Origin of the sequence: uncultured Mobiluncus sp. (genome assembly GCF_963511525.1) — a bacterium.
GTDB lineage: Bacteria > Actinomycetota > Actinomycetes > Actinomycetales > Actinomycetaceae > Mobiluncus.
In genome coordinates this window covers 230,323-287,993 of record NZ_CAUPIY010000001.1, presented here as the reverse complement: position 1 = coordinate 287,993, position 57,671 = coordinate 230,323, and the positions used below count along the sequence as shown (strand labels likewise).

General features: G+C 58.0%; 49 protein-coding genes, 1 pseudogene and 1 riboswitch (2 of these 51 only partly in view). Of the genes and pseudogenes, 43 read left to right on the top strand and 7 right to left on the bottom strand.

Features of this window, described 5'->3' with window-relative positions; genetic code table 11:
* Both aspS and RQ935_RS01255 read left to right on the top strand, forming a co-directional pair.
* Positions 1–1,621 carry the 3' portion of an aspartate--tRNA ligase gene (aspS, locus tag RQ935_RS01260; protein ID WP_311496858.1) on the top strand. Its footprint begins 206 nt before the window's first position, so 1,621 of the gene's 1,827 nt are visible here — the last part of the coding sequence; the start codon falls outside the window, past its left edge; its stop codon occupies positions 1,619–1,621.
* 100 nt (positions 1,622–1,721) lie between these two features.
* Positions 1,722–2,345, top strand: a complete 624-nt coding sequence (locus RQ935_RS01255; RefSeq protein ID WP_311496857.1) for an L-threonylcarbamoyladenylate synthase — start codon at positions 1,722–1,724, stop codon at positions 2,343–2,345.
* 1 nt (position 2,346) lies between these two features.
* Here the strand turns inward: RQ935_RS01255 and RQ935_RS01250 are convergent, their stop codons facing one another.
* Entirely contained in the window at positions 2,347–4,698 is a 2,352-nt protein-coding gene (locus tag RQ935_RS01250) for an MMPL family transporter (protein ID WP_311496856.1), read from the bottom strand.
* A gap of 41 nt (positions 4,699–4,739) precedes the next feature.
* Here RQ935_RS01250 and RQ935_RS01245 point away from each other — a divergent pair, with 41 nt between their 5' ends.
* From RQ935_RS01245 to nusB, 14 genes are all read left to right on the top strand, one after another.
* A complete protein-coding gene (locus RQ935_RS01245) occupies positions 4,740–6,077 on the top strand; it encodes a replication-associated recombination protein A (protein WP_311496855.1) in 1,338 nt (445 codons plus the stop codon).
* Between the two features lie 139 nt (positions 6,078–6,216).
* Entirely contained in the window at positions 6,217–6,837 is a 621-nt protein-coding gene (gene rpsD / locus RQ935_RS01240) for a 30S ribosomal protein S4 (RefSeq protein WP_311496854.1), read from the top strand.
* Positions 6,838–6,898: 61 nt separating this feature from the next.
* Entirely contained in the window at positions 6,899–7,312 is a 414-nt protein-coding gene (locus RQ935_RS01235; protein ID WP_311496853.1) for a DUF948 domain-containing protein, read from the top strand.
* Between the two features lie 8 nt (positions 7,313–7,320).
* Positions 7,321–7,614: a hypothetical protein gene (locus RQ935_RS01230; RefSeq protein WP_311496852.1), complete on the top strand. Its 294-nt coding sequence runs from the start codon at positions 7,321–7,323 to the stop codon at positions 7,612–7,614.
* Between the two features lie 103 nt (positions 7,615–7,717).
* The gene (alaS, locus tag RQ935_RS01225) at positions 7,718–10,405 is read left to right on the top strand and encodes an alanine--tRNA ligase (protein ID WP_311496851.1); all 2,688 of its coding nucleotides are present in this window, start codon (positions 7,718–7,720) and stop codon (positions 10,403–10,405) included.
* Between the two features lie 59 nt (positions 10,406–10,464).
* The gene (gene ruvX, locus RQ935_RS01220) at positions 10,465–10,926 is read left to right on the top strand and encodes a Holliday junction resolvase RuvX (RefSeq protein WP_311496850.1); all 462 of its coding nucleotides are present in this window, start codon (positions 10,465–10,467) and stop codon (positions 10,924–10,926) included.
* Between the two features lie 21 nt (positions 10,927–10,947).
* Positions 10,948–12,426, top strand: a complete 1,479-nt coding sequence (mltG, locus tag RQ935_RS01215) for an endolytic transglycosylase MltG (RefSeq protein WP_311496849.1) — start codon at positions 10,948–10,950, stop codon at positions 12,424–12,426.
* Between the two features lie 6 nt (positions 12,427–12,432).
* Positions 12,433–13,275 carry a shikimate dehydrogenase gene (locus RQ935_RS01210; RefSeq protein WP_311496848.1) on the top strand — a complete coding sequence of 281 codons (843 nt, stop codon included), beginning with the start codon at positions 12,433–12,435 and terminating at the stop codon, positions 13,273–13,275.
* Positions 13,276–13,354: 79 nt separating this feature from the next.
* Positions 13,355–14,038, top strand: coding sequence for a prepilin peptidase (locus tag RQ935_RS01205; protein ID WP_311496847.1), 684 nt, complete (start codon positions 13,355–13,357; stop codon positions 14,036–14,038).
* Between the two features lie 71 nt (positions 14,039–14,109).
* On the top strand, positions 14,110–15,354 hold the full coding sequence (gene aroC / locus RQ935_RS01200; protein ID WP_399531808.1) for a chorismate synthase: 1,245 nt from the start codon (positions 14,110–14,112) through the stop codon (positions 15,352–15,354).
* Positions 15,354–16,964: a 3-dehydroquinate synthase gene (gene aroB / locus RQ935_RS01195; protein ID WP_311496846.1), complete on the top strand. Its 1,611-nt coding sequence runs from the start codon at positions 15,354–15,356 to the stop codon at positions 16,962–16,964. Before aroC ends, aroB begins: the two co-directional genes overlap by 1 nt.
* Positions 16,961–17,407, top strand: coding sequence for a hypothetical protein (locus RQ935_RS01190; protein WP_311496845.1), 447 nt, complete (start codon positions 16,961–16,963; stop codon positions 17,405–17,407). Before aroB ends, RQ935_RS01190 begins: the two co-directional genes overlap by 4 nt.
* A gap of 70 nt (positions 17,408–17,477) precedes the next feature.
* Positions 17,478–18,041, top strand: a complete 564-nt coding sequence (efp, locus tag RQ935_RS01185) for an elongation factor P (protein ID WP_311496844.1) — start codon at positions 17,478–17,480, stop codon at positions 18,039–18,041.
* A gap of 71 nt (positions 18,042–18,112) precedes the next feature.
* Positions 18,113–18,688, top strand: coding sequence for a transcription antitermination factor NusB (gene nusB, locus RQ935_RS01180; protein WP_311496843.1), 576 nt, complete (start codon positions 18,113–18,115; stop codon positions 18,686–18,688).
* Between the two features lie 9 nt (positions 18,689–18,697).
* Here nusB and RQ935_RS01175 read toward each other — a convergent pair whose 3' ends face one another.
* On the bottom strand, positions 18,698–18,916 hold the full coding sequence (locus RQ935_RS01175; protein ID WP_299294046.1) for a hypothetical protein: 219 nt from the start codon (positions 18,914–18,916) through the stop codon (positions 18,698–18,700).
* A 182-nt stretch (positions 18,917–19,098) separates the two neighbouring features.
* Here RQ935_RS01175 and pyrR point away from each other — a divergent pair, with 182 nt between their 5' ends.
* The 21 genes and pseudogenes from pyrR to hisG all read left to right on the top strand — a co-directional run bounded on the left by pyrR (position 19,099) and on the right by hisG (position 41,631).
* On the top strand, positions 19,099–19,668 hold the full coding sequence (gene pyrR / locus RQ935_RS01170) for a bifunctional pyr operon transcriptional regulator/uracil phosphoribosyltransferase PyrR (protein ID WP_374042909.1): 570 nt from the start codon (positions 19,099–19,101) through the stop codon (positions 19,666–19,668).
* Positions 19,669–19,673: 5 nt separating this feature from the next.
* Complete coding sequence (locus RQ935_RS01165) at positions 19,674–20,642, top strand: aspartate carbamoyltransferase catalytic subunit (RefSeq protein ID WP_299294050.1); 969 nt, start codon at positions 19,674–19,676, stop codon at positions 20,640–20,642.
* Positions 20,639–21,949, top strand: a complete 1,311-nt coding sequence (locus RQ935_RS01160) for a dihydroorotase (protein ID WP_311496842.1) — start codon at positions 20,639–20,641, stop codon at positions 21,947–21,949. The genes RQ935_RS01165 and RQ935_RS01160 overlap by 4 nt, the downstream gene beginning before the upstream one ends.
* 70 nt (positions 21,950–22,019) lie before the next feature.
* Positions 22,020–23,225: a glutamine-hydrolyzing carbamoyl-phosphate synthase small subunit gene (gene carA / locus RQ935_RS01155; RefSeq protein ID WP_311496967.1), complete on the top strand. Its 1,206-nt coding sequence runs from the start codon at positions 22,020–22,022 to the stop codon at positions 23,223–23,225.
* Positions 23,225–26,554 carry a carbamoyl-phosphate synthase large subunit gene (gene carB / locus RQ935_RS01150; RefSeq protein ID WP_311496841.1) on the top strand — a complete coding sequence of 1,110 codons (3,330 nt, stop codon included), beginning with the start codon at positions 23,225–23,227 and terminating at the stop codon, positions 26,552–26,554. Before carA ends, carB begins: the two co-directional genes overlap by 1 nt.
* A 71-nt stretch (positions 26,555–26,625) precedes the next feature.
* Positions 26,626–27,516, top strand: coding sequence for an orotidine-5'-phosphate decarboxylase (pyrF, locus tag RQ935_RS01145; protein ID WP_311496840.1), 891 nt, complete (start codon positions 26,626–26,628; stop codon positions 27,514–27,516).
* 85 nt (positions 27,517–27,601) lie between these two features.
* The gene (mihF, locus tag RQ935_RS01140) at positions 27,602–27,913 is read left to right on the top strand and encodes an integration host factor, actinobacterial type (protein WP_297721410.1); all 312 of its coding nucleotides are present in this window, start codon (positions 27,602–27,604) and stop codon (positions 27,911–27,913) included.
* On the top strand, positions 27,913–28,485 hold the full coding sequence (gene gmk / locus RQ935_RS01135) for a guanylate kinase (RefSeq protein ID WP_311496839.1): 573 nt from the start codon (positions 27,913–27,915) through the stop codon (positions 28,483–28,485). The genes mihF and gmk overlap by 1 nt, the downstream gene beginning before the upstream one ends.
* A gap of 47 nt (positions 28,486–28,532) precedes the next feature.
* Positions 28,533–28,796 (top strand): annotated as a pseudogene (rpoZ, locus tag RQ935_RS01130) (DNA-directed RNA polymerase subunit omega); the annotation flags it as partial.
* A 91-nt stretch (positions 28,797–28,887) separates the two neighbouring features.
* Complete coding sequence (locus RQ935_RS01125; protein ID WP_311496837.1) at positions 28,888–29,475, top strand: flavoprotein; 588 nt, start codon at positions 28,888–28,890, stop codon at positions 29,473–29,475.
* A gap of 17 nt (positions 29,476–29,492) precedes the next feature.
* Positions 29,493–30,152 carry a phosphopantothenoylcysteine decarboxylase gene (locus tag RQ935_RS01120; protein ID WP_311496836.1) on the top strand — a complete coding sequence of 220 codons (660 nt, stop codon included), beginning with the start codon at positions 29,493–29,495 and terminating at the stop codon, positions 30,150–30,152.
* 9 nt (positions 30,153–30,161) lie between these two features.
* Positions 30,162–31,355: a methionine adenosyltransferase gene (gene metK, locus RQ935_RS01115; RefSeq protein ID WP_311496835.1), complete on the top strand. Its 1,194-nt coding sequence runs from the start codon at positions 30,162–30,164 to the stop codon at positions 31,353–31,355.
* 92 nt (positions 31,356–31,447) lie between these two features.
* Positions 31,448–33,499 (top strand): primosomal protein DnaI, encoded by a 2,052-nt coding sequence (locus RQ935_RS01110; RefSeq protein WP_311496834.1) that lies wholly within the window; start codon positions 31,448–31,450, stop codon positions 33,497–33,499.
* A gap of 52 nt (positions 33,500–33,551) precedes the next feature.
* Positions 33,552–34,517, top strand: a complete 966-nt coding sequence (fmt, locus tag RQ935_RS01105; protein ID WP_311496833.1) for a methionyl-tRNA formyltransferase — start codon at positions 33,552–33,554, stop codon at positions 34,515–34,517.
* A complete protein-coding gene (locus tag RQ935_RS01100; RefSeq protein ID WP_311496832.1) occupies positions 34,514–36,040 on the top strand; it encodes a transcription antitermination factor NusB in 1,527 nt (508 codons plus the stop codon). The genes fmt and RQ935_RS01100 overlap by 4 nt, the downstream gene beginning before the upstream one ends.
* A gap of 65 nt (positions 36,041–36,105) precedes the next feature.
* On the top strand, positions 36,106–36,768 hold the full coding sequence (rpe, locus tag RQ935_RS01095; protein ID WP_311496831.1) for a ribulose-phosphate 3-epimerase: 663 nt from the start codon (positions 36,106–36,108) through the stop codon (positions 36,766–36,768).
* A gap of 48 nt (positions 36,769–36,816) precedes the next feature.
* Positions 36,817–36,938, top strand: a riboswitch (FMN riboswitch).
* Positions 36,939–37,037: 99 nt separating this feature from the next.
* Complete coding sequence (locus RQ935_RS01090) at positions 37,038–37,841, top strand: ABC transporter permease (protein WP_311496830.1); 804 nt, start codon at positions 37,038–37,040, stop codon at positions 37,839–37,841.
* A 26-nt stretch (positions 37,842–37,867) separates the two neighbouring features.
* Positions 37,868–38,983: an ABC transporter substrate-binding protein gene (locus tag RQ935_RS01085; RefSeq protein WP_311496829.1), complete on the top strand. Its 1,116-nt coding sequence runs from the start codon at positions 37,868–37,870 to the stop codon at positions 38,981–38,983.
* A 106-nt stretch (positions 38,984–39,089) separates the two neighbouring features.
* Complete coding sequence (locus RQ935_RS01080) at positions 39,090–40,382, top strand: methyl-accepting chemotaxis protein (RefSeq protein WP_311496828.1); 1,293 nt, start codon at positions 39,090–39,092, stop codon at positions 40,380–40,382.
* 59 nt (positions 40,383–40,441) lie between these two features.
* Positions 40,442–40,705 (top strand): phosphoribosyl-ATP diphosphatase, encoded by a 264-nt coding sequence (locus RQ935_RS01075; protein WP_311496827.1) that lies wholly within the window; start codon positions 40,442–40,444, stop codon positions 40,703–40,705.
* 77 nt (positions 40,706–40,782) lie between these two features.
* Entirely contained in the window at positions 40,783–41,631 is an 849-nt protein-coding gene (hisG, locus tag RQ935_RS01070; protein WP_311496826.1) for an ATP phosphoribosyltransferase, read from the top strand.
* A 12-nt stretch (positions 41,632–41,643) separates the two neighbouring features.
* On the opposite strand, the gene RQ935_RS01065 is transcribed toward hisG, so the two are convergent.
* Positions 41,644–42,837 (bottom strand): DUF3866 family protein, encoded by a 1,194-nt coding sequence (locus tag RQ935_RS01065; RefSeq protein WP_311496966.1) that lies wholly within the window; start codon positions 42,835–42,837, stop codon positions 41,644–41,646.
* A 69-nt stretch (positions 42,838–42,906) separates the two neighbouring features.
* Here RQ935_RS01065 and RQ935_RS01060 point away from each other — a divergent pair, with 69 nt between their 5' ends.
* The 5 genes from RQ935_RS01060 to RQ935_RS01040 are packed head-to-tail and all read left to right on the top strand — an operon-like array spanning position 42,907 to position 50,160.
* Positions 42,907–45,051 carry a WYL domain-containing protein gene (locus RQ935_RS01060; RefSeq protein ID WP_311496825.1) on the top strand — a complete coding sequence of 715 codons (2,145 nt, stop codon included), beginning with the start codon at positions 42,907–42,909 and terminating at the stop codon, positions 45,049–45,051.
* Between the two features lie 9 nt (positions 45,052–45,060).
* On the top strand, positions 45,061–45,381 hold the full coding sequence (locus tag RQ935_RS01055; RefSeq protein WP_311496824.1) for a histidine kinase: 321 nt from the start codon (positions 45,061–45,063) through the stop codon (positions 45,379–45,381).
* 12 nt (positions 45,382–45,393) lie between these two features.
* The gene (locus tag RQ935_RS01050) at positions 45,394–47,844 is read left to right on the top strand and encodes a DEAD/DEAH box helicase (protein WP_311496823.1); all 2,451 of its coding nucleotides are present in this window, start codon (positions 45,394–45,396) and stop codon (positions 47,842–47,844) included.
* Entirely contained in the window at positions 47,832–49,427 is a 1,596-nt protein-coding gene (gene lnt / locus RQ935_RS01045; protein ID WP_311496822.1) for an apolipoprotein N-acyltransferase, read from the top strand. The genes RQ935_RS01050 and lnt overlap by 13 nt, the downstream gene beginning before the upstream one ends.
* Positions 49,414–50,160, top strand: coding sequence for a polyprenol monophosphomannose synthase (locus RQ935_RS01040; RefSeq protein WP_311496821.1), 747 nt, complete (start codon positions 49,414–49,416; stop codon positions 50,158–50,160). Before lnt ends, RQ935_RS01040 begins: the two co-directional genes overlap by 14 nt.
* A gap of 53 nt (positions 50,161–50,213) precedes the next feature.
* On the opposite strand, the gene RQ935_RS01035 is transcribed toward RQ935_RS01040, so the two are convergent.
* From RQ935_RS01035 to RQ935_RS01020, 4 genes are all read right to left on the bottom strand, one after another.
* On the bottom strand, positions 50,214–50,564 hold the full coding sequence (locus RQ935_RS01035) for an RNA polymerase-binding protein RbpA (RefSeq protein ID WP_311496820.1): 351 nt from the start codon (positions 50,562–50,564) through the stop codon (positions 50,214–50,216).
* A 279-nt stretch (positions 50,565–50,843) separates the two neighbouring features.
* Positions 50,844–51,365, bottom strand: a complete 522-nt coding sequence (locus RQ935_RS01030; protein WP_311496965.1) for a MerR family transcriptional regulator — start codon at positions 51,363–51,365, stop codon at positions 50,844–50,846.
* Between the two features lie 193 nt (positions 51,366–51,558).
* Positions 51,559–52,296 (bottom strand): MerR family transcriptional regulator, encoded by a 738-nt coding sequence (locus RQ935_RS01025; RefSeq protein WP_311496819.1) that lies wholly within the window; start codon positions 52,294–52,296, stop codon positions 51,559–51,561.
* On the bottom strand, positions 52,293–52,739 hold the full coding sequence (locus RQ935_RS01020) for an FHA domain-containing protein (protein ID WP_311496818.1): 447 nt from the start codon (positions 52,737–52,739) through the stop codon (positions 52,293–52,295). Before RQ935_RS01020 ends, RQ935_RS01025 begins: the two co-directional genes overlap by 4 nt.
* Before the next feature lie 170 nt (positions 52,740–52,909).
* Here RQ935_RS01020 and RQ935_RS01015 point away from each other — a divergent pair, with 170 nt between their 5' ends.
* Positions 52,910–57,671, top strand: partial view of a DUF3320 domain-containing protein gene (locus tag RQ935_RS01015; RefSeq protein WP_311496817.1) — the 5' portion only. Its footprint extends 338 nt past the window's final position; only the first 4,762 of its 5,100 coding nucleotides appear in the window; the start codon lies at positions 52,910–52,912; its stop codon lies beyond the right edge, outside the window.

Below are 57,671 nucleotides of genomic sequence, written 5' to 3'. Positions count from 1 at the left end.
AGTACGGAAACGTCCCGAAGGCAACGAAAACCCCGAAATCGTCACAGGTGATATTGAGGTCATGGCCGATGATGTCGAGATTTTGAATGCCTGTGCGACCCTGCCTTTCCAAGTTTCTGAACACGCCGAGGACTCCAACGTTGGTGAGGATATCCGGCTGCGTTACCGTTTCGTCGATTTGCGCCGCCGTCAGCTGCACGACAACTTGGTGCTGCGTTCGCGGATTTCTCAGATTGCCCGGCGGGTTATGGAAGAACACGAATTTATCGAGATTGAAACCCCAACTCTGACGCGTTCCACCCCGGAAGGGGCGCGCGACTTCGTGGTTCCGGCGCGGATTCGTCCCGGCTCGTGGTACGCCCTGCCACAGTCGCCCCAGCTGTTCAAGCAGCTGTTGATGGTCGGTGGTATGGAGCGCTATTTCCAGTTGGCTCGTTGCTACCGCGACGAAGACTCCCGCGCCGATCGCCAACCCGAATTCACGCAGCTCGATCTGGAGATGAGTTTCGTCGACCAAGACGATGTCATCGAGGTGACCGAACACCTGCTGAAAGAGATTTGGAAAGTTATCGGCTATGACCTGACCACTCCGATTCCGCGGATGCCTTTCCAGGAAGCTATGGATCGTTTCGGTTCGGACAAACCGGATCTGCGCTTCGGCTATGAACTTGTTGATTTGACCGAATTTTTCAAAGACACTCCGTTTAAGATTTTCCAGGCTCCTTACGTGGGGGCAGTAGTCATGCCCGGTGGCGGTTCCCAGCCGCGCCGCACTTTTGACAAGTGGCAGGAATGGGCCAAAGCCCGCGGCGCGAAGGGTCTGGCCTACGTGACATTGAATGAAAATGGCGAAACTGCCGGCCCGGTGGCCAAAAATATTTCTGACGCGGAAAAGGCAGGTTTGGCCGCTGCCACTGGAGCCCAGCCGGGGGATTGCATTTTCTTTGCCGCCGGAGACAAGACCGCTTCGCAAACGTTGTTGGGGGCAGCTCGCCTGGAGATTGGTAAGCGCTGCGACCTCATCGATGAGAAGGCGTGGGCTTTCACCTGGGTGGTCGACGCGCCGCTGTTTAAGCCCTCAGGTGAGGCAGAAGCGGAAGGCGATGTGGCGCTGGGTCACTCCGCTTGGACAGCTGTCCACCATGCGTTTACTTCGCCGAAGCCAGAATGCCTCGATACTTTCGATACTGACCCGGGCAGTGCTTTGGCTTATGCGTATGACATCGTGTGCAACGGGGTGGAACTCGGCGGCGGTTCCATCCGTATCCATCGTCGTGACATCCAGGAACGGGTGTTTAAAGTCATGGGCTTCTCACAGGAGGAGGCGCAGGCACGCTTTGGGTTCCTGCTCGACGCTTTTAAGTACGGCGCTCCGCCGCATGGTGGTCTGGCTCTGGGATGGGACCGCATCGCCGGAATGCTGACGGGTTCCCCGTCTATTCGCGACGTTATCGCTTTTCCGAAGGCTGGCGACGGTTTAGATCCGCTCACCGGCGCGCCCGCCCCGATTACGGACGAACAGCGCAAAGAAACCGGTGTGGACTACGTGCCGGAGGACGACGAAGACGACGAAGATAGTGAGGACACTGAGGAAGCCGAAGACAGCGAAAAAACGCTGTAAAACCCTTGTGAGGAAAAATTACCGCTAGTTTTATCGCCATAGCCAACTGACCCCTCTAAAATAGATGGGACAGTCGGTAGCGTTTCACCAAGGGGGAACTATGAGCGCAAAAATTTTTGAACTGCACCCGGATAATCCGCAGGCTCGTTCGTTGAACCAGATTGTAGAGATTATCCAGGACGGTGGCATTATGGCGTATCCCACAGATTCGGGGTACGCCTTGGGCTGTGCGTTGGCAAACGGGGCTGGTCTGGAACGGATCCGGAAAATCCGCCAGCTCGATGATAAACACCATTTCACCCTGGTGTGCCACGATTTCGCCCAGTTGGGTCAGCTGGTGATGGTGTCAAATTCCCAATACCGGCTGATTAAATCGCTGACTCCGGGGCCGTACACGTTTATTTTGAAAGGCACCAAGGAAGTTCCGCGCGCCACGCTGAACAAAAAGAAGCACACCGTGGGCGTGCGGATTCCCGCGCATAAGGTCGCGTTGTCACTGGTAGAAGCCTTGGGAGAGGCTATCTTGTCCTGCACTCTGCTGCTGCCTGGTGACACGGAACCGCTGAGCGATCCGGTTGAAGTTATCGCTAAGCTGGGGCACCTGTTGGATGTTATCGTCGATGCCCCGATTGGTTCCGACCAGGCAACTACCGTTATTAACATGGAGGACGATGTTCCGGTGGTGACCCGGGAGGGCGCCGGTCCGGTTGATTTCTTGCACTAGGTTATTCGCCAGCGCTCCCGACGGCGTCGCTGTGCTGAGGTTGCACAAGCGCGGGTGAGCCGTCTGTTGCGCTGGGATCGGGCGATTCCGGAATCTCGTCGGTCCACACCAAATCAGGGTCTTGCGATTTTTGGTCCGGGTAAGGCTCCAGCAGGGGAGAGAGAAACAGCCGGCTGAACAGCACGTTGAGCAGCACCACAATCACCAGAGCAAAAGCCGACTGTTTCACGGGCATAGCGTTCATGGGCAGGAAAGCCAGGAAAATCGCCAGGTAGACCACAGAGCGGGTCCACAGCGCACCGCGGGTTTGGGTCAACTCGTTCAGCAGTGGGTCGTCGTCTAGGTTCGCGAGTTCCTCCGGCAGATGGTGTTTCGATTTGTTCATGGCATAGAACTGGTAATCCAGGGATAGGGCGAAACCGAAGCCCGCCAGCAAAACTGCCACGTTAGGGTCGACCCCGCCGGAATGCGCCAGTTTGGGCAGGAAAGCGCCCCAACCGTCTTGGAACACCAACGCGGTCAGTCCCAAAGCCACCAACAGGTTCAAGGAGTTCAGTAAAGTCGCCCACAGCGCTGCCCAGGCACGCCTGGTAGCTCGCAAAATGACCAAGAAAGTCGCCAACACCATAACTCCAGCCAGCAGGGGGACGAACCTGATTAGCTGGGCGGCAAAGTCAACTTGGTTGGCGGCCTGGCCAGTAATCCATTTCGGAAAATCCGAGGACAATTCGCGGATAGTTTTTACGATTTCGCCGGCTTGACGGTTGGTGACAATCGGTTTCAAATCCACGTCCAAAACGCTGTAGTCCCCGGCTATTTCGGTGTTTCCAGCAGTCATCGCCGCCACACCGGGGATTTTACCCACCGCCACCGACCAGCTTTGCATATTCGCGGCGGTAGTTTTCCCGAGAATCTGGATATCCGGGGCCGCCGCGGTGGTACCGTAGTGGGCGGCGCGCAGGGCTTCAAATTTCGCCGCATTCGTACCCGGAGGAAAAGTCGTTTGCCCCGAGGTGTGCCAGGTAATTCCGAAGGTAGGAATGGCCAGCACCACCAGAACGACCACCAGGACTCCGGTAAGAATCGGTTTGGAAAGTTTCCGCGTGGCAAAAGGCTCTCGCAAACGAGTGCCCAGAGAATGTATCCAGGAGGAAACCACGGCGAAAGTCTGCCGATGCCATTGGGGACGAGGGTACTCCAGCCATCTGATACCGAGGTACAGCAACGGGGGAATCATCGTAGTCCCGATAGCGAAGCATCCCAGAATGGAGAACATGCTGACTAAAGCCACCCAGCGCAGGCTGCTGGCCGGGAATATGGCCACCATAATCAGACCCAGCACAATTAGTGCCGTGGAAATGAGCATGGCCGGAGCTGAGTGGGTAAAAACTTCATCTAGTGGCGTGAGAGAGTCGCGGCGCTTGCGCAATCGGCGTTCGCGAGGTTTGGATACACGCGGAATCTCGGTGGTGTATTTCACCACTGCTAAACGGGAGCGGCTGCGGCTGATGAGGAACACCGCGTAACCCGTCACCACCCCTAGTGAAAGCATAGTGACCAGGGCAGAGTCACCCGGAGCGGGCTTGACGATGAGGGAAGCCAGAGTGGCGATAGTCCGCGTCACAATCCACCCGCAAAAGCTCGGTATGAATGCGAGCAAAGCCAGGCGTAGGCGTCCCGTCGCCCCAAACAGCACTGCGAAAACCACCAGCAAAGCAATGAGATTCGCTTTGAGGGAATCTTGACGAGCGCTCGCGGCAACTTCTTGGTTATTCAGGTCCTCATCCGTGACGATGCCCGCGGCGTGAGGCGCAAAAGAACGCATATCTCCGGCAATCTCGCTCAATGCTTCCTCGGTCATGGCGCGAATATCATCGGCGCGTTGGGGAAACTGGGTCAGGTCCAGCAGCACCACCATCATGAAACCGTGTTTATCCGTGGCGATAAACTGGTCCATCAAAGTTTTCGCGTCGGGGTTATTAACATCGTCGCCTTTCGCGAATGGATACAGTACCCCCGCCGGAATAACACCGGGAACCTCGCTGAAGCTCGCTGCTGCGGAGTCCAGCACGTTCTTAACTTCCGCGTGCTGTTTGTCCATGTCCACCCCGGTAACGATGAGGTAAGCCTGATAGTTGGAACTGCGGCTATCATTGAGGATTTGTGACGCGACATAGGATTCGGAGCCGGGAATGGACACCAGACGGTTTTCCACACGGTTCCACATACTTCCAAAACCAAAACCGGTCAAGGCAAAGGCTGCACAGATGACTATCACCAAAGCCCAAATCAGCACCGTGGGCAGCGGGCGTCGATTCAGACGGCGATATAGTTTCAGGAACATGTTATGCATTGTCTCATACACTTTAGGGCATTTTTCACTAGGGTGGTCTCATGGACTTGTTTGATTCCTTGAGTGATACCGGCAGGGGGGTTCCGGAGTTTCGCCCGGACGCCCCTTTGGCGGTGCGGATGCGTCCGCGCTGCGCAGAAGAACTGGTGGGGCAGTCACACCTGTTGGTGCCCAATTCGCCATTACAGCGGCTGTTGCGGGCAGACACCGAGATGACGTCCTCCGTGATCCTTTACGGTCCACCTGGAACCGGCAAAACGACCTTGGCATATCTGGTGGCGCAGGCAGGCGGCCGAGAGTATGCTCAGCTCTCCGCCATCAATGCGGGAGTGAAGGAAGTCCGAGAAGTCATTAACGCGGCGAAGCAACGTCTGAGCCTGAGCGGTCAAGAAACCATTTTGTTTCTTGACGAAGTCCATCGGTTTTCTAAATCCCAGCAGGACTCGCTGCTTCCAGCGGTGGAAAACCGGTGGGTTATCCTGGTGGCAGCCACCACGGAAAATCCGGCTTTTTCCGTCATTTCTCCGCTGTTGTCCCGATCCCTGCTGCTGACGCTGAAACCACTGACGAACCAGGACATCGAAACCATCACGGACCGGGCTTTGGCGGACGAACGCGGACTGGCTGGAAAATACACCCTAACCACGGACGCTAGGGACAGCCTCATCAGATTAGCCGGCGCGGACGGGCGCAAAGCCCTGACCCTGTTGGAAGCTGCCGCCGGGGGAGCCGATTCCCGCAAGGCCACAGAGATTACCGAAGACGACGTCGCGGCGGCAGCAGACACAGCCGTGGTGCGCTACGGGATTGACGAACACTATGATGTGGCTTCGGCATTTATCAAGTCGATGCGCGGCTCCGATCCCGATGCCGCCCTGCACTATTTGGCACGGATGATTAAGGCAGGGGAAGATCCGCGCTTCATTGCCCGCCGAGTTGTCATTGCCGCGGCAGAAGACGTCGGGTTGGCTGACCCTACCGTGCTGCCACTCGCGGTCGCGGCGGCACAAGCGGTGCAGTTGCTTGGGATGCCGGAGGGACGGATTCCCCTGGCCGAGGCTGTCGTGGCGGTGGCGACGGCCCCGAAGTCGAATCGGGCTTATGTCGGTATCAATACCGCGATGGCTGACGTGGAGGCCGGCAACATCGGCACAGTTCCGACCTATCTGCGCGACCAGCATTATCCGGGGGCTAGTGCCGATAGGAAAGCTCTGGGCACCTATCAATATCCCCACGATGATACTCGCGGCATAGTCGCGCAACAATACCTGCCTGACCAGCTGAAAGACAAGATTTATTACGATCCTTCCGCACACGGGTGGGAAGTGACGCTGAGCGAGAGGCTGGCAAAAATACGCAAGATTCAAAAAATGCGGTAGGATAGCCAAGTTGCCCGGCATTTTGGCCAACCCGCGGTTGGTTGATGCCCGGACACCTGGGGTCTTAGCCAAAATGGTGGCCCCTCCCCGCCGAGATGCCCTCGCGGGGTGACTTTGAAATAAGACAGGAAGAATATAAATGGCAAACCGTTCTCGGAAAATGGTGCGTTTGTCACGCGCCTTGGGGATGCCGCTGACCCCGAAAGCTAAGCGGTACTTTGAGCGTCGTCCTTACGGCCCTGGTGAACACGGCCGCGCCCGCCGCCGTAGCGAATCTGACTACGCGGTGCGTTTGAAAGAAAAGCAGCGTTTGCGTGCCCAGTACGCAATCCGCGAGGCTCAGCTGGTCAAAACCTTCCAGGAGGCGCGCCGCATGGAAGGCCAAACCGGTGACAACCTGGTGGAATTGCTGGAAACCCGGCTTGATGCTCTGGTGTTGCGGGCCGGTTTTGGCCGCACCATGTTCCAGGCTCGTCAGGCGGTAACTCACCGGCACATTCTGGTTGACGGCAAGATTGTGGACCGTCCCTCTTACAAGGTGCGTCCCGGTCAGACTGTTCAGGTCAAGCCGTCCTCCCAGGTAAAGGACCCCTTCGTGGTGGCTGCCCGCGGTTCTCACCGCGATGTGCTGCCTCCCGTTCCCGACTACCTTAAGGTTGATTTGGAAAAGCTGCGCTTTACCTTGGATCGCAAGCCTAAGCGTGAAGAAGTCCCGATTCAGTGTGAAGTGCAACTGGTCGTGGAGCACTATTCCCGCTAAAACTTTCAGTGGCCCCGGGATTTTCCCGGGGTCAATTGTTTAAAGTTAGAATATCTACGGTGTGTTTCGTGCAGACAGCGCGGGAATTTGGGTCACTACACCGGGACAGGAGAATGACATGATTGGTGAAATTGCCGGGATTATTGCCGCCGTGGCTTTCGCGGTATTAGTGCTATTTTTAGCAGTGCCGCTATGGAAACTGGGCGGGGTGTTTTCCCAACTGGAGCAATCCATCAAAACTGTCACCGACGAAGCTGTGGTAGCGGTCAAACAGGGACAGACGTCTTTGGATCAGGTCAACAATCAGTTGGTACGGGTCGATTCCATGACTTCGGCGGCGAATCGTTCTGTCGAGGATCTCTCGGCGCTGACGACCTTGTTTACCGCGACGCTGGGCCGGCCGCTCATTAAGGTCGCGGCTTTTAACTACGCGGTGCGTAAAGCCATGGGTATTGACGCTAAGAAAGCGAAGTAGGGGGAGAGATGTCGAATACAGCGAAAGCGGTCGGGACGACGCTGCTCCTTTCCGCGGGGGCGGCTCTGGCCGCGTACTTTACCGTTACCCCGTTCCGTCAGACTGTCGATCAGATGACCCAGCGGTTCCGTGCGGATATGTCACAGCGCGAGGGGGAACTTATCGAGGCTCTGAGCTCCAGTGATTCAGAAATCGAGCAGGCTCGCGACACTTGGAACGCTCGGAAGGACGACGGTGCGGGGTTCAGAGTCGGACGCGGACGTCACCGTGATTCCGTTGTGGACGACGACCTGGAATTTTAGTAAAGTTCACCGATAATCAGCGAAAACCGCCCGGAACAATTGACCGGGGGACCAGGACAGATAATCCGGGAGCAGCCCGGATACGAAGGAAAGATACATATAGATGCGTACTGCGGAAGTTCGTCAGCGTTGGCTGGATTTTTTTGCCAAGAACGGTCATGAGGTTCGCCCCTCGGTACCGCTAATTTCGCCCGACCCCTCAATTTTGTTCACCATTGCGGGCATGGTTCCGTTCATTCCCTACATCGTAGGAACCGAGCCGGCGCCGTGGCCACGAGCCACCTCGGTGCAAAAGTGTATCCGCACCAACGACATTGACGAGGTCGGGAAAACCACTCGTCACGGTACTTTCTTTCAGATGTGCGGGAACTTCTCTTTCGGCGACTACTTTAAGGAAGGCGCGTCTCATTATGCTTGGGACCTGCTGACCGGCAATCAGAAGGACGGTGGCTACGGCCTGGATGGCGACAAGCTCTGGGTCACGATTTGGGACCAGGACGAGGCCGCTTGGGACATCTGGACCCAGCAAATCGGTCTGGATCCCGCCCACGTCCAGAAACTTCCGCGCGAAGAAATCTTTTGGGATACCGGCCAGCCCGGCCCAGCCGGCCCTTGTGCGGAAATCCACCTGGACCGCGGTCCGCAATACGGCCCCGAGGGCGGTCCGGAAGTTGACACGCAAGGCGACCGCTACCTGGAACTGTGGAACCTGGTTTTTGATGAATTCCTGCGTGGCGAAGGCTCCGGTAAAGACTACCCTCTGTTGGGCAAGCTCGACCAGACCGCTATCGACACGGGCTTGGGCTTGGAACGTCTGGCCTTTGTCCTCCAGGGCAAAGACAATATGTACGAAATTGACGAGGTGTTCCCTGTCATTGAAGTTGCTCAGGAAATGTCCGGGCGCCGCTACACTTCCGGCCCCAATCCGATGGATGTGCACTTCCGTATCGTGGCTGACCACGTGCGTTCCAGCCTGATGCTGATTGGCGATGGAGTTCGTCCCAGCAATGAGGGACGGGGCTACGTGCTGCGCCGCCTGATGCGCCGCGCGGTGCGTTCCATGCGGCTGTTGGGAGTGTCAGAGGCAGTCATGCCACACCTCTTGCCGGCCTCGATGAATGTGATGAAAGCCTCTTATCCTGAGCTGGAAAAGGACTGGAACACCATTTCCGACGTGGCTTACGCTGAAGAGGACGCTTTCCGCCGCACCCTCGATGCCGGAACCGTCATCTTGGATACCGCTGTGACGAAAGCGAAACAGTCGGGTGCGGCCCTGAGCGGCGACGACGCTTTCCAACTGCACGACACCTACGGTTTCCCCCTCTCCCTGACGCTGGAAATCGCAGCAGAGGCCGGGGTCAAGGTGGACGAAAAACGTTTCACCGAGTTGATGAACGAACAAAAGCAGCGCGCCCGGGCGGACGCGGTGGCCAAGAAAACCGGCCACGTCGACGCTCACGTCTACCATGAACTGGCAGCAAAACTTGGTGAAAGCAACACGGTGGAGTTCCTGGGATACACCGAAACCAGTGCTCCGGCGCGGGTGGTCGGCATTTTGCAGGACGGCAAACCGGTACCGGTCGCGACGGCTCCGGCTACCGTTGAGGTCCTACTGGACCGAACCCCGTTCTATGCAGAAGCCGGCGGGCAGCTCGCTGATCAAGGGCAGGTGACTTTCGCGGGCGGCGGAGTGTTGGATGTGGCTGATGTGCAGGCCCCCGTAAAGGGACTGCCCATGCATCGGGGGACTTTGACGGAAGGTCAGGTCGCCCTCGGTGAGGACGCCCAAGCTACGATTGATGTTGAGCGCCGCGGTGCGATTGCCCGGGCTCACACGTCTACCCACGTCATTCACCAGATTCTGTTGGATTCCTTGGGGCAAGGGGCGACCCAAGCCGGGTCGGAAAATGCTCCGTGGCACGTACGTTTTGATTTCCGCAACGCGAGCGCTTTGCCGGATTCTTTGGTGGCGGACATCGAGGCGGAAGCTAACGAACGGGTCCAGACCAATATGACCGTTTCTGATTACCAGATGCCCATTGAGGAGGCGCGAAAGACCGGCGCCCAGGCCATTTTTGGGGAAAAATACGGCAAGATTGTACGGATTGTTGATATTGGCGACGGCTGGTCTCGGGAGTTTTGTGGCGGCACCCACGTGCCGCTGACGGGGCATATCGGCTCTATAGCGGTGCTGGGAGAATCCTCGATTGGTTCCGGCGTGCGACGTATCGAAGCCCTGGTCGGAAATGGAGCTTCGGGATTCCAAGCCAAAGAACACGCGTTGGTGTCCCAGGTCACCCAGCTGGTCGGAGCCAAGCCGGAAACCTTGGTGGAACGCATTACGTCTCTGATGGAGCGGCTTAAGGCCGCGGAAAAAGAACTCGAAAAGACCCGCTTGGCCGCATTGCTGTCCAATCTGGACGACTACGTCAAATCTGCCGAAACGCTGGGCGGTGTGCAGGTCATTCACCAGGTCGCCCAGGCGGGTTCCGTGGACGATTTGCGTCAGGCGGCTACCACTTTGCGCGGGCGGTTCTCTAACGCAGATCCGATGGTGGTCGCTCTGGCGGCCGTTATCGGTGAAAAACCGATGCTGGTTGTGGCCAGCAACGAGGCAGCTCGTGACAAGGGTGTGAAAGCCGGGGCGTTGGTGAAGGCCGGTGCCGCAGCCATGGGCGGCGGCGGGGGCGGCAAGGACGACTTGGCGCAAGGCGGCGGAGCCCCTGCAGGGGAACCCGAAACCGGTCTGAACGCCGTAGTGGCCGCCCTGCAGTCAGTACTCGCGAAATAAACAAAGGCCAATCCGGGCTTTGCGCCGGGCCGGCTCGCTGAGAGGGGATAGCGCACAGGATGGTTGCCGGAAACTTTCTCGCCATAGACGTGGGTAAGGCACGCGTGGGTGTCGCCCGCTCGGTGGCGGGGACTTCCTTGGCGTTGCCGGTGGAAACTCTGCAGGTGCGCCCGGACGGTTCCGAGCTGGATGAACTGGTGGACATCATTGCGGAAAGCGACCCCAAGGCCGTATTCGTGGGCTTGCCGAAACTGATGAGCGGTAAAGAGGGTGAGGCTGCCCGGATGGCGCGGTCTTACGCTCGGCGTTTGGTCAAGCGGCTGGGCACGCTGCCGGTATATCTCATTGATGAACGGTTGAGCTCGGCTGATGCGCACGCCAAGCTGCACGAGGCCGGAGTGAGCACGCGCCGCCAAAAGCAGATGGTTGACCAAATCGCCGCCGTGACCATCCTCACGCGAGCTTTAGAAACTTTGACTCAAACAGGGAACTTACCTGGCGAGTTGGTTATCATGGATTAAATCACCTAACAAGGGAAGTACATGGCAGACACTGAAGACCTCGCATCGATGGGACCCCGGCGCCGACGTCGGTATTTAGCTCAGCACGGTCAGGCCGCGTTGGGCTCGGCTGACTCTTCGGCTCCCTCGACCCCGGCACTTCCCCAAGACGCGCCACTCCCGCAGACCCCCACTCCCACGTCAGTCCCGGTCACGCCCCCGAATGTCGCGGCTGAGCCTACTCCGCGCACACTTCCCAGCCGTCGCAGCCGCAAAGAGGAGCCCGACACCCCATCTTTTCCCAGCGTGGCCTCGGGAGTGCCCCAAGCCGCAGACGCGACCTGGGAAACCCTGCTGCAGGACACGCAGGTTGCCCCCGCCGAACAACCCGAAGTTACCTTGAGTGAAAATCGTCGGCGCGACAAACGTTCTCGAATTCGGCGTCGCAAAACCATGCGCAATCGCACGTTTGTCATCCTGGCGATTGTGGTCACGCTGCTGGCGGTGGCCATCGTTTTCGGCGCGATTATTTTCAATCGTTGGCTCAGCGCCAAGGGTGCCGACTATGAAGGCAGCGGCACCGGCCAGGTGATGGTGACCGTTCCTGAGGGCGCCCTGGGCTCAGATATTGGCAATATTTTAGCTAAAGCACAGGTTGTGGCGTCTTCGCAGGCGTTCTTTAATGCGTGCCGCGACCAGGAGGCAGCCTGTTCCGCGATTCAGCCCGGAACCTATGCGATGGCCAAACACATGTCGGCCGTCAATGCTTTGTCAATCTTGATTGACAAAGCGAACCGGGTTGACGATCAGATTACGCTTGGTCCGGGTCTGACAAAGTGGCAGGTCAAAGAGCAACTGGTGACTACTGCCGGTTTCAGTGATGCTGACGTTGAGGCGGCTTTTGCCAACGCTCCAGGACTGCCCAAGGTCGCCAACGGAGATATCGAGGGATGGTTAGCTCCGGGAACTTACCTGGTGGGACCCGGTCAGGACGCGACCGAAACGATCCGCCAGATGGTGGGTGCCAGTGTGAAGCGACTGCGGGACGCGGGTATTCCTGAGGCTCAGTGGGAGACGTTCCTGACCAAGGCGTCTATCGTCCAGCGTGAGGGCAGTGACCTGCAAAAACAGGACTACGGTAAGATTGCTAGAGTGCTGGAAAACCGGATGGACGCCAGCAAGGAAACCGTCGGATTTTTGAATATGGATTCCACGGTTATCTACGGTTTGGGCGAAGCCTCGAAGTCACGAAAAATTCCGACCGCTGCCGAGGTTGCTGACGCTTCGAATCCGTACAATACTTACCGCCACAAGGGGCTGCCGCCGGGTCCTATCGGGGTCGTGGGGCAGGATGCTTTTGACGGCACCCGCAACCCGCCGTCGGGCGACTGGCTGTACTTCACTACGGTGGATTTGAACACGGGAGAGACACGTTTCAGCGCGACCATGGAGGAACAGGAAGCTAACGTGGAGTTATTGAAGCAGTTCTGTAAGGATCACCCCGATATTTGTAAAGGGTAGCGGGTCGTGTCGTACTGTTTGGTTTTGGGTGACCCGATTTCGCATTCTTTGTCTCCCGTTATCCACTTGGCGGCGTATCGTGAACTAGGCTTGAACTGGGATTTTCGCCGCCAGCGTGTTCGGTTGGGAACGCTCAAGGCATTTCTGGCCGCGGCAGATTCTCAGTTGCGCGGCTTGGCGGTGACTATGCCTTTGAAACCGGAGGCACTGCAGGCTGCGACTTTTGCTGACGGCCTGGCCAAAGTCACCGGCGCGGTGAACACCCTGGTCCCCGCCGCGGGAGGGGATTGGACCGGATTCAATACTGATGTCCGGGGCATCGTCGAGGCTTTCCGTCACGCGGTAGCGGCAAACTTAGAGACCGGGTCCAGCGCGGTTATTTTCGGGTCAGGTTCCACAGCTGCTTCGGCCCTGGCTGCTTTCACGGAACTCGGGTCCACAGAGCTGACAGTGATATCGCGAACCACCACCCAAACGGGCGCGGCTTTTCGGGCGGCCCAACGTATGGGCTTGAGCGTCCGGGCGGTGGCGTGGCACCAGGCTGAGGACGTTGACCGGGCGCTAAGCTCGGCAGAGCTGGTGATGAGTACTGTTCCCGCCCCATTCCAAGATGCCTTGCCCTTGGCGCAACTGCGGATTAATCCGCACGCGGTGTTCTTAGACGCGGCCTATGCGCCGTGGCCGACCACCCTCGCCAGCTGGGCGGGAGCTTGTGGAGCCCAGGTCATTCCGGGATGGGAGATGCTGCTGCACCAGGGTGTCGCGCAGGTAAAGCTGTTTACCGGACAGGAAATCAACGTCGCAATTTTGCGTCCCGCTTTGCTGAAGTACGTCAACTCGGCGGACTAGAATGATGTCGGCACAAATTGTCTTAACATTTGCCGGCTCCCTATAAAGTCACAGTGTCGTCACAGGAGGGGGGGAAGTTATGCTCTGGCACGTTATGGCGTGGATTGTCAGCGGAATTTGGGGTTTTGCGGTGGGTGCAGCCACGACCAAGATTCTGCGCCAGCGTCACATCGAACTGCCGGATTCGTTCTACCTCCCGTTTTCGCTGTGCCTGACCTTGGCTACGATTCTCCTCAATGTTATCCAGTGGCTCATCCTCAACTACTTTTCCCACGGTTTGTGCTTCACCCATTTCCTCGTCACCTTGCCGGTGTACCTGGGTACCGCCCCTTTCTGCGCGTTGTTCCTGACTGACGCCCGCTACCGGTTGCTGCCTAACCGTCTATTGGGATTGGGTGCCGCGGTGCTTTTGCCTGTGCTGACTATTATCGCCCTGATTCTGCATAGCCCCGAAGCACTGGCGCGGGTCTGGGTTTTGGGGCTAGCCATGGGGTTGGTTCTGGTTCTCGCCACGCATATCGGTTTAGGGATGGGAGACGTCAAGCTCGCGGCTCTGCTCAGCGCTTGGCTAGGTCTTTATGGCTGGTTCGCACCTCTGGTTATGCTGCTGCTGGCGTCCCTTTTGGGCGGTGTATTTGCCCTAATCCTGGTCATCTCTAAGAAGCTTGACTTAGACCAGGACATTGCTTTCGGTCCGTGGCTCATCACAGGCGCGTACATTACGTGGGTAGTGTACCTGCCTTCGGTATCGGTCGGCATCTAGCCGGGTTTTGTCACCACGAGGACGAAGCTGCCCAGTTCGGGATGTGTGGTGAAATGTGGCAAGATGAACTCATGTTGGAATGTGTCACTGCCGGGGAATCACACGGTGCTGCCCTGATTGCCGTACTCAGCGGCCTGCCGGCAGGGATCGAAATCACCACCGATACCCTGACCCAAACCCTGGCCCAGCGGCGAAAAGGCTACGGCCGGGGAACACGTCAAAACTTCGAGCAAGACGCAGTAACCATCCTTTCGGGGCTGCGCCACGGCAAAACGCTGGGTTCCCCGATCGCTGTTGAGATTAAAAACACAGAATGGCCTAAGTGGCAGACGGTCATGAGTCCCGACCCGGTACCTCGTCAGGCGCTGCTGCGAGACGCGGGTCGTGGCGACGAGCGCGAAGTGGCGCGAAACCTGCAGCTTACTAAACCGCGGCCGGGACACGCCGACTTTGCCGGCATGATGAAGTACGGATTCACTGACGCCCGGAACGTGTTGGAACGTTCCTCCGCTCGAGAAACGGCCGCTCGAGTGGCGCTGGGGGCTTTCGCACAAGCGTTGTTGGATCAGGTCGCGGGGATTCGTTTAGTGTCTCATGTGACTTCCGTCGGTTCAGTTTCGGTTCCCCTGGACGCGCCGATGCCGCAGCCGGAAGATGCGGATTATCTTGACAATGACCCGGTACGTTGCCTGGATACGCATACGGCGCAACTTATGGTGCAGGCTATTGACCACGCGCAACACACGGGCGACACCTTAGGGGGAGTAGTCCAGGTCATCGCCTACGGGGTGCCTATCGGTTTAGGGTCTCACGTGAGCCGAGCTCGCCGACTAGACGCGCGTCTGGCCGCCGCCCTAGTCTCTATTCAAGCCGTAAAAGGGGTGGAAATCGGCGCGGCTTTCCTGCAAGCCTCCCTGCCGGGCAGTCAAGCCCACGACCCCCTGTACCGCGGTGACCAGCCAGCCGACGCGAACACGGGCTTGGGAATGGTAACGCGACCGACTAACCTGGCGGGCGGCATCGAAGGCGGGATGTCTAACGGCAATCCGATTGTGGTTTCCGCCGCTGTGAAACCTATCTCTACCGTGCCCCACGCCCTGCCGACCCTGGATTTGGCTGATGGTAGCGTGGCGACCGGGCTGCACCAGCGTTCGGATACGACCGCAGTAGTGCCGGCTGCCGTCATTGCCCAAGCCGAGGTCGCGCTGGTGTTGGCCGACGCTCTACTGGAAAAAACAGGCGGGGACTCGGTGGCGGAATGTTCACGAAACTTACGCGCCTACCTGGATGAAGTCACGCAAAGGACGACTTTCTGATGACGCGCAAAATCGTTCTGATGGGATTGCCCACTTCGGGCAAATCGAAAACTGCCGGGATTCTGGCTCAAATTTTGCACACCACCTGGATTGATACCGATCTGGAAATTCAGCAGCGTTTCGGTCAATCCATCCCCTGGATCTTTAAAGAACTCGGAGAACAGGGCTTTCGCGCCCTCGAATACACGGTGGTTCGCGACGCGCTGCGGGGCTCAGCCCGGATTGTTTCCCTGGGAGGCGGCGCCCCGACCTACGCCCCGACCCGCGAACTGCTGAGCGAACACACCGTTTACTACCTGAAAGCGGACCCGGACTTCCTGGTGAACCTCCAGATTCAACGTTCCGAGCGTTCCGTTCAAAAGAAAGACGCCCAAGTTCGTCCCCTGTTGGCGGGAGACCTGCGAGAACGGATGCATGAGCTGTATCGGCAGCGGAAAGACATCTATGAAAACACCGCCACGGTCATTATCGATGCGCAGAGTAAACGCAGTGAATTGGCTGAGGAAATCATTGCTTATGAAGAACGCCAGGGTGACTGTATTTGGGTGTCCACCCCCGGCCATCCCTATGCCGTCAGCTTCGGGCAGGACCTAAACGCACAGGTCGCGGCCTTGATGAAGGCGCACACAAACAAAGTTTTGGTGCTTAGCGCACCCGCGGTGGCATCAGCGGCGAACAGTTTGGCGCAGCACTTGGATTCATTGGGTAAACAAACCACGGTGAAAGTGCTGCCTGACGGAGAAGCCGCGAAGCAGCTCCCGGTGCTTTCCGAAGTGTGGGAGGCGGCCGCTAGCGCGGGTCTGGAACGCCGCGATGCGATTGTGGCTCTCGGCGGGGGAGCCACCACTGACCTGGGAGGTTTTGCAGCGGCGACCTGGCTGCGTGGCATTAATCTCATCACGGTGCCGACGACTTTGCTGGCGATGGTTGACGCTGCTATCGGAGGCAAGACCGGCATTGACTGGAGCACCGGGAAAAACTTGGTCGGGGCGTTTTATCCTCCTATCGGGGTGGCGGTGGATTTCACGACTTTGCGAACCCTTTCGCCAGACCACCTGCGAGAGGGGCTGGCAGAGGCTCTGAAGTGCGGGTTTATCCGTGACCAACAGATTTTGGACATTGCTCGGGACAACGCATCGGCACTGCTGGACCCGGATTCCTCCTCGCTTCGAGACATTATTCGCCGGACCGTCACGGTGAAATCCGACGTGGTTTCCGCCGATTTGTATGAGTCGGGCCAGCGGGAATACTTGAACTACGGGCATACTTTGGCACACGCCATAGAACGGGTAGAGAACTACCGTTTCCCACACGGTTTAGCGGTTTCTATCGGGATGGTGTTTGCGGCGAACCTCGCCGCGGTGCTGGGGCGAGGGCCAAAAAATCTGGCTGCGCGCCTGCGTGACCAACTGGAAGCAGTTGGCCTGCCCACCACCTATAGTGACCACGTTTTTGCGGAACTGTTACCCATCATGTTCAGCGATAAAAAAGTTCGCGGCGGGCAGCTGCGGTTTGTCCTGCTGGAAGATTGGGGCAAACCCGTGGTTGTTCCCGTCGCCGATGTCGAAGCTCTGGCCAAAGCCGCCCAAATGACGGGGATTCCCCAGTGAAACCGCACTGTTCGTTGGCTTTAGTGTCCCTTCCAGGAGCCCGTCTGAGCCAGTTGGCGCAGACGATTTCACCGGACCTTGGCCTGCCCGTGGCTCCCGGGTCAGGCCTCGATGCTTGGTCGCCGCGCTGCGCTCCCGCCATTTTTGTGTTGCCCTCTGACGTGCTCGAGACCGGTTCATCCGCACCTGTAGAGGACTTTCGACAGGCCGGAAATCCGGTAATTTTCCTTGATTTGCCCTGGGAACAGTCGTGGCAGGCCGTGAACCCGGAAAAACTCAGCGACCCTAACGGCCTGCCTTGGCGCGCCGCCTATCGCCGCTTGGCCAAAGACCGCCGGGAGGAACTAATGGCACACAGTGATTACACGGTGCCAACCGAGGGAACCTTGACAGAACTGGCGCAACGACTGCTGAAAGTTATCGCTGAAAACGGCTGCAGTTAGCCAACGGCCCGCTTTTTCGGTAGACTGTTTGAGCTGATTTGCTAACTGTTAAGACTGTGAAGGATGAAACGTGGCAACGACTAATGATTTGAAAAACGGCTTGGTGATGAAGATTGACAACCAGTTGTGGCAGGTTGTCGAATTCCAACATGTGAAGCCCGGTAAGGGACCGGCCTTCGTGCGCACCAAGATAAAAAACATCCTTTCGGGCAAAATCGTTGACCGGACGTTTAACGCAGGACTAAAGATTGAAACCGCCACCGTGGATCGCCGCGACATGACCTACTCTTACAACGACGGCACCGACTACGTGTTCATGGACGAAAAGACCTTTGAAATGGTCAGTGTGACTCCCGAAGTCGTCGGGGACGCCGCGCACTTCCTGTTGGAAAACCAGAAATGCATCCTGGCTTTCAACGAGGGCAATGTTTTGTTTATTGAGCTGCCGGCCTCGGTTGTGTTAGAGATTTCGCACACCGAACCAGGCTTGCAGGGCGACCGCTCCAATGCGGGCACCAAGCCGGCCACCCTCGAGACGGGCTGGGACATTCAGGTGCCGCTGTTCTTAAATATTGGCGACAAGGTGAAGGTCGATACCCGCACCGGCGAATACATCTCGCGGGTTACCGATTAATACTGCAGTGGACGCGAGTCGGGGCGCAGGCTTCCGGCTCGCGTTACGCATTTTTGCGAGGGGACGAGACAGTGGGACATAAATTGCCGCGGCGCACGAGGGAGCGGGTTCGAGCCGTTGATGTGCTTTATGAGGCGCACGTTCGGGGCTGGGACACTCCCGAGGGCATATTTTCTCTGGCGCAGCTACGTCAGGACGAGACTACCGCGCAGACCCCGCTCCCGGTCTACGCCGTCGAAATTCTGGAGGGGGTGGCCGAGCATTTAGAGCGGATTGATGCGGCTTTGGCGACGTATTCAAAAGCGTGGCCGCTGCAGCGAATGCCCGAGGTGGACCTAGCTATTATGCGGGTCGCGGCTTGGGAAATTTTGTTCAATCCCGACGTGGAGGGAGCCGTAGCTATCACCGCCGCTATGCAAATCGCGGAGGAACGTTCCACTGACGAGTCGCCAAAATTTATCAACGGTCTGTTGGGAGCTATCAACGATATGAAAGATGCGTTGAGCAAAACCGAGTCCGACCAAACTTTGAGCGGCGAGGCGATTGCGAAACTGGAGTCTTCGGTACCGCAGAGCTTTGATACCGCGGCAAAAACGGCCGCAGCGGGCGGCGTTTTGGAACAGATCGACTTAGACACCCTGGAATAAAGTCTGCGGTTAATCTCGATTCATCATTTCGCGCAGGATATCCGCGGATTTTTCCGAATTGTCCAGAGTTTCGTTGATGGTTTGGGCTTTCTGTTGTGCCTTGGCCCACTTTTGGAAACGAGCAGCGGCCTCTGGCGAGTTGTCGGGTTGCGTGACCTCTTGGCTCAGCCCCGGCGTGTCCTCGTTGCCGAATAGAAGCTGCATTAACAGCTCGCGTTTTTCGTCCATGTCTCTATTATCGGCGATTTTGCCAGGAGTTTAGCCCGAAAACGCTCGATGTTGAAAATTTCGCGTCTTTCTGAATTTTCCCCGAGAGTTCCAGCATTCCCGACCCGATTTGCGCCGGCGCGGGCAGGGGATTCGGAGGTAAAGGAAAAAACGTGTACTATGGAGTCGCTATAAAACCTTTAATTTTGCCCCGTGAGGCAGAAAGGAAAAATATGGAAAAAACAGTGTTGGGCAGTGCTGACATTGCCCGTTCGCTGAAACGACTGGCCTTCGAGATTATGGAGAAAAACCAGGGTCTTGAAGATGTCGTTCTGTTAGGAATCCCCACCCGTGGCGTTGAGCTAGCCAATCGGTTGGGGAATTTTTTAAAGGAAAATAATCCCGATACAGACGTCCCGGTTGGCACCCTGGACATCACCCTGTACCGCGATGATCTTTCCCGTCAACCGATACGCGTACCGAAACCCACCGTGATGCCCAAAACCGGCATCGACGGTAAAACGGTCATCCTCGTCGACGACGTGCTCTATTCCGGACGCACCATCCGGGCTGCGCTCGACGCGTTGAACGATCACGGCCGCCCTGCCCAAGTGCAGTTAGCCGTGCTCGTGGACCGCGGTCACCGCGAACTTCCGATTCGCGCTGACTACATTGGAAAGAACCTGCCCACTTCACGGGCGGAACAGGTACTCGTAAAACTTCAAGACAGTGACGGCGAAGACGCCGTGATTATTGCAGACGGGAAGGAATAAAAATCATGCGACATTTGCTCTCTGCGGCTGATCTCAGCCACGAAGATGTCCTGAAAATTTTGGATACTGCCGAAGCCATGGCGATGACCCAGGCTCAAAAGGTGAAAAAACTGCCGACCTTGCGCGGCAAAACTGTGGTCAACCTCTTTTTTGAGAACTCCACCCGGACGCGGATTTCTTTTGAAACCGCGGCCAAGCGCCTCAGCGCGGACGTCATCAACTTTTCTGCGAAAGGTTCCTCGGTTGCGAAAGGCGAATCCCTGAAAGATACGGCCTTGACCCTGCAGGCCATGCGGGTTGATGGCATCGTTATCCGCCATTCCTCCTCCGGGGCGGCCTACCGTTTGGCTAACGCCGGTTGGTCTGACGTACCCGTCCTCAACGCTGGTGACGGCGAACATCAACACCCCACCCAGGCTCTGCTCGACGCGATGACACTGCGCCGGCACTACCTTGGTTTGAGCGGCGGCGACCTCGCAGGTAAAGACCTAAATGGCGCCCACGTGGTTATTGTGGGCGATATCCTGCACTCTCGTGTTGCTCGCTCCAACGTGGACTTGATGTCGACCTTGGGCGCCCACGTGACCCTGGTCGGTCCGCCGACCCTAATGCCGGTTGGGGTAGAAAACTGGAAGTGTGACGTGTCCTACGACTTGGATGTGGCCTTGGCTACCAATCCTGATGCGGTGATGATGCTGCGGGTGCAGCGCGAGCGCATGAGTTCTGCCGGCGGGGGCTACTTCCCGTCTGTGGTCGAATATCACCGGGCCTACGGTTTGAACAACACCCGTTTCACTAACCTGCCCGAACGCACGGTTATCATGCACCCCGGTCCGATGAACCGAGGTATGGAAATCTGCGCCCAAGCCGCAGATTCCGCAAAGTCTGTCATTGTTGAACAAGTTGGAAACGGCGTGAGTGTCCGGATGGCTGCCCTCTACCTTTTGCTCGCGCCGGAAGGAGGCCTGCTGTGAAGGAATATTTGATTAAGAACGTAACCCTGCCGAACGGTCAGGGGGCTGACATTGCTGTCAAGGACGGCATTTTCGCGGGTGTAGGTGCCGACGCGGCGGACGCTGTTTCTGCCGGTGCCACGACCATAGATGGCAACGGCTTGGTGGCTTTGCCCGGCCTGGTCGATATGCACACTCACCTGCGCGAACCCGGCGGTGAGGATGCGGAAACGGTCGCTTCCGGCACGCTCTCGGCGGCCTACGGCGGCTACACCTGCGTCCACGCGATGGCAAACACCACTCCTGTCCAAGACAACGCCGGTATCGTCGAGCAGGTCGTGCACTTGGGGAATCTGGCGGGCTGGGTGCAGGTGTGCCCAGTCGGTGCCGTTTCCGCCGGTCTGCAAGGTGAACACCTGGCGGACTTAGGGTCCATGAACCGTTCGGACGCACACGTTTCGGTGTTCTCTGACGATGGAAAATGCGTCTCTGACCCGGTGTTGATGCGCCGCGCTCTGGAATATGTAAAGACCTTTGATGGTGTGGTAGCTCAGCACGCTCAAGACCCGCGTCTGACTGAAAATGCACAAATGAACGAGTCTCCGCTGTCAGCTGTAATGGGTATGCCCGGATGGCCGGCGGTCGCGGAAGAAGCCATTATCCTGCGCGATATTCAGTTGGCTTCTCACGTGGGTTCACGAGTCCACATCTGTCACGTGTCCACCGCGGGCTCGGTAGACATTGTGCGGTGGGCCAAGAGCCGCGGCATTGCCGTGACTGCCGAAGCCACCCCGCACCACATCTTACTGACCGAAGACATGGCCAAGACCTACGACCCGCGTTACAAGGTCAACCCGCCGCTGCGTACTGCTGCGGACACCGAAGCCGTGGTGGCCGGCCTGATGGACGGCACCATCGACTGTATCGGCACCGACCACGCGCCCCACCCTTTGGAGGAAAAGGACTGCGAGTGGCAGGCCGGGGCTTTCGGCATGATTGGTTTGGAAACCGCTCTGCCGGTGGTTCAGAAAGTCATGGTCGATTCCGGCAAGTTCACGTGGGAAGACGTGGCGCGAGTCATGTCCACCGCGCCGGCGCACATCGGGCGGGTCAAGGAACAGGGCCAGGGCATCGTCACCGGAAAACCGGCGAACCTGACCTTGTGGGATCCCTCCACGCGCCGCACTATTGACCTGGACACGCAGCATTCCCTGTCTACGAATACCCCCTACCTGGGCATGGAACTGCCCGGTCAGGCGCGGTACACCATGTGGAAGGGCGAGTTCACGATTAGGGACGCCACGGCTATCCCGGTCGATCAGCGCTGAGAACCTAACCATGACGGAAATGCTCAGTCAAAGCCATAATCCGCAAGGTATTGACCATCCCGCGCTCCCGATGGATCGGGCGGACGCGGTGCTGGTTCTGGAGGACGGTTTTGCCCTAGCGGGCAAGGCCTTCGGAGCCAGCGGGCGAACTTTGGGTGAAGTCGTGTTTTCCACTGGAATGACCGGCTATCAAGAATCTCTCACGGATCCTTCCTATCATCGGCAAATCTTGGTCATGACCGCGCCACACATCGGTAACACCGGCATGAACACGACCGACCCGGAATCTAACCAGATTTGGGTGGCGGGTTATGTCGTGCGCGATCCGGCCCGCCGAGCCTCGAACTGGCGTGCCGAAAGCGACCTGGAAGAGGAGCTGGTGCGTCACGGCATCGTGGGGATTAGCGATGTGGATACGCGGGCTTTGACTTTGCATATTCGTGAAGCCGGTGCCTTGCGGGGAGGCATTTTTTCGGGCGACGCCCTGCCAGTCGGCGCCGAAAATCTGGAACCCCATGCGGTAGCGGCTTTGCGTTCCATCATTCAAGACTCCCCGCGTATGGCGGGGGCGGCGCTCAGCGCCGAAGTCTCTACCAAAACCCCCTACGTGATTGCTCCCACCGGTGAATTCGCCGGTGGGAGCCCACGGGCGGTGTTAGCGGCATTGGACTTGGGGGTCAAGTCTCGCACCCCGGAAATTTTGGCTTCCCTGGGCGTGGAAGTTCACGTGTTTCCCGCGGACTCGACCCTGAAAGACCTGCAGTCCATCAACCCCGATGGGGTGTTTTTCTCAAACGGGCCCGGCGACCCTAGCGCGGCCACCCATGAAATCGAGTTGCTGCGCGAAGTGTTGGACGCGGGACTGCCGTACTTCGGAATCTGTTTCGGCAATCAGCTGTTGGGCCGCGCCCTGGGATACGGAACGTACAAGCTCGTTTACGGTCACCGGGGAGTGAACCAGCCCGTGCTTGACAGACGCACCGGCAAAGTCGAAATTACCGCCCACAACCACGGTTTTGCGGTAGATATGCCGCTGGGAGAAGCCTCGGTAACGCCCTTCTGCAACGGAAAGTACGGCCGGGCGGAAGTTACCCACATCGGACTGAACGACAATGTCGTGGAAGGTCTGAGATGTTTGGACATTCCGGCCTTTTCCGTGCAGTATCACCCCGAAGCTGCCGCCGGCCCCCACGACGCGTCGCACCTGTTCAACGACTTTTTACAGATGATGTTGCAACATCGCTGTGAAAAACCAACCGGGAAGGCGGAGGCCTGATGCCGCTGCGTCAAGATTTACATTCTGTTATGGTCATCGGCTCCGGGCCGATTGTCATCGGTCAAGCGGCCGAGTTCGACTATTCGGGAACTCAAGCCTGTCGAGTGCTTCGTAACGAAGGTTTGAAAGTCATCCTGGTCAACTCCAACCCCGCCACGATTATGACCGACCCGGAGGTCGCCGACTGCACCTACATCGAACCGATTACCACCGAATTTTTGGAATCGATTATCGCCAAGGAACGCCCCGATGCGTTGCTGCCCACTCTGGGCGGGCAAACGGCCTTGAACGCGGCGATTAACTTGAGCGAAGCCGGGATTTTAGACAAATACCAAGTCGAACTCATTGGCGCCAACGCCGCGGCCATCAACGCGGGCGAGGACCGGGAAGAATTTAAGAAAGTTGTGGAACGCTGCGGCGCGGAAGTGGCGCGGTCTTTCATTGCCCATTCCCTAGAGGAGGTCAACGCGGCGGTCGCGCAGCTCGGCTTTCCCGTCGTGGTGCGCCCGTCGTTTACCATGGGGGGCCTGGGCTCCGGGATTGCCTATAATCAACAGGATTTGGAGCGGATTGCCTTGGCTGGCCTGTCCGACTCGCTGACGAACGAAGTTCTGTTGGAAGAAGCCATCATTGGATGGAAAGAATACGAGCTCGAACTGATGCGGGACCGCGCCGATAACGTCGTGGTGGTGTGTTCTATCGAGAACCTGGACCCGGTTGGGGTGCATACGGGGGATTCCATCACGGTAGCGCCCGCCATGACTTTGACTGATAGGGAAATGCAACGTTTGCGCGACATCGGGATTGCCGTCATTCGCGAGGTCGGTGTGGACACGGGCGGGTGTAATATCCAGTTCGCCGTCCACCCCCAGACCGGTCGGATTATCGTCATTGAGATGAACCCGCGGGTGTCACGTTCTTCGGCCCTGGCGTCAAAAGCAACGGGGTTCCCGATTGCCAAAATCGCCGCTCGGCTGGCAGTGGGTTACACCTTGGACGAGATTCCCAACGACATCACGTTGTCCACCCCGGCGTCCTTCGAGCCCACCTTGGATTATGTGGTGGTGAAAGCGCCGCGGTTTGCTTTTGAAAAGTTCCCCGCGGCTGACCCGACACTGACCACCACCATGAAGTCGGTGGGCGAAGCGATGGCTATCGGCAGAAACTTTACCGAGGCTCTGCAAAAGGCGTTGCGTTCCTTGGACAAGCGCGGGTCCAGTTTTGACTTTGCCCAGCCCGCTCCAAGTCCGGAACAAACCGCGCAGCTGCTGGAACAAATGGCTACCCCCACGGAGCGACGCTTGACCCAAGTGGTGCAGGCAATGCGCGGGGGAGCGTCGGCTGCCGACATTTATGCCGCAACCAAAATAGATCCGTGGTTTATCGACCAGCTGTTTATCCTCTGTGAGGTGGCCAAGCGCCTGCGGGAAGCTCCCGCTTTGCAGCCCCAGCTGCTGCGCGAAGCGAAACGTCACGGATTCTCAGACCTGCAGATTGCCCAGATTAGGGGCATCTCAGAGGACACCGTGCGGGAAGTCCGGGACGCTTTTGGCCTGCACCCGGTGTACAAGAAAGTCGACACCTGCGCCGGCGAATTTGGTGCCAACACGCCTTATCATTATTCGTCTTACGACCTCAGCACCGAGGTACAGCCGCGCGAGAAGCCGGCGGTCATTATTTTGGGTTCCGGGCCGAACCGGATTGGCCAGGGTATCGAATTCGACTATTCTTGCGTGCACGCCGCCCTGACACTGAAAGATGATTACGACACGATTATGGTCAACTGCAACCCTGAGACCGTGTCGACTGACTATGACATCGCGTCCCGGCTGTACTTTGAACCCTTGACTTTTGAAGACGTCTATGAGGTGTACCGGGCGGAACTGGCTTGCGGTCCGGTAGCTGGGATGATTGTCCAGCTGGGGGGCCAAACCCCGCTGTCCCTAGCGCGGCGCCTCACCGATGCCGGAGTGCCGATTTTAGGCACCCAGGCGCGCGCGATTGACCTGGCCGAGGACCGGCAAGAGTTCGAACGCGTCTATACCGCTGCCGGGGTGGCTGCCCCCGCTCATGGCACCGCCACCACGAACGCCGGAGCGCGAGACATAGCTGGCGAAATTGGGTTCCCACTGCTGGCTCGCCCCTCCTACGTGCTGGGGGGACGCGGCATGGAAATCATTTTCAACGCCGACCATTTTGAGGATTACCTCAGTCGATTGGGGCCGGACTCGGCCGGAGTTGGCGCCGGACCGCTGCTCATTGACCATTTCATGGATGATGCCATCGAAATCGATGTGGACGCGCTCTATGACGGTCACGAGCTGTACCTGGCTGGCGTGATGGAGCATATCGAAGAGGCGGGCATTCACTCCGGCGACTCGGCTTGCGTGCTACCTCCCGCCACGCTCTCGGGCACGATAATTAACCAGATACGCTCCGCGACCGAGTCAATTGCCCAAGGCGTGGGCACTGTCGGGCTCATCAACATTCAGTTCGCGTTGGCGGCGGGAGTGCTCAACATTATCGAAGCAAACCCCAGGGCGTCGCGGACAGTTCCGTTCGTGGCGAAAGCGACCGGAGTTCCCCTGGCGAAGGCGGCCGCCAAAGTCATGACCGGCACCACCATCGCCCAGTTGCGTGAGTGCGGGATGCTGCCCGGTGTGGACTTTGCCCAGTGGAGTAACTATCCCGACATTGCCGTCAAGGAAGTCGTCCTTCCGTTCAAGCGTTTCCGTACCTTTAGCGGCACGATGGTCGATACGATTCTGGGACCGGAAATGCGTTCGACCGGCGAGGCAATGGGATTGGGTGTGAATCTGCCGATGGCCTATGCCAAGTCGGAGTTGGCAACGGTAGGGGCATTGCCCAAACCGGGCACGACTATTGTGGTGACGGTATCTGACCGGGACAAACGCCACATTATTTTGCCCTGTTCGCGGCTGCACCAGTTGGGCTACAAGCTGGTGGCTACCGAGGGGACGGCATCGGTCCTGGAGCGCAACGGGATTCCGGTTACCCGAGTGGAAAAGGATCGACAGCTCACCGACGGGTCAGCCGACACGGCCTTCAGCTCTTTCGTGAAATCCGAGGAAGTCGGCATGGTTGTCAACACTCCGGAACGCGGCAAGGGCACTCGCGAAGCGGGATACCGGATTCGTACCGCAGCTGCCACCGCCAACAAGGTCATCATCACAACCATGCGGACCCTGCAAGTTGCGGTGCAGGTGATGGACTTCTTAAGTCAGGGACAGAACTTTACGGTGCGGTCTTTGCAGGAACGTCAAATTGAGATGGAGAAGTCCGGTACCCGCACGCCCGGTAAGGCATAAAATGACTTTTCAGGAAGCTCGGGTTTTGTCGCTCCGAGCGGTTTCCTGATGTCACTTGAGAAAGGGAAGTCATGAGCGCTGCGCCAGAAGCTAATCCGGTTGAACCATTCGGGAAACGTTGCCAGGAAACCATAGCGAACCAGGGACCCTTGTGCGTGGGGATTGATCCTCACCCGGAGTTGCTGGAGGCTTGGGGGTTACCGCGCAGTGGGGCGGGAGTATGGGATTTTTCCATGCGAGTGCTGGACGCGCTGGGCGATTTGTGCGGATTCTTTAAACCGCAATCGGCTCTGTTTGAGGAATATGGCTCGTCCGGGATTTCCGCGCTCACCGCCACTCTGCGGGCGATTCACGATGTTGGGGCACTCAGCATTGTAGATGTGAAGCGTGGCGACATCGGTTCCACTATGAGCGCTTACGCGAGGGCGTACCTGTCAGAAGGGCCGCTGGAGGCTGACGCAATGACGCTGAGTCCGTTCTTGGGATTCGAATCCCTGCGTCCCGCACTGGACCTGGCGAAACAGAAAGGCAAGGGGACGTTCGTATTGGCTTTGACTTCCAACCCGGAGTCTGCCTCGATTCAATCAGCGATGATTATGGACGACGGTGAGACACCTGTGAAGTCCCTAGCCGCGGATATTATGCAACGTGCGGGTGCGGAAAATTGTGAGGCGGCACAAGCGGGGTACTGGGGTCACGTAGGGTTGGTCGTCGGAGCCACTGTGGGGGAGCGTATGCGCGGTTTGGAGTCGCTGCTGGATGCTGCGAATGCGCCCCTGCTGGTGCCCGGTTTTGGCGCTCAGGGTGGAAACGCTGAAAGTGTCGCCAAAGTCTTTGGGAAAGCCGCAGACCGGATTATTGTGTCGAGTTCTCGAGGGATTTTGCGCCGCGGCCCTGAGCCGGGCGCACTGCAAGCCGCCTTTGGAGAAAATTTAGAATCACTTAAATCCCTCATTTCGTGAAGCAATCCTGTATAGAATGCTCACTAGGGTTGGTCGTTGACCAATTCACGTCCATTAAGAAGACAGAAAAACAGGAGTATAGCAAATGGCACTTCCTCCACTTACCGCTGAACAGCGCGCGGAAGCCTTGAAGAAGGCTGCGGCGGCGCGTAAACATCGCGCTGAAATCAAAGCTGATTTAAAGAACCGCAAAAAGACGCTGTCACAGATCTTAAAGGCAGCCGAAAAGGATGAAGCCCTGGCAAAGATGAAAGTTCAATCCTTGCTAGAGTCGCTTCCTCGCGTCGGCTCTAAGACCGCCGCTTTGGCGATGGAAGAAATCGGGATTTCCCCGGCTCGCCGTATCCGTGGCCTCGGTCCTCACCAGACTGCCGAACTCATCAAGCGTTTCGGCTGATGGTAACTGCCGGCGCTACTGCCCGGCTGTTCATACTTAGCGGACCCACCGCTGTTGGAAAGGGAACAGTGGTGGGTTCTCTCTGTGCGAATTTTCCGGGAGAGTTTTACCTATCCGTTTCCGCCACCACTCGTGATCCCCGACCGGGGGAAGTAGACGGACAGTCCTATTTCTTCATGACGAAACCCCAGTTCGAACAGCTCATCGAAGCCGGGGGACTGCTGGAGTGGGCACAGGTTCACGGCAAAAACTACTACGGTACTCCTGCCGCTCCGGTCGATGAGGCTTTACGTCAGGGCAAACCGGTTTTGTTGGAAATTGACTTGGCGGGGGCGCGGCAGGTGAAGGCGAAGCGTCCGGACGCTCACACCATCTTCCTCAAACCTCCGTCTTGGGAGGAACTGGTGCACCGCCTCCAAGGCCGTGGCACGGAATCTTTGGAAGAGCAGCATCTGCGCCTGGAAACGGCGCGCACGGAGCTGGCTGCTGCCCAGGAATTCGACGAAATCGTGGTGAACGACGAAGTGCCTAACGCCACCGCGCAACTGGCTAAAATTATGGGTTTGCGCTAGGATAGCTGGGCTGAAGAAACCAAAAATCACTATTGAGGGGGATTTTTATGACCGGAACCGTCGCCCACCCCGAGGGCATCACCGACCCGCCTATTGATGACCTGTTGGAAAACGTTGATTCCAAGTACGCCCTGGTGGCTTTCGCGGCGGCTCGCGCACGCCAGATTAACACCTACAACCAGCAACTGGAAGCTGGTCTGTTGGACACTATCGGCCCGCTGGTTGATCACGGTCCGCGGGAAAAGCCGCTGTCTATCGCCATGCACGAGATTGCCCAAGGCATGTTGGATATGCAGTTGAAGGGCGATGAGCCTGAGGAAGAGACTCCTGAGGAAGAAACCCCGGCACCGGTGGATCCGCTGGCAGCCTTGGCGGCCTCCTTCCCCGAGGGTCTGGCGAAAGATGACAACGCCTGACTTGGACGCCCCCCACGGTTTAGAGAAAACCGTCATCTTGGGGGTAGGCGCCTCCGTGGCTTCGTTCAAAGCCATCGAAGTGCTGCGCAGTCTCGCTGCTGCCGGGGTCAATGTGTGGGTTTGCCCCACGGTCGATTCCCTCAATTTTGTGGGGAAAGCGACCTGGGAGTCCCTGAGCGGTCACCCGATTCATACCAATGTGTTCCAGACCCCGGACTTCATAACCCACGTCACCTTGGCCAGCCAAGCTGACCTGTTTCTGACGGTGGGTGCTTCCGCCGATTTGATGGCACGGTTCCGCATGGGTCTGGCTGACGAGTTCCTCACCCTGGTCGCTATCACGGTGGACTGCCCGCGTCTCATCGCTCCGTCTATGCACCCCACGATGTGGGAAAACGCGGCAACCCAGGACAACGCGGCGGTGCTGCGTGACCGAGGTTGGCGCTTTATCGGTCCTGAAACTGGCAAGCTGGCCGACAACACTTATGGTATCGGCCGCTTGAGCGAACCCGACGTCATCTGTGACGCGGTTTTGGCGCAGCTGGGCGTGAGCAACCCCGGTTCCATCAGTTAGTTTTCACAAGGCCGCCCATGAGTTTTCGTTCCGTAGTGGTGTCCGCCGGGGGAACCCGCGAGCCTTGGGACGAGGTGCGTTTTTTGGGGAATCGGTCAACCGGACGCCAAGGGTGCGAGGTGGCTCGGGCGGCTCTAGAGACCGGAGCCGACGTCACGTTAGTGGCCGCCAACGTAGAAGCGGCTCTCATTCCTGGCGGGGTGAAGGTCGTGGAGGCTCCAACCGCTGAGGACATGTTGCACCAGATGAACGCCGTCGCCGCGGGGGCGGACCTCGTGGTTATGTGCGCCGCTGTCGCGGACTTTCGCCCGATTCGCGTCTCGGGCAAGATAACCCGCCATGACGCAACTATCCCTACTCTGGAACTGGAACGCACCCCCGACGTCCTTATGAATCTCATTGAGCACCGCCGCGAAAACCAGACCATTGTGGGATTTGGGGCGCTGACCGGTAGCGAGGCACAGGTGCGGGAGCAAGGCCGCAAGAAAGCTCTGGCGAAGGGCGCGGACCTGTTGTGCGTGAATCGGGTCGGGGACGGCCACGGCTTCGCGACTGAGACAAACACCTTGATTTTCTTTGATTCCCAAGGCAACGAACGGGGGCAAGCCAGCGGCACAAAACTTGAGGTCGCCGAGGTCATGCTCCGACTAGCTGGAGAAATCTCGCAAAGTCACTAGAATTCGTTTATGAGTAAAAAAGTCACTTTCACATCTGAATCTGTCACTGAAGGACATCCCGATAAGGTTTGCGACCGGATTGCCGACTCAATCCTGGACGCTATTTTGGAACAAGATCCGGCGGCGCACGTTGCGGTAGAGACGTTCGTCACGACCGGACTGGTTCATGTTATGGGTGAAGTGACGACCGAGGCCTACGTAGAGATTCCCCACATTGTGCGACACGAGATTGCCCAGATTGGCTACACGTCCTCGGAGATTGGCTTTGATGGGCGCAGCTGCGGCGTAATGGTTTCCTTGGGACAGCAGTCCCCGGACATTGAAGCGGGCGTCAGCCATTCCCTGGAAGTGCGTCAAGGTCCCGAAGCCTACGACCCTCTGGATCAGCAAGGCGCCGGGGATCAAGGGATTATGTTCGGCTATGCCTGCGATGAAACTCCGGATTTGATGCCGATGCCGATTTGGCTGGCTCATAAACTTTCCCAACGCCTGGCTCAGGTGCGCAAAGAGGGGATTGTTTCCGGATTGCGTCCCGACGGGAAAACCCAGGTGTCTGTCGAGTACGAGGACGGGGTGCCGCGCGCCCTGTCCACCATCGTGGTTTCGACCCAGCATGCCCCGGATCGCACCCAGGCCGAACTGCGCGCTATGGTCGAAGCGGAGGTTATTCGCCCGGTACTCGATCAGTTGGATATCGAGCTGGACACAAAGGACACGGAAATTTTGGTGAACCCATCGGGTCAGTTCATTATCGGCGGGCCCGCTGCGGATTCCGGTTTGACCGGTCGCAAGATTATTGTGGACACCTACGGGGGCATGGCGCGTCACGGGGGAGGAGCGTTTTCCGGTAAGGACGCCTCAAAGGTCGACCGTTCTGCTTCTTACGCTCTGCGTTGGATTACTAAGAATATCGTGGCGGCAGGTTTGGCGAAGCGCTGCGAAATCCAAACCGCTTACGCGATTGGCCGAGCCAACCCGGTGTCCCTGTCGGTGGAAACCTTCGGGACGGGTGTCGTTGCTGACACGGAACTGGCCGCGGCAATTCGTGAGACTTTCGATTTGCGTCCCGCCGCCATCATTAGGGATTTGGACCTGACTCGTCCAATTTTCCGCTACACCAGCAACTATGGTCATTTTGGGCGCGACGGTTTCAGTTGGGAAGAAACCAATCGGGCGCAAGCTCTCAAAGAGTATTTCCAGTGAAACCCGCTGCGGGGCTGGTTTTGGCTCCGACTTTCGCGATGGATTGGCAACTGCCGGATTTTCGTCTCCGGGGTATGAGCTGTAATTAAGTCGTGCTTGCTGAACCGATATTGCCACTGGACGATTTCGCGCCTCCCGGACCGCGGGAGGTGCGGGTCGATGGTGTGGAAAAGCCCGTGGCGGAGGTACTGCTCAACACGTTCACGCCCGCCTTGTCCCGGCCTCTTGACTTCCTGATTCCCCCAAAGCTCGATGCCGCGGCAGCTCCGGGGGTGCTGGTGAAAGTGAAAGTTGGGACGAAACGCTACACCGGGGTCATCGTGGAGCGGAAAGACAGCACCGAGTGGCAAAAGCCGCTGCGGGAAATCGAACGCACCTTGGGCGACCTGCCCCTGTTAGACGCTTCCACCCTGGAACTGCTGGAAAACGTCTCTCTCTATTACGGGACGGGACCGTCCTCCCTGCTGCGCTACGCCCTGCCGGAGCGGCGCGTCAAGGTAGAACAGGCCTTTTCCACCGACCCTCCTCAGTGGGACACGACCGCGGTCACGGTGGCACCACCAGAGGAAACGACTTGGGCGCGCTACGCCGGGGGAATCGAGTTTTTCTCTGATTTGTGTCAGGGACACCACCCTCGCGCCGTCGTTAGCGCGCTACCGCTGGGTAACAATCCACATTTCCAACCCGCCTCACGTTTCCAGCCCATAGCCGAGTTAGTGGCGGCGACCTGGTCTAACGGGGAACAATCCCTGGTGGTGATGCCTACGGTAGAGCAAGCCGATGAAGCCTATTTGTATCTGCGGGACTACTTTGCCGACTCAAACCAAGTTGTGCTGTATACCTCGGAAATCCCTACCGCCGCATCCTATGAAACGTTCTTGCGTTCTCGTTTCGGCACCGCCGCGGTGGTGGTAGGCACTCGTGGAGCTGTGTTTTTGCCGTTGGCTCGTCCCGGTTTGTTTAACCTCTGGGATGACTTGGCGTGGTCGCTCAGCTCGGATATGTTCCCGAACTTTTCCGCTCGGCAAGTCCTGCTGATGCGTTCCCAGCTATGCGGCGCCGCTCTGGTGTTGGCGCACTATTCTGTCAACGCGGGGGATCTGCAGCTGGTGACCCGCCACTTTGCCCGCGGTCTGGCCCCGCATCGCGACGTTTTGCGCCAATGCACGGGACGATTTGAATTCCTCAGCGAGGATGCTCAGCTGGCGGAAGGCATGACAGGGGCGATGCTCCTGCCAAACGCCGCTCTGCGCCTGGTGAGACACGGTTTGAAATCCGGGCCAGTATTGCTGCTGGTGCCTCCCGACGGGTCTTTTTCGGTCGTGAGCTGTATAAACTGCGGTGCTAACGCGATGTGCGAAGTGTGCGGCGGACCGTTGACCTTTGAGGGTTCCCGCTTGGTTTGCACTCGCTGCGGCAATATCCCCGCCAACTATGCCTGCCCAAACTGTGCCAGTATAAAAATGCGCGGGCGTCACCTGCAGTCACGCACCGTGATTGATGACATTGGGCGAGCGTTTTCGGGAGTGCCGGTGTTGGTTTCCCGTCCTGGAAAAGGCCGGGTCGGTCTCATAGACGGAGCATCACGTCTGGTCATAGCCTATCCGGAGGGCGAACCGTTCGCCGTAGGCGGGTACGAAGCTGCGGTTATCCTACGGGCTCATATGTGGGCCAATCGGACCGCCCTGTGGACCTCCCAAGAAGTCATGCGGCAATTTATGGCAGCCGGAGCCTTGGTGAAACCCGAGGGGCGCATCTTGGTGACAAACCGGATTGACCCGCGCCTAGAACAAGCCCTAGTACGTTGGGATCCCTGGGGTTTCGCTGCCTTAGATCTGCGGGAACGCGAAGAGGGTCACTTTGCTCCCGCGTGGCGCACAGCTTTGTTGCAGGGGGAGTCCCTAGGCGAGGTGCTGGCATTTCTGCGCCAGGGATTTCCCGAAATCACGGTGTTTGGTCCGGTACCGGCACGGGAAAACCCCGCGCTCAGCACCGCGTTTGTGTCGGTGGAGCTGCGTGACAGTCAGGATTTTGGGCGGGCGTTGCGCGCGATAGAACTGCAGTGTGCTCGGCAACGAAAATCCGGCAGCGGCTCTCTGCGCATCGTGGTGGATCCCCCCGATCCCGCCGGTCAAATCGGATAGACCGCGCAGTCGCCTTTAAACCCGTTAGTCGAACTTAGATAGGATAGTTGGTATGCGTATTGTTTTCGCCGGTTCTCCCCAGGCGGCCCTCCCCGTATTGACATACCTCGAACAATCTGCACACGACTTGGTGGCGGTGCTGTCGCGCCCGGACGCACCCTCCGGCCGAGGCCGGAAACTGGCCCCGTCACCGGTTTCCACCTATGCGGCCCAGCACGACCTGATGCTCTATCAGCCCAAAACCCTTAAGAACAATACAGAAGCCGCTGCATTTTTGCGTGACCTCCAGCCAGATTTGGGTGTCATCGTCGCTTACGGAGCGATTTTGCCGGCTGATATTCTAGAAATTCCTCAGTTCGGGTGGATTAATATCCATTTTTCCCTGTTGCCTCGCTGGCGGGGCGCCGCCCCGGTGCAGCGTGCTCTCCAGGCGGGGGACACCCAAACCGGCGTTACGGTCTTTCAGCTGGAACCCGCATTAGATACCGGCCCCATTTACGCAACTTGCTCTTATACGGTGCCGGAGCAAGCGGCGGCGGGGGATGTGTTGCTCGAACTCGCCGAACTAAGCGTCAAACCGCTGGAGCAAGCCCTGTCCCTGATTGAACGGGGAGTTGCCCCCGAACCGCAAGCGGAAGCCGGCATCACTTACGCGCCGCCCCTGCACCCGGCGGAAGGCGAAATCGACTGGTCCGTTCCGGGAGACACGATTGCCAACCACATCAGAGGATTCACGCCGTCTCCCGGCGCCTGGACGATGTGGCAGGATTCCCGCATGAAACTGGGTGTCCTGGAGGCGAATCCGCCCGTGACGATGCCTATCCCGCCTCTGGAGCCCGGTCAGATATTTACCACTCGTCACGAGGTGTGGGTCGGAACCGGTTCGGCTCCCGTGTGTTTAGGCACCGTGGCTCCAGCCGGGAAAAAACCTATGCCGGCTGAGGCTTGGGCGCGCGGAGCTCACTTGGAAAGCGGCGCGAAGTTTGGCAGTTCGAGCCCGATGGGAGGCCAGGAGTGAACCATCCAAGGGGCGCTTCCGGGGGCCAGTCTCGCTCGACGCATCACAGTGCGAAAGCCGGGGGCGCGGCCCGAAATTTTCGTAACTCTCGCACCGGTTATGCCTATCGAAGCAAAGCCCGGCGCGACCCCGCTCGTGACGTCGCTTTTCAAGCCTTGCGCCGCGTAGACCAAGACCATGCTTACGCCAATTTGGTGCTGCCCGGCCTGATTGAACGGGCGCATTTGCATCGCCGCGACGCGGCTTTTGCCACCGAGCTGGTGTACGGAACATTGCGTTTACAAGGGCGCTACGACGCCATTATCGGGCTGCTCAGTGACCGGGACGTCGCGGCTTTGGATCCGGAGCTGCTGACGGTGCTGCGAATGGGGATTCATCAAATCCTCCAGATGCGGGTGGAAAACTACGCCGCGGTAGACACGATGGTAGACCTGGCACGAGACCGCTTATCGGCCGGTCCGGCCGGGATGGTAAACGCGGTGCTGCGCAAAGTCACGGAACATGACCTGTCCTATTGGCTCGATGCCATCACGCAGGGACTGACCGGGGAAAAAGCCCTGAGCCGAGCATTTTCCTATCCGGAATGGATTGTGTGGGCGCTGCGCGATGCCCTGGTCGCCAACGGCCGGGATGCCGCGGAGCTGCCGGGACTCCTTCACGCCCAAAACCGTCCCGCTTACGTGACGCTGTGCGCCCGGCCGGGTTTGATAACTGCTGATGAGCTGGCGACCGCGGCCGAAACTTATCTCGACGTCGATACTCGCTTGGGTGAACTCTCCGATTGTGCAGTGGTGCTGTCCGGAGGCGACCCGCGGCGGCTGCGTGCTATAGAGCGGGGCCTCGCCGGGGTAGAGGACGAAGGTTCGCAACTGGTCGCCAAAGTCCTGGCAGCCGCGCCCGTGGCGGGGGTGGAGCGGACCTGGGTTGATTTGTGTGCCGGACCTGGCGGGAAAACGGCGCTGCTGGCAGGGTTAGCTCGCTCGCGTGACGTCTCTGTCATCGCCAATGAGGTTTCGCCACACCGGGCTGAACTGGTGCGTGATTCCACGAAAGCATTTACGGACCAGCCAGTGCAGGTTTTACAGGGCGATGGCCGCGATTTTGGTGAACTTCATCCGGGTAGAGCCGACCGGGTGCTGGTGGACGCACCCTGTTCTGGCCTGGGTTCGCTGCGGCGCCGCCCCGAAGCCAGATGGAACAAATCCGCCGCCGACCTAAAGGACTTGACCGCCCTACAGCAAGAGCTGCTGCAATCCGCTTTGCAAACGGTGAAGCCGGGGGGAGTCGTGGGATACGCGACCTGCAGCCCGCATTTGGCTGAAACTCGCCAGGTGGTCGAAAACGCGGTGAAAAATCGTGCGGATTTGCGGGTGTTGGATGCTCCCGCGGTGGCCCGCGACATCATCGTCAACCCGGAACATGACCTCGGGTTGGGACCTTACCTGCAGCTGTGGCCTGACCGAGACGGTACCGACGCCATGTTTCTGGCGTTGATTCAAAAACTGCCTGATTCCCAGGAATAAAACCAGGTCAAAATTGTCCGCGACCCACTTCGGAATTAGACAATAGAGGAAAGAAGGGAACCGATATGAGCCTTAAGATTTACCCCTCCGTGCTGAACTGCGACCAGATGCATTTCGCCCAGGCGCTGCAAGACATCAAGAGTGCCGACGGGGTTCACCTCGACATTATGGATAATCATTTTGTGCCCAATCTGACGTGGGGGTTGCCGACTGCCACAGCGGTGCTGAACGCCACGAAACTACCGGTGGACGCTCACTTGATGATTGAAAATCCAGACCGTTGGGCCTTGGAATACGCGAAAGCCGGCTGCGCGATAGTCTGTTTCCACCTGGAAGCCTCGAAAGCCCCGGTGCGAACCGCTGACGTGCTGCACAGTTTAGGCGCCAAATCCGGCATTGCACTGAATCCAGCCACCCCGGCTAGTGCGGTGAAAGACATTTTGGGTCGGTTTGACCAGGTCACGGTCATGAGCGTGGAGCCGGGCTTTGGGGGGCAAAAGTTTATTCCCGAGGTGTTGCCAAAGATTCGCAAGCTACGCAAATATGCCGAAGACGCCCGCCTGAACCTCGATATCGAGGTCGACGGGGGAATTAACGAAGAAACCTTGCCGCTGGTGCTGAAAGCCGGGGCTAACGTGGTGGTGGCCGGCTCCTACGTGTTCAAGCGGAAACCCGCTGAGGCTCTCGCCACGTTGCGCGCCATCGGCGCAGATGCGCACACCCATTAACGCTTTTTCAGGATTGGTCCTGAGTGCACCGCTGAGAGGCTATACTGTAAGTAGCTCTGGGGGCTGTGTAATTCAGCACCGGCGGTAAAGTCCGCGACCTCGTGTGCGCACGAGTTGAATCGGTGAAACTCCGATACCGACGGTTAAAGTCCGGATGGGAAGAGCTGCACGTTTCGCCGCGCCTGCGTATGTTTACTGAGGCATCGGTGAGCGTTCATCTTTCTTTGCCCTGGGCTGTCCAATGAGGTGACAAACCGAAAGGGGTGAAGATGTCAATGAGTCAAAACCGGGCACCGTCAACGGTTAACGCCGTCCCGGAGTTTCGACCACTCAATGTCATTGCCCCACTCGCTTTGGCGTTGCTCATTGTGGCAGTCTGGTTCCTCGCGACAAGTTCTGGAAACATTCCGACATTTATCTTGCCGCGTCCCAGTGACGTAGTTCAGTCCGGTGTGGAGCTGTTGAGCGGCAAAACGTTTTGGCTTTACCTGGGAAACACGTTGCTGGCCGCGGCGGGAGGAACCGTCTTGGGACTGATTGTGAGTGTGCCGCTTTCGTTTGCAATCCATCACCTGCGGCTCCTAAACGCGGCGGTTCAGCCGTTTTTGGGGGCTTCCCAAGCGGTTCCGGCGGTCGCGCTGGCGCCGCTGTTGTTGATTTGGCTGCCGACGCCGCGTTTTGCCATTGCGGTGTTGTGCGCGTTGATGGTGTTTTTCCCCATCTTGGTTTCCACCACCGTGGGTTTGCATCACCTGAACGCCAGCATTTTGGAAGCCGCCAAACTCGATGGCGCCGGGACGTGGGACCTGATGAAATACATGGAGTTTCCGCTGGTGCTACCGTCTCTACTGGGCGGCATCCGAAACGGCGTGACCCTGTCCATCACCGGTGCGGTGGTGGGTGAGATGGTCATCGGCGGACACGGCATGGGCACCCTGATTACCCTGCAGTCACACAACGTGGATACACCGGGAATGTTCGTGAGTTTAATCATGATCTGCACGGTGGCCGCGTTGATATATCTGGGGGTCTATCGCCTGGAGCGTCATTCCAAAACGGTAAACGCGGTTTAGCCGCGTCCCAAAGAAAGGTTCACAAGATGTCACATCGTTTTATCAGGTCCCTAGCCGGGCTGGCTGTCAGTGCCGCCGTTTTGTCCGGCTGTGCTGCCGGTTCCACTGCGGAAAAGGGGAGTTCCGCTGGGTCTGCCGGTAGTCCCGCCGGGGCGGACCGGGCGGTCACAATCGGTTTGACGTATATCCCCAACGTGCAGTTCGCACCGTTCTATGTGGCGGCCCAAGACCAGCTGTTCCGTTGGGATAACGGCGGGGGAGAGCGCCTCCAGCCCGTTCACCTGCGTCATCACGGAGCCGATGAGGGACTGTTCAACGCTCTTCTGTCCCATAAAGAGGACTACGTGGTGGCGTTTGCTGACGAAGCAGTGCAGGCGATTTCGGCCGGTATGGATTTGTGCGTGACGGGTATCCTGTACCAAAAATATCCGGTGGAAGTTATCGCAACCAAGCAGTCAGGGATTACCTCCTGGGCCGATTTGAAAGGGAAAACTGTAGGCGTCCCCGGCCGGTTTGGCTCGAGCTGGTTTGGTTTCCAGGCAGGTTTACAGCAGGCGGGTTTGAGCCTTGAGGACGTAAATATTTCGGAAATCGGATATACCCAGCAGACTCAGATGGCTACCGGGAAAGTCGATGCGGTGGTCGGGTTTTCCAATAACGACCTGGTGCAGTTCCAGCTGGCGGGGCTGGAGGTGACCGAGATTCCCCTGCCGCCGAATCTTCCTTTGGTGGGTGCGGCCGTGGTGACGACCGGCGAACAGTGTGAAAACCAGGACGCCGCGAATGAGGGTGTCATCAACGCTATGGCCCAAGCCATCAACAGTATCCAGCAGGATCCGGAAAAAGCGGTGGAATACACGAAAAAGTATGACCAAACGCTGAACACTGCCGCCTCCCTGCAGGCTGCCCAGAAAGTCAACTTGGCGACGCTGGAGTTGGAACATCTGCCCAACTACGACCCGGCTGACCCCGGACGCGCTGCCGCGCCTGACCCGCAAAAGTTTAAGGCAATGATTGCCCTTTTGGGCCAGGTCGGGGCTTTGGACGACAAAGTTGACCTCAGTTCTTTGGATCAGGCAGGTTTGGAAAAAATCGCTAGGCCGTGGCAATCCCTGCACGCCAAGTCATCCGCCACAAAGTAAATTCGAGGCATTTCGCGGGATTCGGGTGGTACAGACCCGAATCCCGCCCTGTATTGTTAAAATAAATGCAGAAAACCGCACTCGCGTATGTAGTTAGGCAAACCTTATGGCAACGATGGAACAGGAAAGCGCGCAACTCCCGACCCAACCGCCTCGTGAAACGGATAAACAATTTCGAGCCGGGTGGACTCTGACCAAGAAATTGCTGATGAATGGGGTTATCACAATTTTTTCAGCGTGCATGGTCGCCGGTTCTACCACCGTGTTCCTGATCTTGATTGCGCAGGCTTTGCAAAAGGCCGGCGCTACAGCCACCAACCAAGCCACGGTCAAGGCTCTAGCCGAAGCCCAACACCTGTTGAACATCGGAATCGTGGTGGTCATCGTCACCGTCATTTTGGCCTGCATTTTCGTAATGACCCCCATAGTGGTGGTCATTATCCAGGTCACCCGACAGATTAAAACATTGAACGCCTCGGTGGAAGCTTTGAGTGCCGGGAACTTCACCGTTTTGCCCAAAGTCATGGGAGCCGACGATTTGGCGGGAATGTCGTGGAAACTGCGGCAAGCTATCCGAGTTTTGGCGGAAACTATGGGCACGGTAAAGGCGGCTTCCGATAACGTTGATAGGGCATCGGGGGAACTGGGCGTGACTTCCGCTGATTCCAGCCAGGTGGCGCAAAATACTTCCGAAACTTTGGAACAGGCTTTGACGAAGACCGAGATGTCACGTCAGGCTTCTGCCGGGGCTGACGAGTCCCGCATGGAGCTGCAAAAAGAGATGGTGACGATACGCCACGCCACCGAGATTGCCGCCGGTCTTTCTGACGATGCGGTGCAGGCTGTGGGGCAAGCCACCGCCTGCGTCACGGCTTTGAACCAGGCGGCCGACGAAATTTCTTCCGTGGTAAAGATAATTGCGGACATCGCCGAACAAACGAACCTGCTGGCACTGAACGCCACCATCGAAGCGGCGCGCGCGGGAGACGCCGGAGAAGGTTTCGCCGTGGTGGCGGACCAGGTTAAGAGCCTCGCTACTGAAACTGCGGGCGCCACGCACGAGGTCGAAACGAAAGTCACCTCTATTCAAGATTCGACGGTGCAGGCGGTACAGGAGATTGAAAGCATCTCGCGAGTGGTCGAAGAGATGGCGCAGGTCCAGGTTCAGATTTCCGAGTCCTTGAGTGCTCAGGACACCTCCGCGAAACATCTCATGGAATCGTTGACCCAGATGAATGAATGCGTGGGGCAGATGAGCGAGCTGATGCACACAGCGGTGACGTTGTCCGAACAGAACGCCAGCACCGCGGGTGAGGTTTCCACTACGGCAGCCACGTTGGCTCACCAGGCCAAGGGATTGGATACGTTGGTCGGAAAGTTTACTTACCAAACCGCCTAGAGCCCTGGCCGTCAGGATAGAGATTTTTAAAACGCGGCGAGGTTGCATACTCTTAGAGAGTGAATAATTTTGAAGACCTGTACCAGATTATTGTGAGCCGAAAGAACGAGCGCCCGGAGGGGTCCCGTACTGTTGAGGAACTGGACAGGGGAGTCCACGGCATCGGCAAAAAAATCGTAGAAGAAGCCGCCGAAGTGTGGATGGCGTGCGAATACGAATCGGAGGAAGCGGCTCAGATTGAGATGTCACAGCTCATTTATCACTTGCAGGTCATGATGGTGGCGAAAGGCTTTAAGCCCCAAGATATTTACCAGCATATGTAGAGCGGCGTTGCCCGTAGTCCAAATCCGGAACGACTCGGAAAACAGTCAATAACAGCTTGAGAAAAGGGGAGTCAGCCATGTTACGAATCGCGGTGCCGAATAAAGGGTCGCTGTGCGAACCGGCAGTAACGATGCTAAAAGAAGCCGGTTATAAAGTAACTCGGCGCGGACGCGAGTTGACGATTATCGACAAGGGTAACGATGTCGAGTTCTTTTTTCTGCGTCCGCGTGACATTGCGGTTTATGTCGGTTCCGGGGTCGTGTCCTGCGGCATCACCGGTCGGGATTTGTTGATTGACTCCGGGGTCGAAGCGGTGGAATATCTCGGGCTGGACTTTGCCCGCTCCACGTTCCGGTTTGCCGGGCCAGCGGACCAGTTCCACGACTTGGCGGACATTCAAGGCAAACGAGTGGCGACCTCCTATGACCTACTGCTGAAAAAGTTTCTCGATGATCACGGGATTTCCGGGGTTCGCGTGGTACACCTGGACGGCGCGGTGGAGTCTTCCGTTCAGTTGGGCATCGCCGATTTGATTGCCGACGTGGTCGAGACCGGTTCCACGCTGCGGGCTGCCGGTTTGCAAACTTTCGGTGAGCCTCTGTTGGAATCGGAAGCCTTGCTGATTACCACCTCGGGTCAAGAAAATCACACTCAGCTGCAAACGGTGGCGGCACGCCTGCGGGGCGTGATGGTGGCGCGAACCTATGTATTGATGGATTACAACGCTCCGTCAGCCCAGCTCGCGGAACTCTTGGCAATTACGCCCGGTATTGAATCCCCGACGATTTCCGACCTGGCTGAGGACACCTGGAAAGCGGTGCGGGTCATGGTGAAAGCCGCGGACGTGAACCTAATTATGGACCGTCTCTACGCGGCCGGGGCGCGCGGCATCCTGGTGACTGACCTGAAAGCCTGCCGTCTGTAACGCTGTTGCTCCTCAGCTCGCGACGCTGGGGTCTTTCTGTGGTTTCTTGGATTCGCGGGTGGGCACGGTCGCTCCGTAGGCTCCCGCCGCTGCCGCCGCGAGGAAAGCGGCCGGGTCTTCGCCCAGCGTTCGCCCCATCGTGGAAAGTTTCACTGGGAAGGCCTCCAGTGCCGCGTACAGTCCCGTAGTGGGCTGGTTGATGACCCGATGGTGTTCTTGCAAAAGGCTCAGTTGGGACTTCACCAGGGGAGCGAACGTTCCTTTCGGGTCAGCCAGGGCATTTTCGATGGGGTTGTCGAGGTCGAAAACCGGAAGCACCACGTCCAGAGGGGGCAGTCCCATCCAGGTCAACATGGTCAGGGAGTGGTGCGAAATTCCGTAGTGCCGGGGGCGCGCGTCGCCGCTGGACATCCGCAGCACCGCAATGGGATGACCGTTTAACGCCGAAGCCGTATGCAAAAATTGCGCCCCGTCGACCCCCGAGTAGCCCCACCGAGTGCCGGTACCCAGATTGCCCGGACCTTGAGACACAATGACCGCATCGGCCTTGACCACCTCGGAAGCCACGAACAGGGCGGAGGGAAAACTGACAGCTTCAAAATCGCCGCCAAAGCACTGCCCGCAGGTGATGGTGGCGGCTAAACTGCCGGACTCGCGCATTTGGGCTACGGTACGGGAATACGCCAAAGGCAGGGCGCCGCCATCAGTTTGGATATAGACCAGCCGGGCTCGCGGGTTTTGGTACAGGAATCCCGCCACGATAGCTGGCAGAGCTGAATGCAAATCCGTCACCAAAACGGGAAGTCCATCCAGGTTATCCGCCGAACGCAACAGAGAGTGGTAGGGACTGTCCGGCTCGTCGGCACCCAACACCACTTTTTGATGCGGGGTGTAGCGGGCCTTCACCAGGTGGCCAGGATTAGGCAGTTCGTCTGCCGGCAGGCGGGTTTCATTGGCCAGGACCATAGCTTCGCCACCGGTGCCCAAGGCTTTAGCCAGGGGAGAGACTTCAATCTGGATGATATCGCCGGGCTCAGCGTTACCGAGCAGCTCCGGGTAGCAGATGGCTCGGCAGTTGTCACCGGGCTGGAAACTCACGGCGGGCCCGGTTTCCTGGCGGGGAGGCGCAGCCACGATTTCGCAGCGCAGAACCTGATGTGGGGTCTGGCGTTGCACTTCCAGAACGCGTGCTTTCCGAATCATCACGGGTTTAAGCATAGCCGCTTCAACCTAGAGTTCAGACAAATCCCGAAAGTCCGTCGCTATAATTTTTTTATGCACCAGGCACCGAGTGAACCCGACATTTTCGATGAAGATGACGATTACGAATGGCGTAAAGACCTCCCCAGTGAAACGGCACTCGCCTCAGCGTCGCGGCGCTACCAGGGGCTTTTAACAGTTTTTTACCGAGAAGCTCGCCCGCTAACCTATGATGAAATCTACGCCGCCTATACCGCCACCATCGGACCCTACTTCTCGGCTCGTTCCGGTGCTGACTCGACGCAGTCGCATGAAACTTACAGTGACAAAATCCGCGACGATATCCAAATCCTCAACGAAATCCTGGGCGATATCATCGTGGAAGATAAACGCAACAGCGTCGGAACGGAAAATCGTTACCTGTTGCGGCCCGATTCGCGCCGCCAGACGCTGGCTTTTGACGCGGCTGAATCAGTCTGGGTCCACCTGGCGCTGGGATTATTGGAAGGGAACTTTACCAAAATAGATTCCCATGTTCGTTCCGTGAGTGTCATCGACCCCGACAATCCGCTGGAAGTCCAGTCGCAGGTGCTCATTTCGCGTCTGACGCAAGACATTTTTCACGCCATCGCCGCGCATCACTTCATTGAATTCGATTACCAGGCCCGCTATGGTGAATCCACGCATCGACGGGTGCGTCCCACAATGATGATGCTGTCTCGCGGATTTTTCTATGTTCGCGGTTTCGATGAAACCCGCCAAGGTTTCCGAACGTTCAAGCTATCCCGTCTCAGTAAACTGGTTATTACCGACCAGACCTTTGATGTTACCGAGTACGTGGAGTCCCCTCGCGGCGTCTCTCTAGAGAGCCCCTTGGAACGGGTCATGTTTGTGGCAGACCCCGTCAAAGCCTCGGAAGCAGTCATGAACGCGGAACTCATCTGTGAGCATGATGATATTGTTCGCCAGGGAGCGGAACTGGGGTTGACCGGGCTTGAGCGGATCCCTGCCGGGTGGAATCTCTATCGAGCTAAACAACCGGATTTCTATACTTGGAGCCGTCTGGCCGCCGAAGCAATGACCCACCTGGTGGTGCTCGACCCCCCGAAACTTGCGACGGCAACCGTGCAGGCGGCGGAAAGTCTCACTCAGCTCAAGTTGACGGAGGGTGAGTATGAAACCGGACGTCTCAAATTTGACGAGTTCAGACCCCGGAAAACTGGTGTTTCCATTGATAACCAGACGCGTGTGACGGCCGAATCCCTGGCGGTGATGACGTTTATCTTTAATGCGAGCACTGCCGGCGACACCTGCACCGTAGATGAACTGGCGAAACACTTTGGCCTCCAACCTCAGGACATCAAAAACATTATCTGGGATTTCTTGGACTTGGATGCGGCCGCCAGCAACGAAAAATCTGACTACGACAGTTTCCTACCCTCGATACGTAAGGACGGGACCATTGAAGTCAACGGTTCTCGCAGTTGGGTGATGCCCCCGTCCTTCAGTGCTGACGAGGCGTTGTCCCTCCTGTTAGGGCTGGAAGTCGCCGGATATTTGGCGCCGTCGTCACAAGAGGCGATTGCGACCGCTCGCCTGAAGGTCGCCTCTTGGTTGGGCCAGGCGCACGAACTTGCCGCCCCGCAGTTGGTGACGAACACGGTGCCGCCTTCCATACAAAACTCGTTGGAGACGCTAAATCGGGCCATCGAGCGGGGCCACACGGTCGTCTTTACCTACACCAACGCCAGCTGGGACACCGCAGACCGCCGAGTGGCACCCAGGTCTGTCTATACAGACCGCTACCATGTTTATCTGGTGGGGGTGAACCTCGAGAAGAACAAGTGGCACAAATATCGCCTAGATCGCCTCAGTGACCTGCGCGTTACTGAGGAGATGATTCCCGAGAAACTCCCGATAAAACCCAGCTACAAGTACCAGACAGTGGATCTGGAGCTGAAAAATCAGGCGAAATCCTACGTGGACACGATTATTCACGCCCAGACGGTCGATCAGTCCTCCACCACGTACCGGGTGCGTTTAAAGGTTAAGGATTTTGCCTGGCTGCAGCGGGTTATACAGATCCTAGCGAGCGAAATAGAAGCCATTATTGGTGGGCCAGCGATAGAGCCGGTGGTGGCGGCTGCCGGCGAGGTGGGCGCCGCGACCCTTGCGCTCTATGCACAGGTCGGCTCCGCACTATCGACTGCGGACAGGTAAGATTGAGTTATGAGTGTTCAGGGTATCGTGTGGCTCATCGCCGTAATTTGTGCCGTGATTATTTTCGTGGTTACGACCGCGTGGATTATCGTGCGTGGAATACGTCTCTATCGGACGGTTCGCGATATTGAGCTGCCCGCCGCCGACACTGCGGAACCGGTCCGCCCACCGGCTCGAAAGCCAGCTCCCACGGGGGATGCCGCAACTTTGAGCGCGGCACGGGTGGCCCGCGCCGAGGTGAAGCAGGCTCGCAAAGCCAACAAGCAGCGCCGTCTGCGCTCCGCTCATGACCGTTGGGCGAGCTACGATTTGGTGGCACCGCGGCAATAGACATCTGAAACTATGAGTCCCAAACGTCACCGTTACCGCGAGAGCCAGAAAGCCGCCGCGCGATTGGCGCAAACGGAAGGCTCCGAGGCTACCAACCCTTCTCCTGCCCAGCGCTATCAAGCTTTCAGAGCGACCCAGCAATCCCCGGAACTCTACGAGTTCCAAGCCCTGTTCGATTTTCCCCTGGATGACTTTCAAATCGAGGCTTGCCAGGTACTCGATAAGGGGCAAGATGTCCTGGTTAGCGCCCCGACTTCGGCTGGAAAAACCATCGTCGGCCTGTATGGGATTTTCCTGGCTTTGCGGCAGGGCAAACGCCTGTTTTACACGACACCGATTAAAGCCCTGTCCAACCAAAAGTATCTGGAACTGGTGGAGTTATTCGGTGCGGAAAATGTCGGGCTGTTGACCGGCGACACGGCGATAAACGGTGACGCCGCCATCATTGTGATGACCACAGAAGTACTGCGGAACATGATTTATGCAGGCGCGCCGCTGGCGGACCTGGGATATGTCGTCATGGATGAGGTTCACTATCTCTCCGATCATTTCCGCGGGCCGGTGTGGGAAGAAATCATTATTCATCTCGATGCGGCGGTGCGCCTCATTTCCCTTTCTGCCACGATTTCCAACGCCAACGTGTTCGCTCAATGGCTCCAGACCCTGCGCGGTCCCACCACCGTTATCTCGACCTCTGTCCGCCCGGTGCCGTTGAAACACTTTATGATTAGCGCCTCGGGAGAGATTCTGCCCCTGTTCGCCAAAGGCGATGTGGGGGGACACCTGAACCGGGCTCTGCTGGCGCAAGCCGCCCAGCAGGTCATGCCGCGTCGCGGCCGGATGCCCCGCCGGATTCGAGCGGACAGACCGGCGGTAGCGCGCAGTCTGGAACAGCAAGAGCTGCTTCCGACGATAGTGTTTATCTTTTCTCGGCAGGGTTGTAACGACGCGGCGGCGCAAGTGTTTGACGCCGGTTTGCGCTTCACCACCAAACCGGAAGCCGACCAGATTCGCCTCGAAATAGAGACTAACTTGGCAGGTTTCAGCCAGGGCGACTTGAGCGCGATTGATGTTTCGAACTGGGAAGAAACCCTGGCTGCCGGTATCGCCCCGCACCATGCCGGGTTGCTGCCGATTCAAAAGCAGCTGACCGAGTCTCTGTTCGCGAAAGGCCTGATTCGCCTGGTTTTCGCGACCGAAACGCTGGCTCTAGGCATTAATATGCCTGCCCGTACCGTTGTCTTGGAATCACTGAACAAGTGGAACGGCCAAGAACGCGCGAACCTAACTCCGGGGGAATACACCCAGCTCACGGGTCGCGCCGGACGCCGCGGGATCGATTCTGTGGGGTATGCCCTGACCCTTATGGAAGTGAAGAATCCCCCGCAGTTGCTGGCCAACCTGGCCAGTCAGCAAACCTACCCGCTGCACTCAGCCTTCGTCCCGACCTTTAACATGGCGGCAAACCTGCTGGCCCGCACCACCTTGGAGGGTGCGAAAGAAACTGTCGAAAAATCGTTTGCCCAGTATGTGGCGCTGGGAAGTTCGCGCAAACTGTTCTCACAGCTGCGCCGGTTTGAAGAATTGGCCGCGAATCAAGAACGCGAGGCACACTGCGAGCGTGGAGATGTGCTGGCGCTGCTGGACCTGATGAACGCCCTGTCCAAAGCGGAAAAGCAGGCCAAACAGCGGCGTCACAGCGGGGAAAACACCCCCGAGAAACAGCAAGCTGACCGCCGGGCCATTGAACAGGCTCGCGCCCAGATGAAAGCCCACCCGGTCTACAGCTGCCCCGACCGGGACAAACACCTGGTGAAAGCCCGTCAGGCTGCCAAAAACCGGGAATCGGCCCAGACGACTCGCCAGAGGATAGAAAACCGCACCAAGTCCCTGGCTCGCCAGCTGGACCAAACCTGCCAAGTGTTGCGAGAACTGAACTATGTCGATGATGATTTTCGTCTGCGTGACGCCGGAACCATGCTGCAATCGGTGTATAACGAACGGGATTTGCTGGTCGTGGAATGCTTGCGCCGCGGCGTTTTCGATGATTTGAACGTGGCCGATGTGGCGGGGGCACTCTCGGTGTGCTTGGCGCAAAACCGCACCGGAGGATTGTCTCGCTTGATTCCAGCTGAGGCTTCTCCCAGCCTGGCCACGGCGTTGGAATCCATGGGGCGGATTAACTTTGAAATCGCTACCCTGCAGCAAGAACACTACCTCGAGACTTACCCGCCGTTAGAAACGGATTTGTTGCCCGGAGTCGTGGCGTGGGCGCAGGACGTCAGCCTCGGGCAGTGTCTGGAGCTGACCGGCATGAGCGCGGGCGACTTCGTGCGGGTCATTCGCCAAGTCATTGACCTCGCCGACCAGCTACGCAAACTGAATCTCGATCCGGCTCTGCACACAAAATTCCGCAGCGTCATCAACCAGGTCAAGCGGGGAGTGGTGACGTGGGACTTCTGATAGCTCTGCCCCTGGCTTTCATAGGGGGAGTGGCTGGAGCCCTGGCTTTTCCGCACTGGAATCTGTGGCTGTTGCTGGTTCCTTCCGTAATGATTCTGTTGGGCACTCTGCGCTGGCAGTATGAGCGTAGCAAGCCTGGGCGCCGGGTTCTGTTGGTGTCAGCAGTGTGGGGCCTCGGTTTTTTCGGTCCGCAGTTGACCTGGACCGAGGTTTCTGCCGGTTCGGCCCTGCCGTGGATTGCTTTGACCATTTTAGAGACGCTGTTTATCTGTTTATTTGCACAAGTGTGGGTGCGCGGGGAACAGGCCATCCCGCGTTTTCCCCGTTTGTTTGGGTTGGCGCGGCTGGTTTGGGCGCCTTTGGCTTGGGTCGGGGTGGAACAGCTGCGTGCCTTGCTGCCTTTCGGGGGGTTTCCCTGGTCAAAGCTTGCTTTTGCCCTGGTTGATACTCCGCTGTTGGCGTGGGCGCCGTGGGGCGGCAGCGCGCTGGTCAGCGGGGTCTGCGTGTTCATCGCCGCTGCCGTTTTAGAAATTCTGGGCCATCACCGCGGCGTAACGCTGCGGATGGTTTCACTCATTGCTGTTATCGCAGCTACCGTTTTTCCCAACTTGGCACACCCCGCGTTGCCAGAGATTACCGGGCACGTTACGGCAGCGGCGGTCCAGGGTAATACCCCTGGTCGCGAGCCGCAAACGGCATTTGGAAAACGCTACGAAGTGCTACAAAACCACGTGGAGGAGTCTCTCCGTTTGCGCCAACAGACAGCTCAACATGTCGACGTGGTGCTGTGGGCGGAAAACGCGGCAGACGTGGACCCGCGCACCAGCCCTCGTGCGGCCGCTCTCGTGAACGAAGTCACCGCAGCCTTCCAAGCCCCGCTCATCACCGGAACGTTGGGAGCCGGGGCGCGCGGACCGGGCGTCGCCAGCCTTGTCGGGAACGAAGTTGATATGACTTCCCTGCAAAACACCATCTTGGTGTGGGAAAACGGCCAGGCTCGAGACACTTACGCTAAAAAACACCTGGTTCCTTTCGGCGAGTATCTGCCCTGGCGGAAATTTTTTGCAGCTGTCATTCCCACTTTCGCCGCCCTGGTTCCTACTGACCTCACTGCAGGCGAAAGCGTGGCACAGCTAGAGGTCTCGCTGGCCGGTAAAGATGTACACCTAGCCAGCCCGATTTGTTACGAGATTGCCGATGATGACCTGGTGCGCCAAGCGGTCACCGGCGCGAACTTCCTCTACGTGCCGACATCCAACTCTTTCTTCGGTTCCTCCGACGAAGCTGACCAGCAGCTCGCCATCGCCCGCTTTCGCGCTGCCGAACACGGCTTAGACACCATTCAAGTGTCCACGATGGATTCCACCGCGCGGATTGACGCCCGCGGCCGGATAGTAGGCCGGGTCATTCCGAACTTTACAGCCGGCAGTTTCGTTACAGATATTCCTTTGCGCAGCGGGGCTACGCCCGCCACCGTTATCGGGGGACTGCTCGGTCTGGGCTCGCTGATATTAGTGGTCCTAGCTGGGGTTTTACAAGTATTATTAGCTCTGACAGAAAGCTGGAAACGTGAAAAACACTAACCTCAACGCGAAAACCGTTATCGCCATCCCGACTTATAACGAGCGGGAAAACCTGGAATGGATTACCGGCGAGGTTTTAGCCCAAGCTCCGGGGATTCATGTCCTCATTGTGGACGATAACTCGCCTGATGGTACCGGTCAGCTGGCAGACGCCTTGGCTGCGGACCAACCGCAGCTCCACGTGTTGCACCGGGCGGGCAAGGACGGTCTGGGACCGGCATATTTGGCCGCGTTTGCCTGGGCTGATAGTCACGGATTTACCTGGGTCGGGGAATTCGATGCCGACGGCTCGCACCGGCCTCAGGACTTACCGCGTCTGCTGGCTTTGGCCCACGGCAGCGGTCGTCCGGATCTGGTCATCGGCTCGCGGTGGCGCAGTGGGGGAGCGACCGCGGGGTGGTCTGCTTCGCGCCAGCTGCTGAGCCGAGCGGGAAGTTTTTATGTCAACATGGTTCTGGGTCTGGGCGTAGCCGACACGACGGCGGGTTTTCGGGTTTATCGGGTTGATTTTTTGACCCGTCTACTGCAGCGTTACACGATTGAATCAAAAGGGTACGGTTTCCAGATTGAGATGACCTGGCGGACACGCCGGGCGGGGGGCAAGATTGTAGAAGTGCCCATCACCTTTGTGGAACGCCGGGCGGGTACCTCGAAAATGAGCGGGTCAATCATCAAGGAAGCGTTCCTGGAAGTCGCCCGGTGGCGGATTCGGGAACTGCTCCATAATTCATAACGTTATGTCATTTTCGTTGGCTAGAAGCCAACCGATCTCGAAATAGGGTACTTTCAACGTCCGTAGTGGCGCCGTCCGGTGCGCAGGGCTTCCAGACGTTCATCCAACAGAATTTGGAGTTCCTCTTCGCTGCGCCGATCCATCAGCTGTTCCCAGTGGGTGCGCTGCGGTTTAGAGGTTTTTTCCTCTTGGAAATCTTCCACACCGTTGCGTATCGCGGTTTTCGAACAAACCGGGCATTCCCAAGAGTCGGGCACTTCGGCATCTATCGCGAAAGGAACGTCGAAGGCGTGGCCTTCCGGGCAGGTGTAATCCACGTTTTGGCGCTCGACAAAAACAACGCCTTCTTCGGACTCGAGAGAATTGGAACCCATACGCATCCCGCGTAGCGCGCGATCAGCCACGATAAGTGCCTCCTTGTAATGCTTAGCGGTTCATTCTAACCGATTTAGCGGACTTTTGCTCAGGGGCGGTGCCGGGGCGTTCACATTGTTCCTTCACCGGGCCCCTTCAATCCGATAATATATATTATGTCATTTAACGTATGAGGCGTTTGTCCTGCTCAGTCCCCTAGGGTAAGCACATAAAAAAGTGTCCCGGTCGAAACGCATCTCCCTAACCTCCGACCGGGACACCACTGTCGTGCCAAAGTTTGGCACCGCGCTTGTGAACCAGAAAAACTGTCAACTAACTTGGCGACGACGCGCGCGGCGCTCCGCCAGTTCATCGCGAACTACCACGTTGTCATCATTGATATTCTCTACGGGAAGCTGCGCCAGTTCGCCTTCAATTTCGTGCCAGACGCGACCCACCGCGATGCCGAACACACCCTGGCCGCCTTGCACCAAGTCGATAACTTCGTCTTGTGACGTACAGGCGAAAACCGAGGCACCATCACTCATGAGAGTAATCCCCGCCAGGTCTTCCACCCCCATTTTTGACAAGGTCGCTACGGCCACGCGAATCTGTTGCAGGGAAACTCCGGTGTCGAGCAGGCGCTTAACCACCTTAAGTAGCAGGCAGTCTCGGAAAGAATAAAGCCGTTGTGAGCCCGAACCGCGAGCATTGCGCACGGAAGGTTCCACTAAGCCGGTACGAGCCCAGTAGTCGAGCTGCCGATAGGTAATCCCGGCTGCCTTGCAGGCAGTCGGTCCGCGAAAACCGGTTTCTTCGTCGATGACCGGCAGGGTTTCACCAAACAGCATCCCCTGCTTTATCTGCGGTACTCCAGACTTGCTTGGCTTTTCCAAGGCAACCTCCGTTCAAGTGTGTTTCTATTTTAGATTATGCACCATCGAAACGTGGGCAAATGTGCGCGGCGCGCCCAAACCTTGCACTTAAAGTTTAAGTGCAAGCTAGGCCGGGAAACAAACCCATTTCTGCACCCAGCAACAAAAGCTACAGTTCCTCGACTCCGACGCTCAGCAATGCCTCGGCCAGAGACGCCAATTGCGCCGAAAGTTCCACCGCCCGTATCTGGGCGCGATCCTTGGCTGCGGCGTTATTCTTTTGCCGTTCCGGAGCCACCACCCGGTCAATTAAATCCAAAACTGAATTGATGGCAGAGTAAACGGAGCGTAAATTACGCGGTTCGATACCCTGTTTCTCTAAAGCTTCCAAAGCCTGCACCACCGCGACCGTACCGGAAGAAAACCGGGAAGAAAAATCCGGGCTGATAAGTTTCGCATTGACTGCCTTTTCCAATAGTTCCTCGGAAGCCCCGGTATAAACCAGCAAATCTTGCAGTGTGATTCGTGAGCTCACGGGCAGACGTATCTGGCCCTCCGAAGCCACGACCCGCATGACCGGCTGTACTGGCAGGGGTTCCTCCCCCAAATCCAGCAGCCGCAGATTTTCGCCGATCTGATTCAGCGGTAGGTAACTGTCACGCTGGGCTTTCAGGGCGTAACGAATTCGCTCTAAATCGGCCAAAGAATAGCCGCGGTATCCATTTGGCATCCGAGCCGGACACACAATCCCGTGCTTCTCAAAATTGCGCAGCTTAGCCTGAGATACCGAAGGAAATTCCTTCACGATAATCTCGTGGACTCGTCCAATGGACATAGTCGGCTCATGACTTACCTCCGGGGGCCACGAGCTGCCAACGTCATTGACTTTTCGGGCTGCCTGGCTCATTTCTGAAAAGTCACCGCCGGGTAGTAAGCCAATCGAAACTTGCCAATCTGGACTTCCTCCCCCGGTGCCAGCAGGTGAGATTCCACTCTCTCGCGGTCAATATAGGTGCCGTTGAGGGAGCCGACGTCACGAACCAAGTAACCGTTTTCTTGACGGATAAACTCGCAATGCCGGCGCGAAACCGTCACATCATCAAGGAAAATATCCGACTTGGGGTGCCTGCCCGCGGTAATACGCTCCGTATCAAGCAGGAAACGTGCCCCCGCCGAGGGGCCGCGCTGCACAATCAGCAATGCCGAACCTGCCGGCAGAGCCGCGACAGCTTCCTCGTCAGCGGAGGACAAGACTCGCTTACCCAGTTCTGGTTCCGCCTCAGGGGCCCCGCCTATAGCCCCGAAAACAGCAGTTTCAGTAGGGTCCGGTCCTGGATTCGTGTCCGACACTTCGGCCTCCTTTAAGAAAATCTCGATATCTCTACTTTAGTGGAACCGCCGCAAAAAAGTTAACCGATTTGTTACCTTTCGGTCTGTCACAAGCTCGAACGGTACTCCAGGCTCTAAAATGACATTTGCACGTAAGTATTGAGATGGAATCAGGTCAAAGGGGAAGTACAGTGACGGACGCAGCCTCCCGGGGATGGGCGCTTTCTCTGACTGATACACAGGTCGGAGTCACTCCCCTGGCTTCCCCCGCCGCCGCGCTGACTTTTCCCTTTTCCACCAATTCCCTGAACGCGACCTATCGCCAGCTGCGGGCTGGCGGCATTTTCCCGCTCTCTGCCGCCGATGGGGACACAGAGGCGCAGCTCACCACCGCCGAACACTGGCATTGGCTCTTGGCGAACCGGCGCGATGGACTGGATTTACAGCTGGCTTTCGGTTTCCTCGCCGCAAACCGCGGCAACCTCCGATTTCCGGTTTTTCAGTCCCGCTTGACACCCGAACCTGACCGTCCGGTGGGCTACTTACGGCTGGCTAAGGACGAAAAACTGCAGCTCAACAGCACGTTGGTGCGCCTCTTGCAGCAAAAGTTTCAGGTTCCGTCCCGCTGGGTCGGGGCGGGTCGGACTGCCCGCGGTCTCAACCTCGATGCCATTCTCGACGCCTTAGAGCAAGTCCTTCAAGACAGTCCCCTTAGGGACAAAATGCACCTGGAACGTCAAGCTGCCCTGGGATTGGCTCATCGTAACTGGTCGCCGGCACTGACCGACCTGAAAGCCCACCTTGAGGATTACCGCAGCTCCGCCCTGGTGCAGCGCTATGCCGCCAGCAGCGCCCCCACCCAACTGTCAGCGGATACTGCGGATACTGCCCCCCTAGCTGCAGATATTTTCGCACCGCTAAAAGCCGACCGCAAACAACTGCAGGTTCCGAAGTTTTTTGGGCAAGGCCACAGCCTCATTCTCTCTGGGGCCCCGGCGACCGGCAAAACCGATGCTGTCGTAAATACCCTGGCACAGTCCCTGGTACAGCAACACTCCGTGCTGGTGGTGGGCAGCAGAACCAGCCTTACTAAACTGCGCAGCCGGGTACGCAAAGCCGGGTTTGAACACGTGTTCCTCACCCTCGACCCGCAAGCCGCCAACCGTGATGAGAGCAGCCGGGCGTTACTGCGGGCGGCTTGGGATCGCCCGGTCAACGCTGACGAGGGGTACCTCGATTCCTGCCGGGCTTCCCTGAAAACCTTGTCTCAGGATTTGGATCTGTACCTCAACCAGATTCACGAGGTCGGTCCCAACCATGTTTCCGCGTGGCAGGCCTATACCGCGCAAATCATGACGGCCGCCGAGTTGGAGCCGGAGGAACGGGTTTTGGCAGGCCGTTTGGCGGCGGCTCCGAACTTTCCCTACTTGTCTCAAGACCGATCCTCTGCCGCGAAACTTGGTAAAAAACTGGCAAATCTGGACGCCAACTCGGTGAACGGCCTCGGCTCTAATCCCTGGTCCTTGGTAGGTGAAACCGCGCGCAGCGTGGACCGCACGGAACTGAAATTAGCGTTGAAAGCCCTGGAACAAGCCATTGCCCAAGCCCATCCGGCCGTGCTGGAAATCATGTCCGCCACTTCTGAGCTGCAAGCCTGGCCGATTTTTGCCCGCTGGCTCGACTTGCTAGAGATTGGATACGGCAGGGCTCCGGTGGAACTGACCGAAGCGGAACGCCAAGCGGTCACTTCCGGCATTGAAACTTTGCAACAGTCCCTGCAAGACCTGCAAGAGGAGGCCACTCCCCTGCTGGAAGTTGCCGCCCCCGCCTATCGTAGTGGTAAAGATCTGGACTTGTTGATGGACGCCCGCCACGCGGAGGCCTCCGGTGGTTTTACTCGCAACAGTCGGCGTAAAGCCGTGTTGGCTCAGTTGCAGCCCTATCTAACCGAGCCGGTCACTCCCAACAAGGTGGCAGACCTACTGGAGGATCTCAACGCCCTGCGGATGCGTGCCGAAGCCCTGGGCTCGCGAATTAGCGCCAACCCCGTGCTGGGACTGAAAGACTTTGACGCTCTGGCTGACGGCGCCACCGAAAAATTTTTCAACCACGCCGATACAGTGAAATGCGCTATTGAACTGTCCCGGTATCTGCCCAACCGCCGTTCAGATTTGGAGTCTTTGATACCGCTGGCTCGCCAAGGCGGGAATTTAGGCCAGCAGGTCAGAGCCATTTCTGAGGCTTTCGCTGATGTTTTGCAATCTTTACAGGTGTCCAGCCCGGATTTGGAAGCCTGGTCACAAGGCCTGCCGCCCCTGGGTCGTTACCTGCAGGTTCGTAAGGTCTGGGGGACGTCGCTCAGCTCTGAGGACTCGACGTTAGATGATATTTTGGCTTTCCGCGCGCTGACTCCCCAGCTGAGAGACTTGGGTCTGGACGACCTGGTCGGTTGGGTGGCCGAAGGGAAGCTCAGCGGCATGGCAATTCAAGGAGTGTTGGAACACGCCCTGTCGGTCGCGGCGGTACGGGAGCGTCAGCGGGCTATGGTGCAGCAGGGTTTCGAGCCCGAGACCCACGCAGCTCAGGTGGAACGACTGTCGCTGAATTGCACGGAGACTCGCCGCGAAATCGTCAATCAGGTTATTGCCGCGGCAGGTGGGTTCGCACAGCGAGTCGATAAACAGATTCTGCGCCGTTTCGGGGCACGACTGCGTGATGGGGACTTCTCCATCCGCCAGGCTTTACGTGATGATTTGGAAGGGGTTGTGACCCGCACTCCGATTGTGGGTCTGACCCCGCTTGAGGTCATTACCCATTTGCCTGATTTTGCCGATGAAACCCCCCATTTTGATGCCGTGATCATTCTGGACGCAGCCGAGCTGCCATCCGGTGCTGTGGTCAAGGCTCTGGCCGGCGCCACTCAGGCTCTGTTTGTAGCGACCCTGCCCGCCTCCGCGAGCTTTGCAAAAGGCCGGGCGCACAGCGTTTACGAAGCCGCCAAGTCGGCGGGTTTCCCCGAATACGAATTGACTGCTCGCTACGGCCAGGATCTAACCTCCACCCCCGGTCACTTGGCGCGGCTGTTGAGACCCGGCAAATTAGACACGTGGCCGGTAGCGCAGGTTCAGGCCCACCCGGTTTCAATCCTGGAGTTTCCCGCGGTGCATCGCCCTCTGCCCCTGGTTCTCGCCAGTGAAAATCCTGGCTGGAGCGGTCTTGGCGCCGACTACGTGTGGTTTGAAAAAGCCGGAAACCTGTTGATGAATCTGTGCCTAAAGAACCGCGGTAAATCCGTCACGGCACTGACCTGGACGTCTGAACTGGCGGCGGGAATCCGCTGGTATCTCGATGAAGCTAACCGCCAGGGTGAAATCAATCTGATGAATCTGCGGGTCACTCACCTCGGTGCCGCCACAGCCGCATTGCCCAGCGCCGATTCCACCGCACCGGGGTTCGGCGGAGGTTATGACGATGGCGAAGGTCAAGTTCCCTGCGATTTATTGGTGTGTTTCCTGGGTTCCACGGCTCATCCGGAAACAATAAAGACGTCTCTCGGTCGGGATTTGTCCCTGGCTTGGACTCAGGCTTTGCTGCAAACTAACGGTCAGGTGCTGTTCGTGGTGAACAGGGACCTTGACCAGAGCGAGCTGCCCGCCTTGCTGCAAGATGTGTTGAATAGTTCAGGCACCGAACGTGATACCGCCCCCGTTTCGGCGGTGCGAGATTATCTGGCCAAACTGCTGGGACATGCTGGGCTGGAAGTTCGCACCAATTTGGGGCCGGCCCCATTACGCCTGGATTTGGCGGTTCGCGGCGACGCGGGGGCACCTTGGCTGGGTCTGATTTTGGACAGCCCCGAACAGCTGCAGGTGCGTTCCGCCTGGGATCGAGAAGTCGGTATTCCCCAATATCTGCTGGAACATTGTGGTTTTGGCGCTATCGAACACGTGTATTTGACTCAGCTGATGGAAAACACAGATGAAGTGACACGGCGTCTCGTTTCCATAGCCCTGGACCTAGCGTTCCCCGGTGATGTGACGGATGGTTCGGTGGCGAGCGATGACCGCTACACTTCACCCTCACGCATCGCGGCGGCCCAAAATAACCGCGGCGACGAGCCTTGGGAAGTTCCCGATGAAGACGAGTGGGATTTGCCCCTGCCTCTGCGCGAGGCATTGGCGCGACTTCAAGCCGACAAATCAACCGCCGCCCCCGCACCGACGGAGTCTCCGGAAGAAACCGCGACCCCACCTCGTGAACCCCAGCCGGAACCTTCTGCCCCCACCCTGCATCCTGCTGCACAGCCCTCAGCCCGTATCGAGGACCTTCCCCCGGCAGGGCAACGGAAAACCAGTTCGGCACTGCCGGTCATTGCCGATATCCCCGCCGACACCTTTACACACCTGAATCGCAGGGAACTCAACGAAACTCGTGACGCCCCCACCTTGGGAGACCAACTGGGAGCGCAAGAAACCGACCTATTCATGGAGTTAGCCCAAAGTTCCGGGCCGGATGCGGAACTCGGCAAGATTTCTAAGCCCGGTCTGGGGGCGTTCGCGCCCCTCTTTGTCCCACAGGAACCCAAGGACAGTTCAGAAAAACCGGCTGACGTCCCGGCTAGTGCGCCATCGCTTAAGAACCCCGTGCCCCCACCATCCGCACCGGCGGTTTCCGAGCCGACAACTCCCAGTTTTACCGCGCAAATTCCAGCCAAGGCCGGTGCTAAAACCGTTCCACAACCGTTCGTACCCCGCGGCAAACCTTTGCAAAACCAGGGTTCCAAGGAAGTCCTTGATGATTTACAGGATTCCACTAACGCTGCCGCCGTGGCGGACGCGTTGTCTCGAGTGCTCTACACAGAAGGTCCGATTGGCGCGCCCCGGCTGGCTAAACTCGTCGCCGATGCGTTTGGAATGCAGCGGCTGCACCCGAAACGCCGCCAACGAATTTTGG

Bases quoted from the DNA above. Each gene is read 5' to 3' on its own strand.
- RQ935_RS01255 (WP_311496857.1), top strand. From the start codon at position 1,722: ATGAGCGCAAAAATTTTTGAACTGCACCCGGATAATCCGCAGGCTCGT.
- RQ935_RS01250 (WP_311496856.1), bottom strand. From the start codon at position 4,698: ATGCATAACATGTTCCTGAAACTATATCGCCGTCTGAATCGACGCCCG.
- RQ935_RS01245 (WP_311496855.1), top strand. From the start codon at position 4,740: ATGGACTTGTTTGATTCCTTGAGTGATACCGGCAGGGGGGTTCCGGAG.
- rpsD (WP_311496854.1), top strand. From the start codon at position 6,217: ATGGCAAACCGTTCTCGGAAAATGGTGCGTTTGTCACGCGCCTTGGGG.
- RQ935_RS01230 (WP_311496852.1), top strand. From the start codon at position 7,321: ATGTCGAATACAGCGAAAGCGGTCGGGACGACGCTGCTCCTTTCCGCG.
- alaS (WP_311496851.1), top strand. From the start codon at position 7,718: ATGCGTACTGCGGAAGTTCGTCAGCGTTGGCTGGATTTTTTTGCCAAG.
- ruvX (WP_311496850.1), top strand. From the start codon at position 10,465: ATGGTTGCCGGAAACTTTCTCGCCATAGACGTGGGTAAGGCACGCGTG.
- mltG (WP_311496849.1), top strand. From the start codon at position 10,948: ATGGCAGACACTGAAGACCTCGCATCGATGGGACCCCGGCGCCGACGT.
- RQ935_RS01205 (WP_311496847.1), top strand. From the start codon at position 13,355: ATGCTCTGGCACGTTATGGCGTGGATTGTCAGCGGAATTTGGGGTTTT.
- aroC (WP_399531808.1), top strand. From the start codon at position 14,110: ATGTTGGAATGTGTCACTGCCGGGGAATCACACGGTGCTGCCCTGATT.
- aroB (WP_311496846.1), top strand. From the start codon at position 15,354: ATGACGCGCAAAATCGTTCTGATGGGATTGCCCACTTCGGGCAAATCG.
- RQ935_RS01175 (WP_299294046.1), bottom strand. From the start codon at position 18,916: ATGGACGAAAAACGCGAGCTGTTAATGCAGCTTCTATTCGGCAACGAG.
- RQ935_RS01165 (WP_299294050.1), top strand. From the start codon at position 19,674: ATGCGACATTTGCTCTCTGCGGCTGATCTCAGCCACGAAGATGTCCTG.
- carA (WP_311496967.1), top strand. From the start codon at position 22,020: ATGGATCGGGCGGACGCGGTGCTGGTTCTGGAGGACGGTTTTGCCCTA.
- carB (WP_311496841.1), top strand. From the start codon at position 23,225: ATGCCGCTGCGTCAAGATTTACATTCTGTTATGGTCATCGGCTCCGGG.
- pyrF (WP_311496840.1), top strand. From the start codon at position 26,626: ATGAGCGCTGCGCCAGAAGCTAATCCGGTTGAACCATTCGGGAAACGT.
- mihF (WP_297721410.1), top strand. From the start codon at position 27,602: ATGGCACTTCCTCCACTTACCGCTGAACAGCGCGCGGAAGCCTTGAAG.
- gmk (WP_311496839.1), top strand. From the start codon at position 27,913: ATGGTAACTGCCGGCGCTACTGCCCGGCTGTTCATACTTAGCGGACCC.
- RQ935_RS01125 (WP_311496837.1), top strand. From the start codon at position 28,888: ATGACAACGCCTGACTTGGACGCCCCCCACGGTTTAGAGAAAACCGTC.
- RQ935_RS01120 (WP_311496836.1), top strand. From the start codon at position 29,493: ATGAGTTTTCGTTCCGTAGTGGTGTCCGCCGGGGGAACCCGCGAGCCT.
- metK (WP_311496835.1), top strand. From the start codon at position 30,162: ATGAGTAAAAAAGTCACTTTCACATCTGAATCTGTCACTGAAGGACAT.
- fmt (WP_311496833.1), top strand. From the start codon at position 33,552: ATGCGTATTGTTTTCGCCGGTTCTCCCCAGGCGGCCCTCCCCGTATTG.
- rpe (WP_311496831.1), top strand. From the start codon at position 36,106: ATGAGCCTTAAGATTTACCCCTCCGTGCTGAACTGCGACCAGATGCAT.
- RQ935_RS01090 (WP_311496830.1), top strand. From the start codon at position 37,038: ATGTCAATGAGTCAAAACCGGGCACCGTCAACGGTTAACGCCGTCCCG.
- RQ935_RS01085 (WP_311496829.1), top strand. From the start codon at position 37,868: ATGTCACATCGTTTTATCAGGTCCCTAGCCGGGCTGGCTGTCAGTGCC.
- RQ935_RS01080 (WP_311496828.1), top strand. From the start codon at position 39,090: ATGGCAACGATGGAACAGGAAAGCGCGCAACTCCCGACCCAACCGCCT.
- hisG (WP_311496826.1), top strand. From the start codon at position 40,783: ATGTTACGAATCGCGGTGCCGAATAAAGGGTCGCTGTGCGAACCGGCA.
- RQ935_RS01060 (WP_311496825.1), top strand. From the start codon at position 42,907: ATGCACCAGGCACCGAGTGAACCCGACATTTTCGATGAAGATGACGAT.
- RQ935_RS01055 (WP_311496824.1), top strand. From the start codon at position 45,061: ATGAGTGTTCAGGGTATCGTGTGGCTCATCGCCGTAATTTGTGCCGTG.
- RQ935_RS01050 (WP_311496823.1), top strand. From the start codon at position 45,394: ATGAGTCCCAAACGTCACCGTTACCGCGAGAGCCAGAAAGCCGCCGCG.
- RQ935_RS01030 (WP_311496965.1), bottom strand. From the start codon at position 51,365: ATGCTGTTTGGTGAAACCCTGCCGGTCATCGACGAAGAAACCGGTTTT.
- RQ935_RS01025 (WP_311496819.1), bottom strand. From the start codon at position 52,296: ATGAGCCAGGCAGCCCGAAAAGTCAATGACGTTGGCAGCTCGTGGCCC.